Annotated in this window: 39 protein-coding genes, 1 pseudogene and 1 other annotated feature; of the genes and pseudogenes, 8 read left to right on the plus strand and 32 right to left on the minus strand. The window is 36.9% G+C overall.

What is annotated here, in order from left to right; translation table 11 throughout:
* Positions 1-145: 145 nt before the first annotated feature.
* The 3 genes from serS to BN52_RS03925 all read right to left on the minus strand — a co-directional run bounded on the left by serS (position 146) and on the right by BN52_RS03925 (position 2,827).
* Positions 146-1,453, minus strand: coding sequence for a serine--tRNA ligase (gene serS, locus BN52_RS03915; protein ID WP_008472932.1), 1,308 nt, complete (start codon positions 1,451-1,453; stop codon positions 146-148).
* 220 nt (positions 1,454-1,673) lie between these two features.
* Positions 1,674-2,249 carry a GNAT family N-acetyltransferase gene (locus BN52_RS03920; RefSeq protein ID WP_008472933.1) on the minus strand — a complete coding sequence of 192 codons (576 nt, stop codon included), beginning with the start codon at positions 2,247-2,249 and terminating at the stop codon, positions 1,674-1,676.
* Positions 2,222-2,827, minus strand: coding sequence for a TVP38/TMEM64 family protein (locus BN52_RS03925; protein ID WP_008472934.1), 606 nt, complete (start codon positions 2,825-2,827; stop codon positions 2,222-2,224). Before BN52_RS03925 ends, BN52_RS03920 begins: the two co-directional genes overlap by 28 nt.
* A 164-nt stretch (positions 2,828-2,991) precedes the next feature.
* Here BN52_RS03925 and BN52_RS03930 point away from each other — a divergent pair, with 164 nt between their 5' ends.
* The gene (locus tag BN52_RS03930) at positions 2,992-3,786 is read left to right on the plus strand and encodes an alpha/beta hydrolase (protein WP_008472935.1); all 795 of its coding nucleotides are present in this window, start codon (positions 2,992-2,994) and stop codon (positions 3,784-3,786) included.
* A gap of 39 nt (positions 3,787-3,825) precedes the next feature.
* On the opposite strand, the gene BN52_RS03935 is transcribed toward BN52_RS03930, so the two are convergent.
* Positions 3,826-4,326, minus strand: coding sequence for a nucleoside 2-deoxyribosyltransferase (locus tag BN52_RS03935; protein WP_008472936.1), 501 nt, complete (start codon positions 4,324-4,326; stop codon positions 3,826-3,828).
* A 135-nt stretch (positions 4,327-4,461) separates the two neighbouring features.
* Here BN52_RS03935 and BN52_RS03940 point away from each other — a divergent pair, with 135 nt between their 5' ends.
* Positions 4,462-5,844 carry an NAD-dependent succinate-semialdehyde dehydrogenase gene (locus BN52_RS03940; RefSeq protein ID WP_008472937.1) on the plus strand — a complete coding sequence of 461 codons (1,383 nt, stop codon included), beginning with the start codon at positions 4,462-4,464 and terminating at the stop codon, positions 5,842-5,844.
* Between the two features lie 60 nt (positions 5,845-5,904).
* Here the strand turns inward: BN52_RS03940 and BN52_RS03945 are convergent, their stop codons facing one another.
* The 18 genes from BN52_RS03945 to BN52_RS04030 all read right to left on the minus strand — a co-directional run bounded on the left by BN52_RS03945 (position 5,905) and on the right by BN52_RS04030 (position 26,105).
* Positions 5,905-6,957, minus strand: a complete 1,053-nt coding sequence (locus BN52_RS03945) for a zinc ribbon domain-containing protein (protein WP_040473366.1) — start codon at positions 6,955-6,957, stop codon at positions 5,905-5,907.
* A 117-nt stretch (positions 6,958-7,074) separates the two neighbouring features.
* On the minus strand, positions 7,075-10,584 hold the full coding sequence (locus tag BN52_RS03950; protein WP_008472939.1) for an MMPL family transporter: 3,510 nt from the start codon (positions 10,582-10,584) through the stop codon (positions 7,075-7,077).
* Between the two features lie 24 nt (positions 10,585-10,608).
* On the minus strand, positions 10,609-11,163 hold the full coding sequence (locus tag BN52_RS03955) for a TetR/AcrR family transcriptional regulator (protein WP_008472941.1): 555 nt from the start codon (positions 11,161-11,163) through the stop codon (positions 10,609-10,611).
* A gap of 113 nt (positions 11,164-11,276) precedes the next feature.
* Entirely contained in the window at positions 11,277-12,203 is a 927-nt protein-coding gene (locus BN52_RS03960) for a serine hydrolase (protein ID WP_040473367.1), read from the minus strand.
* Between the two features lie 15 nt (positions 12,204-12,218).
* On the minus strand, positions 12,219-13,136 hold the full coding sequence (locus tag BN52_RS03965; protein ID WP_008472943.1) for a magnesium transporter CorA family protein: 918 nt from the start codon (positions 13,134-13,136) through the stop codon (positions 12,219-12,221).
* A gap of 117 nt (positions 13,137-13,253) precedes the next feature.
* The gene (locus BN52_RS03970) at positions 13,254-14,561 is read right to left on the minus strand and encodes an extracellular solute-binding protein (protein WP_008472944.1); all 1,308 of its coding nucleotides are present in this window, start codon (positions 14,559-14,561) and stop codon (positions 13,254-13,256) included.
* A 48-nt stretch (positions 14,562-14,609) separates the two neighbouring features.
* Complete coding sequence (locus tag BN52_RS03975; protein WP_008472945.1) at positions 14,610-15,920, minus strand: MBL fold metallo-hydrolase; 1,311 nt, start codon at positions 15,918-15,920, stop codon at positions 14,610-14,612.
* Positions 15,904-16,728, minus strand: coding sequence for a carbohydrate ABC transporter permease (locus tag BN52_RS03980; RefSeq protein ID WP_008472946.1), 825 nt, complete (start codon positions 16,726-16,728; stop codon positions 15,904-15,906). The genes BN52_RS03975 and BN52_RS03980 overlap by 17 nt, the downstream gene beginning before the upstream one ends.
* Before the next feature lies 1 nt (position 16,729).
* Complete coding sequence (locus BN52_RS03985; protein ID WP_008472948.1) at positions 16,730-17,596, minus strand: carbohydrate ABC transporter permease; 867 nt, start codon at positions 17,594-17,596, stop codon at positions 16,730-16,732.
* Positions 17,596-18,681: an ABC transporter ATP-binding protein gene (locus tag BN52_RS03990; RefSeq protein ID WP_008472949.1), complete on the minus strand. Its 1,086-nt coding sequence runs from the start codon at positions 18,679-18,681 to the stop codon at positions 17,596-17,598. The genes BN52_RS03985 and BN52_RS03990 overlap by 1 nt, the downstream gene beginning before the upstream one ends.
* Positions 18,682-18,930: 249 nt before the next feature.
* Positions 18,931-19,785, minus strand: a complete 855-nt coding sequence (locus BN52_RS03995; RefSeq protein WP_008472950.1) for a DNA/RNA non-specific endonuclease — start codon at positions 19,783-19,785, stop codon at positions 18,931-18,933.
* A 14-nt stretch (positions 19,786-19,799) separates the two neighbouring features.
* Positions 19,800-20,750: a 3'-5' exonuclease gene (locus tag BN52_RS04000; protein WP_008472951.1), complete on the minus strand. Its 951-nt coding sequence runs from the start codon at positions 20,748-20,750 to the stop codon at positions 19,800-19,802.
* On the minus strand, positions 20,747-21,550 hold the full coding sequence (locus BN52_RS04005) for a hypothetical protein (protein ID WP_008472952.1): 804 nt from the start codon (positions 21,548-21,550) through the stop codon (positions 20,747-20,749). The genes BN52_RS04000 and BN52_RS04005 overlap by 4 nt, the downstream gene beginning before the upstream one ends.
* Positions 21,537-22,202: a DUF421 domain-containing protein gene (locus tag BN52_RS04010; RefSeq protein ID WP_040473369.1), complete on the minus strand. Its 666-nt coding sequence runs from the start codon at positions 22,200-22,202 to the stop codon at positions 21,537-21,539. Before BN52_RS04010 ends, BN52_RS04005 begins: the two co-directional genes overlap by 14 nt.
* On the minus strand, positions 22,202-22,651 hold the full coding sequence (locus BN52_RS04015; RefSeq protein ID WP_008472954.1) for a DUF3290 domain-containing protein: 450 nt from the start codon (positions 22,649-22,651) through the stop codon (positions 22,202-22,204). Before BN52_RS04015 ends, BN52_RS04010 begins: the two co-directional genes overlap by 1 nt.
* 1 nt (position 22,652) lies before the next feature.
* On the minus strand, positions 22,653-23,921 hold the full coding sequence (gene pepT, locus BN52_RS04020; RefSeq protein ID WP_008472957.1) for a peptidase T: 1,269 nt from the start codon (positions 23,919-23,921) through the stop codon (positions 22,653-22,655).
* A gap of 84 nt (positions 23,922-24,005) precedes the next feature.
* Positions 24,006-25,238, minus strand: coding sequence for a serine hydroxymethyltransferase (glyA, locus tag BN52_RS04025; protein WP_008472958.1), 1,233 nt, complete (start codon positions 25,236-25,238; stop codon positions 24,006-24,008).
* Positions 25,239-25,346: 108 nt separating this feature from the next.
* Positions 25,347-26,105, minus strand: a complete 759-nt coding sequence (locus BN52_RS04030) for a PAS domain-containing protein (protein WP_008472959.1) — start codon at positions 26,103-26,105, stop codon at positions 25,347-25,349.
* Positions 26,106-26,339: 234 nt separating this feature from the next.
* On the opposite strand from BN52_RS04030, the gene BN52_RS04035 reads away from it, so the two are divergent.
* On the plus strand, positions 26,340-27,248 hold the full coding sequence (locus BN52_RS04035) for a proline-specific peptidase family protein (protein WP_008472960.1): 909 nt from the start codon (positions 26,340-26,342) through the stop codon (positions 27,246-27,248).
* A gap of 52 nt (positions 27,249-27,300) precedes the next feature.
* On the opposite strand, the gene efp is transcribed toward BN52_RS04035, so the two are convergent.
* Both efp and coaA read right to left on the minus strand, forming a co-directional pair.
* The gene (efp, locus tag BN52_RS04040; protein WP_008472961.1) at positions 27,301-27,867 is read right to left on the minus strand and encodes an elongation factor P; all 567 of its coding nucleotides are present in this window, start codon (positions 27,865-27,867) and stop codon (positions 27,301-27,303) included.
* A gap of 120 nt (positions 27,868-27,987) precedes the next feature.
* Entirely contained in the window at positions 27,988-28,902 is a 915-nt protein-coding gene (gene coaA, locus BN52_RS04045) for a type I pantothenate kinase (RefSeq protein WP_008472962.1), read from the minus strand.
* 55 nt (positions 28,903-28,957) lie between these two features.
* On the opposite strand from coaA, the gene BN52_RS04050 reads away from it, so the two are divergent.
* The gene (locus BN52_RS04050; RefSeq protein WP_008472964.1) at positions 28,958-29,521 is read left to right on the plus strand and encodes an SGNH/GDSL hydrolase family protein; all 564 of its coding nucleotides are present in this window, start codon (positions 28,958-28,960) and stop codon (positions 29,519-29,521) included.
* Here BN52_RS04050 and BN52_RS04055 read toward each other — a convergent pair.
* The 5 genes from BN52_RS04055 to helD form a co-directional block, all read right to left on the minus strand.
* Positions 29,516-29,956 (minus strand): GNAT family N-acetyltransferase, encoded by a 441-nt coding sequence (locus tag BN52_RS04055; RefSeq protein WP_008472965.1) that lies wholly within the window; start codon positions 29,954-29,956, stop codon positions 29,516-29,518. The genes BN52_RS04050 and BN52_RS04055 overlap by 6 nt on opposite strands.
* A gap of 2 nt (positions 29,957-29,958) precedes the next feature.
* A complete protein-coding gene (locus BN52_RS04060) occupies positions 29,959-30,765 on the minus strand; it encodes an amino acid ABC transporter substrate-binding protein (RefSeq protein ID WP_008472966.1) in 807 nt (268 codons plus the stop codon).
* Positions 30,752-31,381 carry an amino acid ABC transporter ATP-binding protein gene (locus tag BN52_RS04065; protein WP_008472967.1) on the minus strand — a complete coding sequence of 210 codons (630 nt, stop codon included), beginning with the start codon at positions 31,379-31,381 and terminating at the stop codon, positions 30,752-30,754. The genes BN52_RS04060 and BN52_RS04065 overlap by 14 nt, the downstream gene beginning before the upstream one ends.
* Positions 31,382-31,387: 6 nt before the next feature.
* Positions 31,388-32,029 (minus strand): amino acid ABC transporter permease, encoded by a 642-nt coding sequence (locus BN52_RS04070; protein WP_008472968.1) that lies wholly within the window; start codon positions 32,027-32,029, stop codon positions 31,388-31,390.
* 154 nt (positions 32,030-32,183) lie between these two features.
* Positions 32,184-32,413 (minus strand) — a binding site (T-box leader).
* Between the two features lie 39 nt (positions 32,414-32,452).
* Positions 32,453-34,747, minus strand: a complete 2,295-nt coding sequence (gene helD / locus BN52_RS04075) for an RNA polymerase recycling motor HelD (protein ID WP_008472970.1) — start codon at positions 34,745-34,747, stop codon at positions 32,453-32,455.
* Between the two features lie 149 nt (positions 34,748-34,896).
* Between helD and BN52_RS04080 the strand changes: the two genes are divergently transcribed.
* Entirely contained in the window at positions 34,897-35,571 is a 675-nt protein-coding gene (locus BN52_RS04080) for a matrixin family metalloprotease (RefSeq protein ID WP_008472971.1), read from the plus strand.
* Positions 35,572-35,643: 72 nt separating this feature from the next.
* Positions 35,644-36,294, plus strand: coding sequence for a histidine phosphatase family protein (locus tag BN52_RS04085; protein WP_008472972.1), 651 nt, complete (start codon positions 35,644-35,646; stop codon positions 36,292-36,294).
* Between the two features lie 47 nt (positions 36,295-36,341).
* Here the strand turns inward: BN52_RS04085 and BN52_RS04090 are convergent, their stop codons facing one another.
* On the minus strand, positions 36,342-38,135 hold the full coding sequence (locus BN52_RS04090; protein ID WP_008472973.1) for an ABC transporter permease: 1,794 nt from the start codon (positions 38,133-38,135) through the stop codon (positions 36,342-36,344).
* A gap of 18 nt (positions 38,136-38,153) precedes the next feature.
* Positions 38,154-38,900, minus strand: coding sequence for an ABC transporter ATP-binding protein (locus tag BN52_RS04095; protein ID WP_008472974.1), 747 nt, complete (start codon positions 38,898-38,900; stop codon positions 38,154-38,156).
* A gap of 122 nt (positions 38,901-39,022) precedes the next feature.
* Here BN52_RS04095 and BN52_RS04100 point away from each other — a divergent pair, with 122 nt between their 5' ends.
* Entirely contained in the window at positions 39,023-39,592 is a 570-nt protein-coding gene (locus BN52_RS04100) for a DUF4145 domain-containing protein (RefSeq protein ID WP_008472976.1), read from the plus strand.
* Positions 39,593-39,623: 31 nt separating this feature from the next.
* Here the strand turns inward: BN52_RS04100 and BN52_RS04105 are convergent, their stop codons facing one another.
* Positions 39,624-40,877: a TcaA 3rd/4th domain-containing protein gene (locus tag BN52_RS04105; protein ID WP_008472977.1), complete on the minus strand. Its 1,254-nt coding sequence runs from the start codon at positions 40,875-40,877 to the stop codon at positions 39,624-39,626.
* Between the two features lie 67 nt (positions 40,878-40,944).
* On the opposite strand from BN52_RS04105, the pseudogene BN52_RS10385 reads away from it, so the two are divergent.
* A pseudogene (locus tag BN52_RS10385) lies at positions 40,945-41,088 on the plus strand (IS110 family transposase); the annotation flags it as partial.
* Positions 41,089-41,364: the final 276 nt, after the last annotated feature.

Raw genomic sequence — 41,364 nt, forward strand, 5'->3', positions numbered from 1 at the left:
CTATTTTTCTTCCTTTTTCTTCAAAAACTTTTTTTGAAAAAATTGCAAAAAAATACAGGACCTCTCCCTAAGTCCTGTTTCCATGCGGGTTTTAATAAATAAAAAAGGCAAAAAAGTTTTTACACTTGTTTTGCCTATATATTTGTTAAATTAAACTATCTTGTTTAGTAATCTTGGTCATGCCATTCATGTATGGTACTAATGCTTCAGGCACAGTAACAGTTCCATCTTCATTTTGGTAATTTTCCAAAATTGCGGCTACTGTTCTACCTACAGCTAATCCTGAACCATTTAGAGTATGAGCTAAATGTAACTTGCCATTTTCATCGCGGTAACGAATTTGTGCTCTACGAGCTTGGAAATCAGTACAGTTTGAGCAGCTTGAAATTTCACGATATTTATTTTGAGCTGGCATCCAAACTTCCAAGTCATAAGTTTTTGCACTAGTAAAGCTAGCATCCCCAGTTGAAAGGGCAACTACATGGTAAGGTAAGCCTAATTTTTGTAACAAATGTTCAGCATTATGGGTCAATTTTTCCAATTCATCCCATGAATCTTCCGGCTTACAAATTTTGACCATTTCTACTTTTCTAAATTCGTGCATTCTAATTAAACCACGAGTATCTCTACCTGCAGAACCTGCTTCGCTTCTGAATGCTGGTGACATAGCAGTTACGTTGATTGGCAATTTTTCACCATGAATGATTTCATTTCTAAAGTAGTTTACCAAAGGTACTTCTGCAGTAGGAATCAAAGTCAAATCCAATGGCTTATCTGGATCATCGTTATCAACAATCGTGTAGACATCTTCACGGAATTTAGGGAATTGGCCAGTTCCTTGCATTGAATCATCGTTTACTAAATATGGTGGAATAATTTCAGTATAACCTTCTTTAGTATTTTCATCTAAGAAGAAGTTGAATACAGCTCTTTCCAATAAAGCTCCTGCACCCTTGTAGTAAACAAATCTAGCACCAGAAACTTTGGCAGCACGATCCCAGTCAAGGATATCTAAATCAGTACCCAAATCCCAATGTGCTTTTGGTGTGAATGAAAAAGTTTCTGGTTCATGCCATTTACGAACTTCTTCATTGTAGCTTTCGTCTGGTCCAATTGGATCTGAATCTGCTGGAAAGTTAGGCAAACGTAACAAAATATATTGTTGCTTTTCAGTCAATTCATTAACTTGATTATCTAATTCCTTGATCTTGCTACCTACTTCACGCATGCGAGCGATTGCTTCGCTAGCATCTTCTTTATTACGTTTAGCTTCAGCAATTTGCTTTGAAACGTCATTACGTTCTGCCTTAAGTTGTTCACTTTGTTGCATTGCATTACGACGATCAGCATCGATCTTAACCAATTCATCAAGTTGTTCTGGCTTGATTCCACGAGTAGCAAGCTTTTCTTTTGCCCAATCAAGCTTTTCACGAATAACTTTTATATCTAGCATAGAATAAAAACCTCCATAAACTGAAAAAAAGAGCCGAATCATCCCTGATCTGGGACGAATCGGCTCTATGGCTTCGCGGTACCACCCATCTTCAGCATTGCTGCTGCACTCTTTATAAGCGATAACGGAGCCCAACCGTGCAACTATTAATTGCCCACTTTAAGAAATCTGGAAACGACATTCGTTTGCTCGCACCACCCGCAAACTCTCTGAAGCTGTCTTAGGATTTCGTGTTTTGCTCTATTTTAAGCCATTCTGTCTTTTTGAGCAAATAATATTTTCCTTCATATGGAAATAGTTCACTTAAATTTCGATAATCAACGGAATAGACATATGTAAAACCTAATCGCTTCAACAATCCTTGAGCCTTCAAATTATTTTCAAATGTTCCTGCCCAAATTTCTTCCTGACCATCTTCAGTAAATTCATAATTAAACACTAATTTTAAAGCTTCAGTCATTAATCCTTGACCTTCATATTTTTGGTCAAGCATAAACCCAACTTCTTTACTTGCCAAAAGCTCCTGGTTTTCCATCCCTCGCTCATATAATTCTACCAAGCCAATTACTTGTCGATTTTCTTGTAAACAAATTGCATAGCTTCTCTGGCGAAGAGAATATTGATGAAGTACCATCTTAGCCTCTTCTATATTATTAATCCGTTCAAAGCCTGCCGTTTGATGATAGTGTTCATTTTTTCCCCACTTGAGAAGCGTAGTTTCATCTCCGCGCTTGAATGGACGTAAATATATCCTTTGACCTGCTAATTTTATTTTTGAAAAAAGCCTAAAATCCATTTTGATCCATACACCAGTCCTAAACTATAGGCCGCAATTGTCCACGGTTTACATAAAATAATTATCCAAAAATAAGTCCAAAACTTCATTTCCGTTAAACCAGCCAGCAAACATAACACATCATCCGGAGCAGCTGGAGCCAAGATACAAAGTGCAAATAGCCAATTAAATCGTTTTTGATTTTTAGTCCAGTCAACATATTTTTCAAAAGTTTCTTCTGAAATAATATGATAAATAAAAGTTTTACCATAATGTCTGGCTAAGAAAAAGTTGATCAACGAGCCAATGCAGATACCCACATAATTATAGATAAAGCCCGCAACTGGGCCAAAAAACACGACTCCTCCTAGTAAAGATACTCCACCAGGAATGATTGGAATTACAACTTGGACAATTTGAATAAGTACAAAAATCAATGGACCAACTATTTGTTTATTTGCCAAATAGGCTCGCATTTTAGCTTGATCAGTAAAAATTCCTAATCGATACCAGTAAATTACAAGAATAATCATAATTATCGATGAAATAACTGTGGCATAATTCAGTAATTTGCGACTCTTTTCTTCTGACAAATGCATCTTGATCCCTCTCTTTTGTATATCCTGGCCTCATTTTACCAGAAAAAGCACCTTCAGTAAGCTAATCGGCCTATGATTAATAAAATCTTATTCACATTACCAATCTAACAATTTTTTCTCTATAATAGGTTTAGAAAAAGTTATCTTAATGAAAGGGTGGAATCATGACAATAATCAAAAACAACATTATCTATGATCAAAATCATCAACTAGCAACTGATATCTATTTTCCTAATGATACAACAACTAATACCAAAATCTTGATCTTTTGGCACGGAGGTGGCTGGTTCAGGGGGAATAAAGAAAGCGTCAAAGAATTTGGCATTAGCTTTGCCAATGCTGGTTTTATGACGTTTATCCCTGAATATCGCCTTGCTCCAAAGCACATTTATCCAGCAGCTCATGATGATGCTCTCACTTTTGTAAATTGGCTACTTGAATCTCATTACACAGATGATGACGATCAAAAAAATATTTTTCAAATTGGTGCGAGTGTTGGTGGGAACATGGCTATTTATCTTGCAGGTAAGTTTGGCTTTCCTACAGTTACTTGGTCTGCTCCAGTAGAATTTTCAGACTGGTTTAAAAACCACATCGATACCAAACCATCACCCGTTGCAAAAGAGGAATTTGGTTTAATCGACCGTCATCAAATCGCTGCTTCCTTCTACAAATACTTTGCTCAAACTTATGCTGGTACAGCAAATGAAGCGGTATTAGCTAAAATTAACGCCAAGTCATTCGATTTAACAAATTTAGGGCCCCTCTTGATGATCAATTCTGCTGATGAATTAACACCAATTACTTCAGTCCTAGATTTTATTAATTATCTATCAACCAAAAATTTACCAAGTCAGCTTATGGTAATTCCTGGACATGGTCATGCAATGGACTATGCCAAGGAATACTTAGATGAAAGTCTTGACTATTTGTTCCAAATTGCCAAACGTCACAGATAACAAAAAAACGTAAGTCGCTTGCAACTTACGTTTTTTAAGTTAGATTATCTTGTAGCCACGGACTGGATTAGCAGGTACCGCGTTAAAATCAAAGCTAGCTAATTTATCAAGCTCTTCGTTGCCATCAATAATGGTAGTTGCCCCTTGAGCTAGCATTAAGTTCATCTCTTTTTCACGGTCTGGGTGTTCGGTAAAAGTCACCAATACAACTGGCTTATGCAATGCCCGCATAAAGCCGATTTCAAAGGCTGAGCCGTCATCAATTTTATCCATATCGTATAAGAAAACTCCACAAGTAGCATTGACAATTTCAGTCAAATCATTTTGATAAGTTGCTACTCGCCAAGTCATTGAACGAATACCTCCAACTTCCGGATTTTCTTCGTCAGGATCGACGAAACTTTGATCAAAAGGAAAATGGAATCTAGCGATAGTGGGGTTTTTAGCTAGTAGCTCTTTAGCTTGAACCACCCGTTCACGTTGAGCATCAGTATAAAAGGGTGAGCCTAAATAAATTTTTGCTGTGGGTATCTGCGTCATTTTAACATTAGTCCTTTCATGAAAACCTTATAAGGTATTTTATCAGAAAAGCAGTTCAATTACTTGACTAACTTTTTGTAAGCGCTTTATAATTTTAGATGTAATCATTAAGATAAATAGATCGAGGTAATACTTATGTCAAAATATCAATCGATTAATCCATACACGAACGAAGTCTTTGCTAGCTATGAAAATCCTAGCGATCAACAAATTGATGAAGCTATTAACTTGTCTCACACACTTTATAAGAAGATGCGCCATGAATCTACAACAGATAGAGCGAAAATTTTGCAAAATTTGGCTGACACTTTACGCGACCACAAGGATGAATTTGCTGAACTGATGACCAAAGAAATGGGTAAAGTTATCGGCGAAAGCAAAGAAGAAGTCGACGTCTGCATCAATATTTGTGAATATTATGCTAACAATGGTCCCAAGTTGCTCGAACCTACCCCTCTCCCTTCTCCATTAGGCAACGCATACTATTTGAAGCAAGCTACCGGTGTCGTTCTTGCTTGTGAGCCATGGAATTTCCCACTATATCAAGTAATTAGAGTTTTTGCTCCTAACTTTGTAGTAGGAAATCCAGTAATTTTAAAACATGCTCATAACGTTCCAGGTTCTGCAGCTTTAATCACTAAATTAGTAAAAAAAGCTGGTGCTTCTGAAGGTAGTTTAATCAACTTATATCCTTCATACGATCAATTGGCAAAAATCATTGCCGATCCTCGAATTCAAGGCGTAGCATTGACTGGTTCTGAACGAGGCGGGGCTTCTGTAGCTGCCGAAGCAGGTAAAAACCTAAAGAAATCAACGATGGAATTAGGTGGAAACGATGCTTTCATTGTTTTAGATGATGCAGATCCAACAGTTTTACGCAATGTCTTATTTGATGCACGTACCTATAATGACGGCCAAGTATGTACTTCATCTAAGAGAATGATTGTTACATCTTCATGCTACGAAGAAGTACTTAAGATGCTAAAAGACCGTTTCTCATCTCTCAAAGCCGGTGATCCCTTAGATCCAGGAACTAGCTTGCCACCACTTAATTCTGAACAAGCAAAACAAAAATTGCAAAAACAATTGGATGCAGCGCTTGAAGGTGGAGCTGAAATTTATTACCAATATCCAGAAATCAATCACGAAGGTGCCTTCTTTAGACCTGTTATTTTAACCAATGTAACTAAAGATAATCCAATCTTTGATCAAGAATTATTTGGACCAATTGCCGTTGTTTATGAAGTAAAAGATGAAGCTGAAGCAATTGCTCTTGCAAATGATTCAAGCTATGGTCTTGGCTCATCTGTTATCGGTGCAGACATTAAGCATGCTGAAGAAGTAGCTGCTCAAATTGAAACGGGTATGACAGTGATTAATGGCCGTTGGATTACTTCTGGTGAACTTCCATTTGGTGGTGTTAAGAAATCCGGATACGGCCGTGAATTGAGCCAATTGGGCTTAATGGCATTCGTTAACGAACATTTGGTAATTGATGTCACTAAAAACAATCAATAATTAAATAAAAAAATAAGCGTCGAAATTGATACAATCCCAATAAATGTATCAGATTGACGCTTATTTTTTTGGCTCTTCATTTAATCCTTCATCGGTTTTCTTAAAGATATTATAGCAACTCAAAATTGTAGTCATGATACTTGATAAAATTAATAAGTATGCCGCTACACCGATAGTTACTACATAACTAGTAAATTGATTTGCTAACTGACTGATCATACCTGTACTTGTATTAACACTAGTCAACTTGAACACAACAAAAATTAGCATTGCAGTTTCTATTAAGGAACAAATAAAGGCCTTAACTTTACCTTTTTTGGTATTTTCTAAAACTGCAAAAATAATAAACAGTGGCACTAGTGCTAAAATCAGCCAGCTCCCAAATAAAATCAACGCTTGGGTCAGAGTTCCTCCGTTACCTAAAGATTTGGTTGCTAAAGTCAGAATCACTCTTGAGATTGAAACCTGTTCTAGATTCGTCAATTCAGATACTGAAGCTCCAGATCCTGAAAAGACCACAATTAAACTAATTGCTGCCATGATAATTACTGATAACTGAACATAGTTCAAACGTATTCGTCGACCATGTCTTTGAGCTAGTTTTTGACTTACTTTAGGATGATGTTCAATAAATTCGCCACGTTTTGTCTTAGCATTATTCTCACGATCCTCAAAACTATTAAATACCCGTGAGCCTGAACGATTTACTAACTCGGTCAGCCTACGATCAACAATATATTGTTCAATTTCATTACTACGATCGCAGACAAAATAAAGCCAAATTAAAAGGATAATCAGGGTTACCCACCCTAAGGTTGGTGAAAAGCTAGTAAGCACCATCAAAATAATTCCTGTTAAAAAAACAATCATGGCATTAGTTCTTAGCCAAAGGATAATTTTTTTAACTACTTCATTTTGCTTATCCGGATAAAATTCCTGTTGATAGGCGGCCCTTCTTCTTGGTTTAGGTGTCTCTTCTTTAGTTTTCGAAGCATTAACATCCCCAGTTGTAAAAAAAGTTTGGCGATACTTTTCCAAATTAAAGCCACAATTTGAACAAATATTATCTTTTTCAAGAACCGGTTGATGACAATTTGGGCAGTTTTTTAGCATCTTTCTCAATCTTTCTAGTCAGCTATTATAGAAAAAGCCTGGAACAATCGTCCCAGACTTTTTCTTAGGATAAGTATATTTTACCCACCATATTTATTTTTTTCAAATGCTGTTAAATTATTTATTCTTTTTCTTACCCCAATGCATATCAATGCCTTCATAAGTTAATTTTACTCCAACTGAAAGCGTAATAGGTAAGATCAAGACTAAAATTAATAAACCTACGATAACAGTTAAGGCAACTTCAATTAATGTTGGGATGCCTGATGGAATCAAAGCAGCAAACGTACCACCCAAAATGACAACCGCTGAAATAACGACTGTTCCGATAATTCCAGATGCGGTTAAGATTCTTTGACTTGGAGTCATACCTTGGCCATCAAGTTCTCTATAGCGAGTCATGAGGAAGATACTATAGTCAACACCTAAAGCAATCAACATAATGAAGCTGAAGAATGGCGTATTCCAAGTTAATTGACTTCTACCAAGAACCGCTTGAACGATCCATTGGTTAATTGACAATGAGCATAAGTAGGCAATTAACAAAGTACCCATAATATATACTGGTTGCAATAATGAACGAGTTACAAAGATCAAAGCAAAAGTGATACCGATCAACATAATTGCTGCCGTTCTAATAAAGTCACCATTAGCCACATTCTTAGTATCTTCAATCTTAGAACTTTGGCCACCCATTACCACCTTAGCATTACCAAGAATAGTACCTTGAAGCGACTTTCTTGCCATAGCACTTAATTCTTGTGAACGTTTAGTTGCTTCAGGTGCACTTGGATTCGAATTAAAGACGATAATAATTTGCGCTGACTTCTTATCAGGACTCAAGTAAACCTTTATTGATTTTTGGAAGTCCTTGTCTTTCATGAATTCTTTTGGAATATAGAACGTCTTTGAAGCGGCTGAATCTTGTAAACCTCTTAAGTAAGAACCACCTTGACCTAAGCCGTTATTAGCTTCGTTTAAACCATTGGTTAAGGCAGGCATACTACTTGCTAAGCTTTGAGCACCGCTAGTTAATTTACTTGCTCCGGCTGCTCCTTGTGCAATACCGCTATTCAATTGGTTAGCGCCGTTAGCTAAGCTACCTAAACCTGTTGCAAGTGTTCCTGCACCTGTGTTCAACTTGTTGGCACCTGCATCTAAACTATTAAGTCCAGTTGTAAATTGACCAACGCCTGAATTTAAGCTGTTTGCACCATTTGCTAGACTGCCTAAGCCAGTTGCAAGTGTTCCTGCACCTGTATTCAACTTATTAGCTCCGGCTTGAAGTTTGCTTGCTCCAGCTGCTCCGGAAGCTGCAGCAGTTTGCACTTGAGCCAAACCGGAACTTAATTTATTAAGTGCAGTAGCTGCTCCAGGAAGGGCTTGGTTTGAAGCCGTTGCTAAAGTTTTAACAGCTTGTTGCAGTTGACTTACTTGACTTGTAAGACTTGATAAGTTGTTGCCAGCACCTGCATTAGCACTTGCACTTGAACCAGCTTCAGCCATTGCAGATTGCATTGAAGCATTAGCTGCTTGAGCAATTGCTTGCTTTTGAGTTGGGGTCAAGCCAGACATTTGATTGATTCGACTTGCAAAGTCACTACTATAGGCACTTGCAATCTTAGCCATTTTGCTAGTCTCTTGAGCTTTAATTGAAGCCTGTAAATTATTCATTTGACTAGTTAAACCGCTAATATCCAACCCACTAACTTGTTGATTTAATTGTTGAATACCATCATTAATTTGTGGCAGTGCAGTTTCTAATTGACTTAATTGTGCCTTATTAGCAGATGACATTTGTCCTGCTAACTGGGTATTTAATTTATTCAAGCCAGCTACTAATTGTGCCGTACCAGTAGCTAAACTAGAAGCGCCTGTCTGCAAACTACCTGCTCCAGCCTGAAGTTTATTTGCACCGCTTGCTAGTGAACTTGAGCCTGTCGATAAGCCATTAGCTCCGGCTTGAAGTTTGGCAATTCCTCCTACCAAGCCAAGCGTACCCGTTTGCAAACTGCCTGCACCAGCTTGTAATTTATTTGCGCCACTTGCTAAGCTTGATGCTCCAGTTTGAAGTTGCGCTGTTCCACTTTGCAAACTTTGAGCGCCAGTAGCTAACTGTTGAGCACCATTGGTTGCCTTTTGACTACCTTTGCTTAACTTATCAAGACCAGTTCTAACTTGATCAACTCCATCATTGACCGTACCTAATTGGTTATCAACATATAACTTGTCAATTGCTTCACCATAAGGTTCAGTTACTGAAGTTACGAATGAAACATCATCAGACTTCTGCAATTGCTTAGTCAATTGATCGATCAATCTCAAATTAGCTTCATTATCTAAACGATGCTTACTCTTAATGTACAAGTATGATGGTTCAGCCATTCCCTTAGAGAAGTGTTTTTGAACAACTAAAAATCCTGCTTTAGCTGGAACGTCATTAGCAATTTCATCTGTATCATCGTAGTTCAAGCTACCTGAGTACATCATCATAAATGGCGCTACGACTACTCCAAGTACAACCAAATAAATAATTGGATGTCTCAAAGTTGACTTAGAAATTCCGTGCCAAAGCTTATCTTCAGTTTCACCAGTAAATTTCTTAACTGGCCAAAACATTTTTTCACCAAGCGTAGCCATAAAAAATGGGTTCAATGTCAGTAGCACTAGTAGTAATACTGCAACACCCACAGCTACACCCACAGCTGATTGATAAATAGAGAAGTTAGCTAAACTTAATGCAGTAAATCCAATTAAAATGGAACTTCCTGAGTAAAGAATCGTTTTTCCGGCATTCTTTAAGGCATCATTCATCGCCTCATATTTATTCATGCTCTTACCTAAATTCTCTTTGAATTTATCATAGAGCAAAATATTATAGTCGGTACCAATTCCAAAGAGCACAATAACCATGAAAACTTGAGTGAAGTTTGAGAATGGGAAGTTAGCACTTTGGACTAAATTGGTAACGATTGAGAATGATGTTAAGAACGAAACTCCAACTGTTAACAATGAAATAAGTGGCACAATTGGTGACTTAAAGACAATTATCAATACGATAAAGATAAAGACAACGGTAATAGCTTCAGTCTTTTTGATACCTTCTTGAATTGATTGAGAAAAGGCATTTTCCAAAATATCAGCACCAGTAACGTAAGTCTTGACGCCACTAGTTTTCGCCGCTTGATTAATTTCAGATTCAACATCTGCAATTCGGCCATGGCTCTTTGCAATATTTAATTGCATCACCCATGTTGTACCATCTTTAGATTGTAATTTCTTTCTAGTAGCAATGTTATCATCAGGAGCCAAGACATCAGTAATACCATATTTAGATTTATGATCTTTAAACTTATTGATAGTATTATTGATTTCAGCTTTATCATCAGCACTTAATTTGCCGTGTTCTTTGTTAAAAACAATTGCGACTTCATAAGTGTTTTTCTTTTTCTTACCCCAATCTGCTTGAATGGTCTTGGCAACTTCACTTTCAACATTCTTTGGTAAAGAAATTGTTGAGTGTTCACTTGTCAAATGACCAATATTTGGTAAAGCAAAGACCGAGATAAGCAGAATAAGTATCCATGCAATTAAAGAAAATACATGATTTTTGATAAACTTCTGCACTTTAAAATCCTCCACTCACTAAAGTTAAATACCTGCTGGCTGAACCAAGCGCAAAATCATCTTATGATAATTTTCATTCGCTTCTTCAGCGCTCTCATCTGTAAATGCTAGGCCTTTATCCAAAAAGACATATCCGAGAACTGCGCCGACTAGGACATGAAACGATGGCGCATTGTCTGATCTTAAATTAAGCTTCTCACCCAGCTCAAAAATGTTAGCAATTTCCTGTGTAATCGCATCTTCATGGGAATAATCATTCAAATGATAAAGGATACTAAAAATAGTGGGATCCTTTAACAGAAAATCACGTACAATGTCTGCAAATTTCAATAATGCAGCTTCACCTGATAATCCCAAAAGATTATTAACTAATTCTTGGTGAAGTTCTTTTATACGACTAGCACCAACTAGCGATAGCAATTGATGTCGGCCCGAGACGTAATGATATAGCGATTGCGAGCGCACACCTAAGGCTTTTGCTAAGTTGGGCATAGTCATTTCTGATAATCCACGATCTGCAATTAACTCACTGGCTTTTGCAATCACTTTATCTAAATCTAGACTTCGTTTTTGCGCCATTGTTTAGCCTCCTATTTTCTAGCATGTAAATAATATATCACTACACATTGAAGAATACAATCTACAATGTGTAAATTATTCAAAAAAATAAAAAATAAGCGTTTTTCTAACGCTTATTTTGCAAACCATTTATTTACAGCTTCCCCTAATTTAGCAAATTTCGTATTTGTGTTAGACCAGACAGAAATAGCGTATGATTTGCCGTTTGTCTGAACAATAGCAATCTCCGCATTACTATCGCCTATTCCATAAATTGTACCTGATAATTTGCTTGTCAATTTAATTTTAGGATTATGCATAGCCGCTAAAACTCGATAGGCATACTCCTTTTTTACTACCTGTCCTTGATAAAGAGCAAGTACCGCTTTATTCAGATCCTCTGCTGTGGTCTCTCCAACCGTATTCGCAGTAAACTTCCCTTTCAAACTTGTCTGTTTAGTTCCTGTAGCTTGAATTATTTGCGCTACTTGTTTTGAGCCAATTGTTCTAAGCAAAGCATTAGCAGCTGTCTTACTTCCTTGCATCATTGCCTGACGCAAATATGCTAATCCATATTGAATATTTACTTGAAGCATTTGATCATTTTTAGCATGATCGGCTTTAGAAATTTTAACAACAGTTGAAGCTCTTAACTTACCTTTTTGCTCTTCTCTATACAAAGCAAGTAAGATGAAGAATCTCATAATTTGATCAACTTTGTGCACGCGATTGCTATTTGCTACTTTCGCAAATCGCTTAGAATTATTTAGATCTTGAACCACTACTTGATAACTATCGTTGCTCCCCATAGCTTTAGTTATTGCTGTAGCTAAATCGGTTTGACTTCCTTTAACGATAGAAACCTTGCGATTAAATTCCGCAGTTTCGATTTTAGGCGCTTTAGGTTCATGCTGCTTTTTACTAGGAGCTTTTGCCTTACGTTGGATCTTGGGCTCAATTACTTTAACAGTTGCTGTTTCATTCCGCTTCATACTTGCTGAATAAAGCATAAATGCGAAAAAAGTTACCAGTAAGGATCTAATGAATATTTTATTTTTCATTTACACACTACCTGATTAAAAGAAATGATGCTTTCGCATTAATATTACTAACCATCCCATTAATACCACCATGATGATAACAACAATAATCCAATCAAATGAACTATGCGCAATTGGTAAAGCCACATTCATGCCGTAAAAACCAGTTAGAATCGTTGGAATTGTTAACACAATCGACCAAACCGTCAAAAACTTCATCGTATCGTTCAAATTGTTATTCATCATATTATTTGATGTTGCAGCAAGGGTCTTGGTTACTTGGTGAGATATTTGAACCATTTCTGCAGACTGATTCGATTCAATTAAAACATCATCAAGGCGTTCTCGAGCAGTTTTAGTAAATTCAAGTTGTGAATGATCCAAACTGTGAAGCATCATTAAGTCTGTTTGAATTGAGCTCGAGAGGTAAACCAGACTCTTTTCAATGTTAGATAATTCTACAAGATCCTTATTATCGATTTCATCAGATAATTTTTGATCTAAGCCATTACGCTCAACGTCTAACTGAGTAACTGCTCGTTGGAAATATTGTGAAGAATAAAGCAAAAAAATCATCAATAATTCAGTTACATCAGATGCTTCTGCTAAGCGATCGCGCATTCTTCGATCATTGAATTCATCAAAAATATAACTGGTTGATTCAGTGTGGAAAGTAAAAATATTTTCACCGACAACCAAAAAAGTAATAGGATGTGCTGTAAAATGCTTAATTGAATTTGTTGGCCAGATGGGAACGTCATAAACCAGCAAATGACTTTTAGTATGAACATCGTAATCGTAGTGAGGACGTTCATGACGGTCAGAAATATATGAGATAATATCAGGTGTTAAGTTAAACTCATCTTGCAGTTTATTACTATCCTGTTCACTTAAATTACTAATATCAAACCATTTATATTTCGTTTTCTTAGGAAACGTTTGTTGTTTAATCAATTAGCTCACCCCTAGTCCAATTTTATTCCGCTAATTTATCTTACCATTTTAAAGAAAACAAAAGAAGTTGAGAATTATACAATCTCAACTTCTTTTTAAATTTATTGCTATTTAGTTTTATTGCTTCCAAGCTGCATCAAATTTTGACTTGCCAGCGTTAATTGCGTTGTTTACATCTTGATGCTTTTGCGCAGCTGAAAGAATGTTTTGCATAATGGTGTTTAATTCACCGTATGCAGCGTTAGAGTTCTTTTCAACAGGAACACTGTAAAGATTCTTCATAGCACCTTCAAGTTTTGCAGGCAACTTAATGTTTGAATTATTCTTGTATTCGCTTGAAGTTACAACATCATTGTTTACAGGAATGTAACCTGTAGCGTTTGCCCAAGTAAGTTGGCTTGACTTAGATACTAAGAACTTCATGTACATAAATGCAGCAGCCTTTTGATCTGCAGATGCATGCTTGAACATGTAAATATCAGTACCTTGTTGCATAGTGTACTTACCAGGACGAGCAGCTACTTCGTAATCAAACTTCTTGCCAACACCTTGCTTTACGAAGCCTTCACCAGCTGAAGTACCAATAAACATTGCTACCTTTTCGTTAGCAAATGGTCCTGACAAGTACATGTCTGAACCAGCTACTCTGAAGTAACCATTCTTAACACCATCAGCGTAGTAGTTAATAACTTTCTTTGAAGTTGCATCGCTAAAGTTGATCTTTTGGCTAAAATCAACGCCTTCGTTCTTCACACCTAAAACATAGTAGTTAGATAATGAGTCAAAACCAGCACCAACAACCTTGTGGTTACTCTTTTCGTAGATAGTCTTAGCAGCATCCTTCAATTCTTCCATAGTAGTTGGAACTTTCTTGATGCCATACTTCTTAAACATATCTGCATTGTAAGTCAAAGTTTCAATTGACTTGTTAAATGGAATACCGTATTGAGTACCCTTAATTTGAGCACCATCTAACAATTCAGTTCTAATGTTTGACTTCTCTGCACTACCCCAACCAACATTAGAATCATTAATGTATGGAGTCAAATCAACTAACATCTTGTTTTGTGCAGCATTCCAAAGCCAACCTGGATATGCTTGAGTAATAGTTGGCAAACTGTTTGGTGATTGCAAAGTTGAGTTAATCTTAGCTTGCAAATCCTTGTAAGCACCTTGGTTTTCCAACTTAATAGTAATCTTTGGGTTCTTCTTTTCAAAGTCTTTAGTCAACTTCTTCAAAGTATCTTGTTGAACCCCAGTCATACCATGCCAAAAAACAACTGTAGTCTTCTTAGTAATCTTTGATGGAATCTTGTCAGATGAACTTGATGATGAGCTGTTTCCATTATTATTTGAACAAGCTGCAAGTCCCATCAATGCTAAACCAGCTACTGCTGTCATAGCAATTTTTCTACTAAACTTCATTTGGATATCCTCCCAAAAAATAAAACTAAACAACAATTTTTTGATTTTCTAAAGCGTGATGGTTTGTCCACGCTTTGGTAAAATCCGTTCACCAAATGGGTTCTCTTCCAGTTCCGGATGCAATGTGTGCACCGGTACCAAAATAACTGGCTGAACCTCAGCAATAATCTGTTGCAGTTCTTTTTCATCTGCGTGTCCTGAGCAACGCAGTGCTAAGAACTCAACGCCTATCTCAGCAAATTTATCAACAAAAGGTCGATATGCTGGATCGAAATCACCAAGTGGTTCTGCATTCGAGTGAATGTAAAGCCCACCTTTTTGAAGTCGATCAAATTCTCCAACTGCTTGCCAGAGGTATTCATGATCATCAGCTAATAGAGCATCATACGATACTTCTAACTCAGGTTTTAGATCAGAGAATATTGCTTCCCCTGGCAAGTAATAATATGGATAGTCCTTATCAAGACTACTCTTAAGCAAATGCGCTCTTTTAGCGTGGAGAACTACTTTTCTTGGAGAATCACTAATAATTCTGAGTAGGCGCTCCACATTTGTTGGATATGTATTGAAAGTGATTTGTCTAGCTGGATTATCCTCTTGCAATTTAACAATCCGCTCTGTCAGCTCAACTTCATTTCTCGGACCAGTAAATTCTTCACTACTTTCTGAATTTTGGTCATTTTTGCGTTCTGGCCAAGAAACACCAGTACCTTCAATTATGAATAAATCCGCATTCTTCGCAGCTTGCAAATATTCATGAACTTGATCTGGATGATAACCGTGCAAGCGAATATCACCGGTAAAAGCAATTTTCTTATCAGGTGTTCTTACAATTAATCCAGTAGCTCCATAAGCGTCATGATCGCTTGGCCAAACTTCAAGCTCAATATCGCCTACCTGAATTGGTTCGCGATATTTAGCTGCAATGATCGGTCTAGTATAAGTTTTATCATGACCTGCTGCAGGCAATAAGAAATCGCCTTTTTCATTTAAAGTTGGCAATAAATGAGCGGTATTAGGGCCGGCATAAAGCGGTATCTCAGGAGCCAACAAGTTCAGTGCCTTGCTGTGGTCTAAATGTAGGTGTGAAATGTAGGCAGCTGCATGTTCAAACTTATTGTGGTCAATTTCTTTTCCGGTTACTTTGGGATCATAGAAATTAGGTACATCCCCAATTAATTCATATTTCAACAAAGTAGCGAAATCTTCATCTTCAAGGCTTAAGCCTAATTCAGGTCGATATACTTCTCCTAAATCGAACAGTACATGTGACTTACTATAGGCAACCTCGATCATAGGACCACCAATTGTCGTTAAGCCATTGTAAAAAGTAACAGTAGTCTTATCCCTTAAGGTCATTTCTTACAACTCCTCGAATAATTTGCTTTCTAAAGATAAAGTAAAGAATCAAAATTGGCAAAACAGTTAAAGTTGCTGCTGCTAATTGCAATTGCGTTTCACTACCAGCATCAGACGCAAAGGCAGTCAAACCATTATTCAAAAGCCGCATGCTGTCCTCATTAGTTACCAATAATGGCCATAGGAATGAGTTCCATCCAGAAATGAAACTTAATAGTCCTACCGTAAATAATCCACCACGGGACATAGGTACTAAAATCTTCCAAATGTATTCCCAATCGCTAGCACCATCAATCATTGATGCCTTATAGATCGTTGGAGAAATTGAACCAAAATAACTTTGTAAATAGTACATATAGAAAATTGAAGTTAAGAATGGCAAAACCAAACCAATATAAGTATTCAATAATCCTAGTTGAGCAATTGTGTTGTAGTTAGTAAAAATGATAGCTTCCCCGGGTACCATTAACAATGAAAGTAATACTACTTGAACAATTCCTTTTCCTTTAAAGCGCAAGTTAACCATCGCAAAAGCGCCCAATAAGGAATTAAACAAACTTACGATCGTAGTTACACTCGCAGTTAGTAAGGTGTTAAAGAAATATCTTGCAAATGGAGCCTGGGCAAAGACTCTAGCATAGTTTGACCATTGTGGTTTGCTTGGCCAAAGTGTAGGTGGAATCTTCGTCGTTTCTTGGAACGACATCAAACCACCAAGAATCATGTAAATAAATGGATAAACGGTAATAATCGCAAAGATTGCAAGGATCAGATAGGCTACGATTACTCCAATACGAAATTTCTTCATCCTATTGTCCTCCAATCTTCTTCATCATTTTACGTTGTAAGAATGTTACAAATAAAATTATTAAGAATAATACAACAGTTGCGGCCATAGCTACACCAGGAGTTCCTACGATTTGGAACTTGTTATAAATGTAGAACACTGCAGTTGAGGCTGAATTACCTACACCAGCTTGACCATTAAATAAGGCATAAACTGAAGTATAGATCTTGAAGGCAGCAATGATATTCATTGTGAGCAAAAACGCTAACGTTGGTACTAATTGTGGCATGGTAATCCGCCAAAACTTTTCACGACTGTTAGCACCATACATATCAGCAATCGTGTAGTAGTTAGGATCAATATTTCTCAACGCACCCATCAAAATTACGATATTGAAGGCTAATGAAGTCCAAATACCGAATAAAATAATCGTTGTTAAGGACATTGATGGATCATCAATCCAGTTAGGAGCAGGTAAGTGAAATGCACGCAAAATGAAATTCAACATACCGTATTCACCATTAAAGATATAACGGAAAACAATACCAATCGCAATTGTTGAAGTAACGTAAGGCATAAAGAAAGTCGTTTCAAATAACGATTTATGCTTTACTTTACTGAAAATCAACCACGCTAGCATCACAGAAATTGCTAAAGCCACTGGAACTGAGATCAAGGCATAAAGCAAAGTATTTTTAATAGCTAGCCAGAACTCTGGATCACTAAAGATGTATTGATAGTTACCCAATCCATTCCATGAAAGTGAAATCAATGATCCACTCTGGAAACTCATCACAAACGCTCTAAGAATTGGATAAATACTAAAGAAGGTAACAAAGAATAAGGTAGGAGCTAAAAATAGCCAAGCCTTGGTTTGATTCTGTTTCATTAGTAAACACGCTCTCCTTCTGGAGTAAATAGGAATACTCGATCTAAGCGCATCTTCAACGCAACCTTATCGCCAGCTTTAATTGGCACTTCAAGGTTAACCAAAGAACGAGTTTGTACAGCTTCATGATCGAATTTCAAAATTCGTTCACGACCGATCAATTCCACATCCTTAATCTCTGCTTCAAAATGACCATTTTCATCTGGTTGAATGTTTTCAGGACGAACAGATAAAATATACTGTCCATCAGAAATTTCTCGTTTGAAACGACTATTATCAAAGTCATCTAAATTAAGTTCAAAATCTGAACCGATTACTTTGCCGTCTTTAATTTCAACTTTGAAATTATCAATTACAGGATTACCAACAAAGTTAGCTACAAAGTAATTATTTGGTTCTAGATAAAAGTTTTGACCTAAGTCATCTTGTTGGATCACACCATCGTTAAAGAGAATAATTTCATCCCCAATTGACAATGCCTCTTCTTGATCGTGGGTAACAAACAAAGTAGTAATACCCACTTTCTTAACTAATGCCCGAATTTCTTCACGAATTTTCAATCTTAAACGAGCATCGAGGTTACTCAATGGTTCGTCCATCAATAAGATTTTAGGTTCTTGAACTAACGCACGAGCAATGGCAACACGCTGTTGTTGACCACCTGAAAGGCTACCTGGTTTTTGATTAGCAAATTCCGTAATTTGCGTCAAATCCATGTACTTTCGAGCTACCTTTTCAGCTTCTTCTTTTGACTTCTTGTTCTTACCGACGGTCAAAGGAAACATAACATTTTGCAAAACCGTCATATGAGGATATAAAGCGTAGTTTTGAAAAACATAACCAATTTGACGATCTTTTGGTTCAGTTTTAACAACTGACTTACCATCAAATAAAATATCTCCGCTTGTTGGGAAAAGTAACCCAGCCAACATGTTAAGAATCGTTGTTTTACCACAACCAGAAGGACCTAATAAACATACTAGATCTCCCTTCTTAACTGAGAAGCTAACGTTCTTGATAGCTTCATAACCATTATCATAAACCTTGCGAAGATTCTTTACTTCAACAAATTTTTCATTATTCATAAGTCTATGCACCACTATATCTTGATATTAGTTTTGTATTTCTTTTATTAATTTTATGATATTATTCGAAAAATCACAAATATTTCGTCACAAAAAATTCGTACTTTTCTGTTCAATTTGGTTTTTATTTGCAAATATTTTTTATTTTTAATGAAACAACATTAATCATATAGAAAATATCTGCTATTTCATTCGGTTTTTCAACATCTTGTGGTTAAAGTGCTTCACTATATAACAACAAAGCCGTATCTATTCAGTCACAGATAACTCACGATTACGCTTAGCCCGTCCATTATTATAATCAAACACATAACCAGGTTGAACATTGAATAAATAAACATTAAAGTTCAAACTTCCATCCGTAGAAATTGCTTGCAAATTAATGCCACGAGCCATCAATTCATCTCCACGAAAAATCGGCGTTGCCTGATAGATCACTTTCTTATTAGCCCGCAAAGCATTTCTTACCTTGCTTTCAAAAATCGTTTGGATTTTTTGATTGGAAAAGGCCGATTGTGTAAATAAATTCTTAGGATTGTTTTGATCTCCTGACTGATTCTTAGGATTATATTTTCCATTTTGATCAATTCCAGCTGAAACAGAATATGCAATTAAATGGCCACGATTATAAATTTGCTCACCATTTCTACGGTTATAGTGCCAAGCTGTTGGCTCCACAAATTGCCGTACCCGCAAACTATCATTAGCAACATTGCGTTTTTCAAGAAAGGCTGTATTAGAACTTGATGTTCGATTCAAGCGATCCAATTTTGAATAAATCACATAATTACTCTTCCAAGCGCTTTTAATCAAAGTCGAACGATTATGATTTACCGTCATATAGCCCTTTTGTCCGCTCTTAAAATCAATTGTGGCTAATTTTTGATAGTCGCTCTTCGATAATCCGCCATAGCTATTGTTTCCTGTCTTAGCAGTTGAAACCACATTATCGGCACTATTTCCGGTTAATTCATTGGTTAAGGTATTAACCGTACTTGGCAAATCGCCACCAGACTTAAGCCAAATCATGAAAAAAGCCGCAATTAATACGGCTACAGAATAGATTCCACCTTGCTTTTTCTTACTACGACTTTTTTTCGACATTATGTTCCTTTCTTCTAACTTCTTGCCCAATCATCCAGCATCCCTAAGAAAAACGTCTCCGTGAGCTTCTTAACCTTGCTACCTGAATGTTGCAATTCCTTAATTTGGGTATTTAATTCATCTTTACTGAAAAAATTCCGATCATTAACAATCACATAATTAGTATCAAAAGCTAGCTCGTCCTGAGCTTCTCCTGATAAATTATTTATCATCAAGTTTACATCTGTAAGATCTAATTCTAAATCGTTGGCCAATAAAATTTTCTTATTGCTAATTGGATTGAACCTACCTAATTGCCATATAGGCAATGGCTTACTAGTTAAGTCAAAGTTCTTAATGCTTGCCTGGGCCTTATGTAACACTTCAGGCGAAAAGTACTTGGCAAAATCTTGATAAACCTTAATGGTGTCTAATGAATCATCAAGCCCACGGTGTTGCTCAACTTGAGCTATTCCTGAGCGCTTCATAACATCAAGCAAACGATTATGTTGCCCTGGGTAATAAGCACGTGCTAGCCGCAAGACATCAATGTAATCGTTAGCCAATCTTGGCTCATGATATTTTTCAACCAAATCATAGGTAAAATTCAAATCGAAATTGACATTATAGCCGGCAATCAAGTCATCACCAATAAATTCACGAAATTCATGAATTGCTTGCTCTGCAGGAATTCCTTCAGCTAAGATTTTCTCCTTAGTAATACCGTTTAACTTGGTAATGAAGGCCGGAACTTTATTGTTTTTAGGATCTATTACTAAGTTGCTGTAAGTATCAACAACTTCTCCCCCTCTAACCTTAACCGCACCAAATTCCGTAATGCGATCGCGATACGTACTCAATCCGGTAGTTTCAATATCGATCATCGTGTAATCATCAAAAAAGCCAACGCGTTCACGACCTTTTTGACGTAATTTATCTTGGGCACCGGGAACTTGTAAAACCCCATTTGAAATTACAATACTCATTTTTCTTCCTTAACTAATTTTGCTAGTAATTCTTTTGGATCTGAAGCTTCGCTATATGAACGTTTTTGGAGGTTATCTGGTAATGCACTTGCTTCCAAATCGCAACTAATAAAGTGCCAAGTAGAAAATTGTTGTACTAAATTGATCACTGGCGCCACTAATTGGGGGCTCAGAACATCTACCCCTAATTGCAAGACTACTAAATTAACCTTTTCATTATTAGTAATAAACCAACGAAAATCATGATTAGCATCTGTATCTGGAAAAAAGTTGCTATTAAGAGGCATGTGAAGCTCTAACTCTTTACCACACACTGTACACTTAGGCACTTTTCCATTGCCAGCAACAAACTGCTTTACAGTTTCTAGATCATCAGTATTACCATGATTGATTCCGCTAGAGCATTGTGTTTTAGTCCAATCGCCGAAAATGTTAAAAATTCTTTTTTTAGCAAAGCCCGCTTGTTCAAATAAATGCGCAAAACTACTATTGGCAATAAAATATGGCTTATCAGCTAAAACTGCCTGTAATTGTTCCATTTGATGACTAGGCTGGTAACTTAAAGTGTAGCGCTGAATCAAATCCGACCAAAAAGCCCATTTGTCTTCCCAAGAAAGCGGAGCTTCAAGAGCGTTACCAATATTATTGGCTTTAGTTTTTTTTGCCCATTTAGGAAACTCCTGGGTAAAACCTTCACTAAGAATATCTAACCCTTCATAATTAGCATATCGATTACCAGCAGTAACAATTATTGCATCTGCCGCTTTCAACCAATTTTTAGCTTGTTCAATTGTTGCCATGAATCTTCTTTTTTCCTTTCTTGTAACTTGTTAATAATAAGTTACCTCGCCAATACTCACCCAAAAAGATTTGACCGATGTTTTCATAACCGGCAGCCTTGATTTTTTCGTCAAGCCAGCTTTCATCATGCTTAATTAATTCAAGCACATCATAATTAATCTGCCCATCACTAATCAATGGAAAACGAATATTCCTTTGATCATTTTCAATGATTGTCAATTGGCCATTTCTTTCAAAAATGCAATTTTTAATTTGCGTAACTGAATAAATGCCATTGCTCCGCAATTTAAACATCAGTTCGTTAGCAGTTATTCCTGCTCGCATACAATTTTCTACCAAAATATGACCATTCTTAATAACTTGAACTGGCTTTCCATCGATGACGGTACGAATGATCTGACTATGATCACGGGCAAATTTCAGAATGAAAACTACTAACGTCCAAACAATCAGAACCAGCATAAATTGTAAAGTGGTAATATTAGGGTTATACAGCACGCCACCAATAATCCCACCTAAGACATAATTCTGAAGTTGATCAAGAGCTGTACTTGGAGCTAGATTGCTTTTTCCAAATAAATTAATTTGGATAATAAAGGTTAAAAGGCCTAAAGCAAGTTTGATAAACAGTTGAACATAATTTAATTGAATCAATTTTTCACCTCGACACGATGATCAATTACATGAGCTTGTGACAAAGTGTAGGTATTATTGTCAGTACTCAAATGTAATTGATAATCTATATTCTTAGATTCGATGCGAACAATCATCCCATCTTGTAAAATTTCAGAATTAACCAAAACATCAGAAGTAGGTACTTCCTCGTCTTTGGCAACTGATTTAATAAAGGGCACGATCTGTGTCGTTTGTGAACGCTGATTGTTGATCTTCAAATACTTTTGATATTGAGTCCCTGCAAAAAGCAATAAAAACAGTAGCGCAATAATTCCTAAATCGCGATACCTAGTTGCGAAACGATCATGAATATATAAAATTGCAAATATCAGCATTGCTCCTAAAGCAATTAGCATCAAAATCGTTAAGGTCAACTGATCTTCACTACGATGTTCAACTATATATTTTAATGTATAAAAAGTCATATTACCTTGTTAACGGAGTTTCATCCCTTCGATCATTTAACTCTAAATGAGTCTGCACTATCGTCGTTAAGGTTTTAGCAAGAAGCACCATATTTTCTACGCTGACATATTCATAACGGCCATGGAAGTTGGCGCCACCATTAAACAAATTAGGCGTTGGAATGCCTTTTTGACTAATAAAGTCACCATCAGTACCTCCACGAAAGGCGATATGATGGATTGGCAACCCCATCTTTTCATATGCATGATGTACTAAATTTACCACATAAGGATGTGCCTTAATCACATCTCCTGGAGACAGGTATTGATCATGTATTTCCAGTTTAACTCTATCTTCACCGTAACGTTGATTGAACTGTGCCACTAAGCTCTTGATTAACGCTTTATTTTGTTTAAATCCAGCAGTATCAAAATCACGAATAATCAATTCTACTCTAGCATGATCAACATTGCCTTCATTGCTCAAAACTAGGATATAGCCTTGATAGCCACGACTTTTTTCTGGAACAAAATCCTCTGGCAAGAGACTTACAAATTTGCTTGCCATCAATGTAGCATTAACCATCAAGCCATATGCTTCACCTGGATGAACAACGGTACCATAAAAATCAATTGTTGCAGCTGCAGCATTAAAAGTTTCATAAGTAATGTCGCCAGGATCACCATTATCCAAAGTATAAGCAAATTCAACTGGGAAGCGACTAACGTCAAATCGTTTAGCTCCCTGACCAATTTCTTCATCAGGTCCAAAGGCTAGCCAAATTTCACCATGTTCAACCTCAGGATTTTCTTGAAGATACTTAGCCATTCCTAATAAACCAGCAATTCCAGCTTTATCATCAGCTCCAAGCAACGTATCGCCAGAAGCAGTAATCAAAGTATGGCCAATCACTTTTTTCAAAGAAGGAAATTCCGCACTTGATAAGTGATAGCCATGTCCTAATTCAATCGTTTGTCCATCATAGTCTGGATGAACTTGAGGCTGAATGTTTTCCGCATTGAAATCTGCAGTATCAACATGAGCTACAAAACCAATGGCACTAACTTTTTTTGTCGTATTGGCTGGAATTTTGCCAACGACATAAGCATCTTTTTCAGAATATGAGACTTGTTCTAATCCTAGATGCTCAAGTTCATGAAGCAATTCCTTCAGCAAAACTACCTGTCCTGGAGTAGTGGGAATTGCGGTACTGTGTTCATCAGCACGAGTATTCATTTTTGCATAAGCAACGAACTTGTCTTTAATGTAATCAAAATCATAATTTGTCATAAATATGCCTCACTTTCAAAGGTTTATTTAGCATTATAGATTAAAATTACTTAAGAAAAAAGCTTTTATATTCTTTGATCAAGCCTAAATTTGATGTTTGGCAGTCAGTGCTTTGACAGCAGCTCTAACTTGTTCCATCACTTCTGCATCTTCAGGATGGGTTAAAACTGCGATTATCAAGCAAGCTACTTCCTGTACATCTTCTTCTTTGAAACCACGGCTGGTTACGGCAGGCGTTCCAATCCGTAAACCACTAGTAATAAATGGGCTACGGGGATCATTTGGAATGGCTTCTTTATTCGTCGTGATATTTACTTCATCGAGCAATTGTTGCGCTTGTTTTCCAGTAACTCCAGTTTTAGTCAAATCTAAAATCAACAAGTGATTATCAGTTCCACCTGAAATTAAATCGATAGCATCAGAGGCTACAAATACTTCTTCCATTGCTTTAGCGTTTTTTACAACTTGATCAATGTAAGCAGTAAATTGTGGCTGCAAGTCCTCATAAAAAGCCTGGGCCTTAGCAGCAATCACATGCTCTAAGGGACCGCCTTGAATTCCAGGGAAAAGAGCAGAATTAATCTTTTTAGCAATTTCTGCATCATTAGTTAAAATCATCCCGCCTCGAGGTCCTCTTAAAGTCTTGTGCGTTGTCGTCGTAACCACATCAGCATATGGTAATGGACTAGGATGAGCGCCAGTAGCCACTAAGCCCGCAATATGTGCCATATCTACCATTAGATAAGCACCAACTTCATCAGCAATTTCACGGAACTTTTGCCAATCAATAATTCGACTATAAGCTGAAGCTCCGGCAATAATCAATTTTGGCTTAATCTCATGCGCTTGCATGCGAATTTGATCAAAATTAAGCAATTGCGTTTCAGGATCAAGTTCGTAACTATATGATTGATAGTTCTTGCCACTGAAGTTAACTTTTGCACCATGGGTCAAGTGACCACCAGCATCCATCCCCATTCCTAAGATCACATCGCCTGGTTGAAGTAAAGCTTGATAGACAGTCATGTTAGCTTGTGATCCCGAGTGTGGTTGCACATTAGCAAATTTAGCATCAAAAAGCTGCTTAGCATAATCGATCGCCAACTGCTCGACTTGATCAATATATTGACAGCCCCCATAGTAACGTTTTCCTGGATAGCCTTCAGCATACTTATTAGTCAAAACCGATCCTTGTGCTTCACGCACCACATCAGAAACAATATTTTCAGATGCAATTAATTCGATCGTATCTTCTTGACGCAATTCTTCTTGGTTAATTGCTTGCCATAATTCCGGTGATTTTTCAGCATATTTCATTTTTTTGCCCCCTTAGAGATGATAATCTTTCTCTACTATTATACTGAAGAACAATAAAAAAAATCCAAGACTAAAGCAAATTAGTCTTGGATTTAATTATTTGCCTAATTAATCATGGTATGATGCACCACTAGTTGCATCATCAGGTTCAGGCTTAACTTCTTCCTTCTTTTCTTCAAGTTCAGCCTTAGTTGAAGCACCAGTTTGCGCATCAGGATCAGAATTACGACGGTAAGTAGCACCAGTAGTTGCGTCCTCGTCAATTACCAATTTTTGACCAGTTGTTTCGCAGAAGTACTTCACAAATGGATATAAGTCTTGAACCCATTCGTAGATTCCTACATAGTTACCTTCATCATCTTCTACTCGGTGGTAGTAGTGCAACACTAATTCTTTAAGGTTTCCAGTAGGAACTGGCATCCAAACATCGTCATGACCGCCTTCCTTAGTCCGAAGTGCGTAAACAACTTTCTTAGCATTAGGAATAACGTCACGAACGTCTGGGTGAATAGCGCCCATGGTATCCCCAACTTGCGCAGGTACACGCTTAGCCTTCATCTTATAGTTAGGATCCTTGGGACGGTTGTACCATAAGAATTGATTGTTATCATCAACGAAAGTCAATTCACCGAAAGTATTCTTTAACATCCAGTCGATTTGGTTAACAGTCAATAAACCGCAATCAAGCTTAACATAGTCGTTACCTTCAGCCGCATTGACTTTCTTTGCTGCTTTATCAAGCCATTCAGGATCGTTCTTGTCGATTCCTTCAATAGTAGTGCCAGCAACTGACTTTCCCTTAGCTTCAAAATCTTCCTTAAGGTACTCTTCCGAGTTCATATTTTGTAACCACTTTGGTTCTGCCATAATATTTTTCTCCTTTTAAAATAATCGTAGTAAATCGGTATGACGATAGTTTATAACAATTTTAAAGCGATTACAATAGATTTTACTATCAATTTAACAATTTTGATAAAAATGTTCTCTTAATTAATAAATTAATTTAATCGCTTCATCGCCTTTATTTTAGGACAACATGTTGGTTCATCAATTAAAAATGGTAAAATTGAACGTAAGCAATTAATAGAAAGGATCTTTCAAATGAGAACAGGAACAAAAATCATAACTCTCGATAATGGCTATCATCTTTGGACAAACACCCAAGGCAGTGGCAAAATTCATTTACTTGCACTTCATGGTGGTCCCGGAGGCAACCATGAATACTGGGAAGACACTGCTGATCAGCTAAAAAAGCAAGGCTTAGACGTTCAAGTAACAATGTATGATCAACTTGGCTCCCTTTATTCTGATCAACCAGACTTCAGTGACCCCGAAGTTGCCAAAAAATATTTAACTTATGACTACTTCTTAGATGAAGTAGAAGAAGTCCGTCAAAAATTAGGTATTGATAATTTTTACTTAATTGGTCAAAGCTGGGGTGGTCTTCTAGTCCAAGGATATGCGGTTAAATATAGTCAACATTTAAAAGGCGCAATTATTTCCTCAATGGTTGATGAAATTGATGAATACGTAGATAGCGTGAATAAATGTCGTGAAGAAACTCTTCCAGCTGAAGAAGTAGCCTTCATGAAAGCATGCGAGCAAAAAAATGATTATGACAATGAACGCTATCAAAGAAATGTTCAAATTCTAAATGAAGCTTTCATTGACCGTAAACAGCCTTCTAAACTTTACCACCTTAAGAATCTAGGCGGTTCCGCAGTTTACCATGCTTTTCAAGGGGACAATGAATTTGTCATAACCGGTAAGCTAAAAGACTGGCATTTCCGTGAAAATCTACCAAAAATCAAAGTGCCAACGCTGCTAACTTTTGGCGAACACGAAACAATGCCACTGGCAACGGCAAGAACGATGCAAAAATTAATTCCTAATTCGCGTTTAGTTACAACTCCTAATGGTGGCCATCACCACATGGTTGACAACCCTGATGTTTACTATAAACACCTAGCCGACTTTATTCGTGACGTTGAAAGCAATTCATTTAAGTAACAAAAAAGTTCAATTGGTCATCTTGTGACAATTGAACTTTTTTGCTAGCTAATTAGCCTTGAGCACGTGATTTATAAGTACCTTCTGAAGTATTAATAACTAATTTTTCACCTGCGTTAATAAAATCAGGTACTTGAACAACTAAACCAGTTTCCATAGTTGCTGGCTTACCACTACCAGTAACAGTGGCACCTTTGATTCCAGGTTGAGTTTCCGCAACTGTCAATTCAACCGTTGCAGGCAATTCAATTCCAATTAATTCGTTATTGTCTGCGAATTCCAAACTAACTTCAATATTTGGAACCAAGTACAAACGATCATCGCCTAATTGTTCAGAAGAAATTTCGTATTGTTCATAAGTTTCAGTATCCATAAAAGTATAGCTGTCGCCTTCACCATACAAATATTGCGCATTTTTCTTAACTAATTCAACCAAATCAACCTTTTCAGTTGGACGCATAGTCTTATGAACAACCGCACCACTTCTAACGTCACGCAAATCCATTTGCATAACAGTATTGCCCTTACCTGGCTTGTGGTGGTTAGCCTTCAATACGCGAATAAGCTTACCATCTTGACTAAAAATCATACCTTTTTTCAAATTAATTGCTTGAACCATTTATCTTTTCTCCTTAAAAATTAAATTCGTTGATGACTAGCCAATTAGTAACGCTGGAGGCAAAGCAAACTTCTTAATTAATAATAAATAAATCGTATTCATGCCACCTATTATAACAGATTAGAACCGTCTTAGGTAAATTCGATCGATCAAATGTCCCGTTGTTTTATGCAAAATTAAACTAGCTCGCTCTTTAGTAGGAGCAATATATTCTCGCAAATTAACTAGATTAACCATTTGCCAAGTTTCCTCAGCGAGCTGAATAGCAGCTGTTCTTGGGCCATTAGCCAATTCATAGTAATAGTTATCGGGCTTATCTTTATTGATCGCCATGATTTTATTGAAACGTTGCATATACCAGCTTTCAATCAAGCTTTCCTCAGCATCAATATAAATTGAAAAATCGAAGAAATCGCTTGTTACCACCTGGCCACTCTCTGGTAGTTGTAAGGTATTGATACCTTCGATTAACAAAATATCTGGCTGCCGTACATGGCCGTATTTTCCAGGAACAATGTCACTCAATTCTTGTGAATATAAAGGATAGACAATATCAGCTTTTTCACTGACAACGTCATTCAAAAAGTGGCGCAACATCGTCATATCATAGCTTTCGGGGAAGCCTTTTCGAGAAAATATGCCTCTTCGCCGCAATTCCTGATTAGGATAGATAAAACCATCTGTGGTCATCAAGTGAATTTTTAATTCTGGATAAGTTCGACTCAATAGAACCTGCAATAATCTTGCCGTTGTCGATTTACCAACGGCCACTGACCCAGAAATCCCAATAATAAACGGGGCATGACCCAAATCACTTTTTAAAAAAGCACTTCTTTTAGTTTGAAAACTTCTTTTTCCTTCATAAGCTAGATGTAAATAGTTAATTAATGGCAAGTAGATTTCTTTAACATCAATTAGATTTAAAACGTCGCCAACAGACTTCAAATTAGCTAATTCATTTGAAGTAATATCTGCTTCCTGGCTTTTAGCCAATTTAGCCCACTCGTCTCGTTCAAAACATGTATAATTTTTCATAGATATGTATCCTTTATGTCGTAATAAGTTCATTATAACGGAAAGTAGGTTTACTATGACAAAAATTATATTATTTGGGGACTCTTTGTTTAATGGTTATCGTAACGGTCATGACACTGACCTAATTACCACTGGCATTCGTCAATTAACCCAAATGGATGTTCAGAATCGCTCCCTAAGTGGGGCTACTACAGTTGAAGCGCTTGACTTTTTAGATAGAATTGATCAAGATGCTGATCTTATCGTCCTCGAGTATGGTACTAATGATGCAGCTACTGATTGGGGAATTAAGCTTGAGGCTTATGAAAAGAATCTGAACTTATTAGTTGAAAAACTACGACCTGAGCGGTTAATTCTCCTTGGACCAGCTGCTCCCGACCCTCATAATCCTGAAATTACGCAGTATTATGGTAGCAAACGTTTAAAAGCCTACAATCAAGTTGCCAAAAAATGTGCTCAAGATCATGGCATTCCTTTTGTTAACTTAGTAGCAGCCTTTGCAAATTTGCAAAATATTTCTTCTTATTATCTTGAAGATGGTCAACATTTAACTGATAAAGGCAATAAGATCTTAATTGACGTAGTTGTTAATGCCATCAAAGCCAAATTAGCACTATAAAGTTTTAACCATCATAATGTGGCTGACGCCACCTTCATCAAAAATATCACCCTGTGTTTGATAACCTAATTTTTCATAAAAAGCTTGGGCATGAACCTGTGCATGACAGATTACTTTTTTAGCATCATGCTGAGTTAAGTATTCATGAACAGCTTCCATCATTTTTCGTCCTAAGCCTTGGCCACGAACGCTAGCAGCTACTGCTACCCGACCAAAAGTCCATTGTCCTTCTTCCTGAAAGACACGACAAGCTGCTAAAGCATTCGTGCGTTTGTCATTTAATAAAAATACTTGCGTTGCTTCGAGATCTTGATCATCAAGTTCAGGCAACGTTATTTTTTGCTCTGTAACGAAAGTGTCGGTTCTTAAGCGCTCAACACAAAACATCTCTATACCTGACATCGCTGTAACTTTTTTAAACTCAAATCGTTCCATCGTTATTCCCCTAAATAATTACTATCGGTTCCAAACCATTTTTGATTAAGTCTACGTAATTCTCCGTTAGCCTGCAACTTTTTTAAACCTTGATTGATCTTTTTACGCAAAGTAGGATCTGTTTTTCTGATTCCCACTGCAAAGTAGTCGGCAGGAGTTTTTTTATCCACAATTACCTGATAATCATTCTTAGGCAAATGAGCCAAATAATAGTCAGCATAGATTTCATCTAACAATATGCCTTGAATCCTACCAGCTTTTAAATCTAAGAAGCTATTTGGTAATTGATCATATAGGATCTCTTGTTTAGCGTGAAGCGCCTTTTGATCACTTTCATACCATTGTTGCGCTGTCGAACCAGTCTGGATTCCTAAAGCACGATTTTTTAATTGGGAAAAATCTTTGATTCCACTGTTTTTTAACACTACCAAGATTTGTCGATTCTTCAAATATGGCTGACTAAAAGCTACCTTTTTTTCTCGTTCTGGCGTAATACTAAAACCATTCCAAATCAAATCAATCGTTCCGTTACGTAACTCAGTAACATTCATCGACCAATCGATCGTTTGAAAATCGACTTTAATATCATACAGTGCAAAAACTGCTTTCGCTATATCAACATCATAGCCAGTCAATTGGCCATCTTTCTTGGTAAATCCCATTGGAACGAATGAATCATCTAACCCGACTACTACCCTCTTACTTTGCTTGATTTCTGACCAATGATCTTGGGTTTGCGATTGTCTGCTACATCCCGTCAATAGTAGCAACAAAATTGAAATAAGCAGTAATAATTTAGCCCTCATCATTTTCACCTCTTGGCTTTAACTGCAATACTTGATCAGCAACATGTTCCGCAAAAACCAAATCGTGAGTAATAATGAATTGCGTTTGTCCCTGACGCTTTAAATTTAAAATCAAATTTTCAACTTCTTGGCGCAAATTGGGATCTAAAGCACTAGTTGGCTCATCATAACATAATATTCTTGGTTTCATCGCTAAAGCACGTGCGATCGCAACTCGTTGTTTTTGCCCACCAGAAAGTTGATACGGATATTGTGCTGAATATGGCAACATTTGCAACTGTTCCAATAACTCTTGGGCTAAGTTATCAGCCGCTTGAGCGGTCATTTTTAGCACCAATTTTGGCGCCAACGTAATATTTTCCAAAGCAGTTAAATTTGGGAACAAATTAAAATCCTGAAAGACTACGCCAGTTGCTTGTGGATCATAATTTTGGCCATCGAGGGTAATGACGCCACTATCGGCAGTTTCCAAGCCGGCAATAATTCTTAATAAAGTAGTTTTCCCGACACCTGATGACCCAACCACTGTCATCGTTTCACCATTTTTCAACGAAAATGACAAATCCTTGATAATATTTCGACCATCAAAACTTTTGCTTAAATTCTTTACTTCTAACATGATTAATTACCTGTAATAACTATAGTGTTTCTCAATCCGTTTTTGCATTAAAGTACAAAGACTAATCAGGGCTAAATAGATAATTGCTACTAAAACCAAAGGTAATAAGGTTACGTCTCTTGCCATAGCGACATTCCCTGCTCGCAATAAATCACCTAAGCCAATGACATAAACTAAGGACGAATCTTTAACTAGATTGATGACCTCATTGCCAATCGAAGGCAAAACGATTTTTAAAACTTGTGGAATAATAATTTTGCGCATTATTTGAAAACGGGACAATCGAAGTACTTGCGCTGCTTCAAATTGCCCTGGATCGATCGATTGAAAGCCCCCACGAAAAATTTCCGCAAAATAGGCTGCATAATTCAAAACAAAGGCAAACAAGGCTGCCTGATAGCGAGCAAAAACTATTTGTAACAGAGGCAAGCCATAAAATACAAAGATCAATTGTAATAGCAGTGGCGTCCCCCGCATAATCCATACATAAAATTCCACCAAATAGCGTAATGGCTTAAACTTGCTCATCTCACCTAGTGCAACTAAAATTCCCAATGGAAAAGCAAGGATAATTGTCCAAAAAAAGATTTTTAAAGTCATTAAACTACCTGACAATAAAGCAGGCATGATTTCAATCACATAATCCATCTTTTCTCTCCCTAACAAAAAAGTCCTCTTAAGATCCATCGATCTCAAGAGGACGATTACTCGTGGTTCCACCCCAAATTCGTTAATCTGCTCACACAAAATAACCTCATTAGGTTATTGATAATAAAAAAGCGCCCACCTGAAGCCATAGCTTCAAGAGGGCGTCTTCAACGCGGTTCCACCTCATCTTCGTAATCAATTCACATTGATTACCTCAGTAAGTTATCAATAACCTTATGCATTAACGGGCATCACCGGACTGTTCTACTTAATTTCAAACAACCAACTCACAGATGTGTGTTCAACTAAGCTGCTACCATCTTTCCAGCAACGACGGCTCTCTATCAACGAACTTAATTTACTTGTTCTGTTCAACGTTGTTTTATTTTTTAAAATACTAACTGATTCAAAATGAAATGTCAATTAAATCTGCTTCAATTCATAGCTATCATCAGCTGGCAATAATAAACTTTTTTCACCAGTATAGATTAAATCTAGTTGATACATCGCTCTTGAAGTAATGGTATAAACTAATTGCGTCTCATCAAGCTCATGATACTTTTTTTCGGAGGCATCCCACATGACCACCGCATCAAATTCTAAGCCTTTAGCCAAATATGATGGAATTACCAAATTTCCTTTAACCAAGCGCTGATTTGGCAACTTAATCAATTTGGTGTAATCATTGCCCAAAGCCGCCTGCAATTTAACAGCGCTTTCTAAATCTTTAGTGATCACAGCCGTAGTCAAATGCTTTTGTTCATTTCTCTGCAAAACATTCTTTAAAGCAGTCACCGCTTGATCATTGTTGCTAGCTTGCCAAAGCGTAGGCTTCGGACCCTGACGATCAAAAGCAGTAATTTTTTCACCTTGACGCAAAATCTGCTTAGTAAAATTAGTAATCTGCTTAGTCGAACGATAGGACTTGGTCAATTGTACGACACTGGTCTTTTCTGGATCAAACAAAACTGAAATTTGGCGTAACAAATCACGACTTTCATCCTTAGTAAAAATTGCCTGATTAAGGTCGCCAAGCATCGTAAATTTTGCTCTTGGGAAATTGTATTTTAAATAGGCTAATTGGAATGGCGTATAGTCTTGGATTTCATCGATGAAGGCATAGCGCATTTCATAATTAGTTCTTCGGCCTGAAATTTGATCATAAAGATATAAATAAGCAGAGGCATCTTGAATTCTAATTTGACGCTGCACCAAATCATTTTTTACTTGAAGCAGTTCTTCTTCCCATTCAGCTTCAGAAATATGCCATTTACTTAAATCTACCAGCTTAGGTACAGCCTTTAAGAAACGTAAGTACTGCATCGGTAAATTGATAAAACTATTATGGCTAATTTTACTAAAAACTGGTTTCAAAGCCTTGATAACAATCTTTCGTCCTAAAAAGCGTTCTTCTTCTTTCTCAGAGTTAAATTCTTGGTCAGGACGATCGTACAGTGCCGTCAATTCTTCCTTGCTCAAGCCTTCAATCGTTCGCATTACCCAACTCTTTTTGATTTCTGGGGCAATCTTGTGATTAAGTTCTTTGACCAGCTCTTCACGAGTTGCTTCAATTCGATTGGCTAAATTATAGTTTTGATTGAAGGAGTAATAAATCTCTTTGATTTTAGCCTTATCGAAATATGGCTTCTCCTTATCGCGGAAGTAGATATCTTTAAAAGCCACTCCCTTTTCATTAAGATGCTTACCGTAACGGGTTAAGGCTTTAAAGAAGGCCAAAGAGTTTTTAAAGGCAGCGATTTGTTTATTTTGCTTTTCATTTTCAAAAAGTTCAAATAAATTTTCTACCTTCATCGCAGGCAATCGCCGAGCAATAAACTGTTGGTAAGTCATTTGCACCATATTCTGCTCGCCCATTTCAGGCAGAACATTTTTAACGTAATCATTGAACAATTGATTCGGACTAAACATGATTACATCGCTTGAAGTCAAGTTTCCACGATAGCGGTAAAGCAAAAAGGCAATTCGCTGTAAGATTGCACTGGTCTTGCCTGAGCCAGCAGCTCCTTGTACAAATAACAATTCACTCTTCGTATCACGGATGATTCGGTTTTGTTCTTTCTGAATCGTCGTTACAATCGACTTCATTTGCGTACTTGATTTTTCAGATAGAACTTCCAGCAACATCTGATCACCAATCGATTCATTGGTGTCAAACATGTTGACGATTTTGCCATCCTTAATCATAAATTGGCGCTTTTTAGTCATATCAACTGTAATTTCACCTTCAGGTGATTGATAGGAAACTTTCCCCAATTTACCATCATAGTAAATCGATGAAATTGGAGCCCGCCAATCATATACTAAAAAGTGATCATTTTTATCAGCAAAAGAACCTAAGCCAATATAAATCGTCTCTGCTTCTGCATTGTGATCTTCTTTGAAATCAACTCTTGCAAAATATGGACTCTTCTTCAACCGTTTAATCGTATCAAGCTGCTGAGCAGAGTGTTGCCAATCATATTCGCGCTCACTAAGCAATTGTTGCTGTTGATGAATCGACAGGGCTGTTTCCATGGAGGTGGAGTAACCATCATAGTCTAGTCTTACGTCATCAAAAAAGTGTGAATTTAAATCACGTGCTTCTTTTTGGACTTGCTTAATCGACTTCGTCAATTCAGTTTCTTTTTTATTGATCAGGTCCATCACTTGATCAAGATGTGCTTGTTCATATTGACGATCATCATTTTTCTTAGCCATTAAGTCACCCATTTCTAAAAAAACTTGCATTCTATTGTAACACGAAAGCAATTTTTTTGCCTTAAAAGCGCTTTACTAATTAATTTTAGTAATTTTTCACCCTTTCTTTACAATTTTGGCGTATGCTATCAAAGACTGGAGGGATTTGTTTGCGTAATTTTTTCCGTTTATTACGACGACTTTTAGTGATCGCCTTGATCTGTTTTGGCGTCTGGCTATATCGCACAGATACTAATGTGCGCTATGCCACCAATGATTCGCTCAACGTTCTTTTCACTCGGATCAATCAGTTAATTGCAACTGGTTCGTTACAATTGCCAAAAGAAATAAATCAAGCCGAAGATCATGAGCCGACTGCTACTAGCAAAGATAAACCAGCGACTTGGTCCAAAGCTACTGCTAGCGTTTTTTTGAATTTAGATGATAATCAACAACTAAAAGCAGCTAGCCTTGACGCGATCAATGCTTGGAATCAAACTGGTGCCTTTCGTTTTTTTTTGACTAATCAAAAGAAAACTGCGGATATTGTTATTTCAACGGTTGATGATCCTAATACCAATGCCGCTGGGCAAACGTCAACGACCTATAACCCAGTGACTGGTCACCTGTTGCACGCCACCGTTCATTTAAATCGCTATTATCTTCAGAATCCATTTTATGGTTATAATCACGAACGGATTGTCAATACTGCTGAACATGAATTAGGACATGCAATGGGATTAAGTCATACCAATAGCGTGTCGGTAATGTATCCTAAAGGATCAATCTATACGATTCAGCCAAATGACATTACTACTTTAAAGAAGCTTTATCACGAAAAATAATTTACTTTAAAAAGCAGCTGTTTTTCACTAAAATTAAAATTACAATAAGCCTACAGAAAGGAAAAAATATCAATGAAAAGAATCTATATCGTTCGTCATGGGCAAACTTTTATCAATCATTATAATAAAATGCAAGGTTGGTGCGACACGCCTCTAACCGATGAAGGAATCAAAGGTGCTGAAATGGCTGGCGAAACTTTGAAAAATGTCCCATTTGATATTGCTTTATCCAGCGACTTAAAGCGAGCTAGCGATACGTGCGAATTAATCATGAAGCACAATTGTAATCGTGATATCTTGCAACATCTCGCAAGTCCATTTTTTAGAGAACAGTTCTATGGCTATTTTGAAGGGATGGACACCGAAATGGCTTGGCGAATGATCGGTGGTCCTCATGGCTATGATGACCGTCACGAATTATTACGCAAAGAACCGATTGATACGATCAAGAATTGGATCAAGGAAGCCGATCCATATCATGAAGCCGAAAACGCTCAAGAATACTGGGCAAGATTAGATAAGGGCTTCAAGCTAATCAAAGAACTTGATGGTGCCGAAAACATTCTTCTAGTAACCCATGGATTTACGATCAGAAGTATTGCTGACCATTTTGGTGAAAATATTGATGTCAGCAGCGGTCCTCGTAATGCCTCGATTACCATGTTGCTAATGGATAATAAAGGTCAAATGAAGGTTACTAGCTATAATAAAATGCAGCTATAAACAAAAAGCTTCATCGCATGAGCGATGAAGCTTTTTTACTTGCTGATTTAGTCTTTTTTCAATACGATTCCTTCGTACAATTTTACTGTCAATAAGTAATACAGCAAGTACAAGACAATAAAAATCGTAAACGGAATCCAAATCTTATCATATGGATCTGGTAATAACAGTTTAAAGAATTGTAAGCCAAACAAGACATCGATTATTCCGAGTGCTGCTGGCAAAGCAAACAGGATACCAATTTCTTTAGCAATTGATTGTTTCAACAACTTAGTTCTCGTCCCAATTTTCCATAACATTTGATAACGTGGACGGTCACCACTTGCTCCCGATAAAACTTTAAACATCAAAGTTGAAGCAAGCATTGCTAAAAAGGCTAAACCTAAGAAGAAGCCCATGAATTCAAAACCTGATGCTAAGGTCATTGCCGCTTGATGGTTAAATACTTTAGGACTTGCTCCATTCCAGTAGCGTTCAGTTTTGGCATTAAGTGTCTTCTTTTCCAACTTTGAAATAGCTTTCCAGTTTTTCAAGAAATCAGCTACTTTATAAACAGTGGCAGTTCTAGTTGGAGCTTTAACTTGTTTAAACTTTGCATCTGAAACATAGGTTACTTCACCATAGCCACGAGGTAAATTTGTATCAAAGTCAGTACTATAAATTTTAGCAAAATTCTTTTGGTTCAACGTAATCTCAGTATAATGGGCCTGACCATTCTTTACAGAAAACAGCTTAGCTTTAAAGCCTTTGCGAATAATCTCATCTTTAGAAACATAAACATGAGCGTTATTGTTTTTAAACGAGAATGATTTACTGTCAGTTACGCCTAATTGCTTTAATTCAGCCTTATAAGGCTTAGTATCGCCAGGAATTACAATATCGTAGTATTGTGATTCCAGATTTTGGGCAGTCAAGTTGTTAAAGTTCAAGCCAACCGTGATTGCTCCAAGGGCAAGGGCAAATAACAATGATACGATCGTCAAAATTCGATTATAAGCATTGATTCTAAACTTCAGTTGTCCCAATGAAAAAGCATGCAAGCCTTTAAAGGTATAGTTGCTATTCTTACGCAATAGATCGATCGTTGCGGTAAAGAAAGAAGCAAAAATCAAGTATGAACCCGCTACAATCGTAACTAACGCCAATGGAATCGAAGTCAAATTTAGCATTTGCACGGTGGACATCGCCCAGTAGCCAACTGCTAATAAGACCAGACCGGCAATTGCTTTAAAAAGCAATAAACCTTTATGGCGCATGATATGAACTGGTTGTTGATCTTCATGGAGCAAACTAATCAGACTACTCTTGGTTAATTTAAGACTATTCCAAGATGCAGCTAAGAAGAACAAGATTGCAAAAAAGATTATTGTCCATAAAACTGCTGGGAAATAGAACCCTACAAAATGATGAATAACCAATCCTAATTGACTAATTAGCAAATTAGAGATTACTTGGGTCAACCCAATTCCAATTACGATCCCCAATAATGTGGCTAAGATACCAATTACCAGTGTTTCAACAAAAATCAATCGACTGATTTTGCGATTTTTAGCCCCTAGCATCATGTAGGTACCGTAATCTCGTTTACGCATACTTAGCAAAAAGCTGTTGGCATAAATGATGTACACTAAAGTAATAATTGCCAGTAAAACTAACCCAAATGAAAAGACAAATTGCGTCGTTTCATAGCCTAATGATACCGAGTCCTTTAAGAAACTAGGATTTAAGGCTAAGGTCAAAAACATGTAAAAGATTGCTGCAGCTAAAGTCAAGCCTGAAAACAGAACTGCATAATCTTTAAACCGACTCTTGATCCCGGTTAACGATAATTTCCATAACATTCTCTTTCAGCCCCTTCTTTAGCGACGACCCAATTCGGCAATAATTGCTTGGTAAAAATCTTCTCGACTTTGATTTTCTTTACGCAATTCATTGCCAATTTTTCCATCTTTGATAAATAAAATTCGATCAGCATATGAAGCTGAATAAGGATCATGCGTAACCATTAAGATAGAAACTTGATCTTCCTTATTCAACTTGCTCATTGTGGTCAATAATTCAGTAGCTGATTTGGAGTCAAGCGCACCAGTTGGTTCATCCCCATAAAGAATCGCTGGATTGTGAACCAATGCTCTTGCTGAAGCTACCCGTTGCTTTTGACCACCAGAAATTTCTGCTGGATACTTATCCAAGATCTGGGTAATTCCTAATTTGTTAGCGATTTCTTCTACCTTGTCGTTGATCAAGCGAGCTTTGACATTTTGTAAAGCGAGTGGCAAAGCAATATTTTCGCGATTAGAGAGATTTTCCAGCAAGTTAAAATCTTGGAAAATAAAGCCAATCTCCTTACCTCTGAAATCTGCCATTTGGTTCTTGTTCAAGGAAGTAATATCTTGGCTGTTGATAAAAACTTTCCCACTAGTTGGTTTGTCCATTGTTGATAAAATATTCAACAAAGTAGTTTTACCCGAACCTGAAGCTCCCATGATGCCCACAAACTCACCTTTTTGTAGTTTAAAGGATACTCCCTTCAAGGCTTGATATTGTTTCTCTCCCTTTTTTCCATAAGTTTTGGTTAATTGCTCAACGTTCAAAATTTCGTTCATAATACTTCTCCTCAATTCGTTATACTGTATTATATAAATAATACAGTAATGCATATTGCTTTTTTTGTCAAATATCTTTTTTCAAAAATGTGCTAGGATATTTTTGGAAAGGATGAAAAAGCATGGAACTTGATTTTTCTTTTTTACAACAAAGTACTTTGTTTGCTAAATATTTTGCCAATTCCCAAAAACTGAATTTATTGTATGAAATCGAAGATTATCGCGATGTCGTAAGCAATGTCCGTCGTCTTAGCGAGTCACTAGTGAAAGAATTATTTGCCGTTGAGCAATTGGATCCCTACTACCCACTTAAGCAACAAAAGCAACGCAGTTTTAGAAGCGACCTGTTTTATTTACAAGCGCAACACTTTTATCCACAAGAAATTATGGAACTCTTCCATGAAATTAGACGGATGGGTAATGACGCTGTTCACGACAATAACTATCATTGGACTAAGCAGGCTGCGTGGCACTGTTTAGGTAATTATCATGATATCTTGGTCTATTTAATGAACACCTACGAGCAGACAAAGTTGGCATACATAAGACCTGATCTAATCATTGCAAGCTCGGGCTTTCCTACTCGTAGCAATAAATTATCTACTAACTACCACGAAACTTGGCAAAAAAATAACCAGCAAAAACGACAGCAAACCTCTAAACTTAAAAAGTTTTTACGTCGAAAAAAATAACCTAGCTAGCCCTAAACTAACTAGGTTATTTCTATTCGAGCGTGCGAATATCCAAAATTTTCTGTTGTTCATCGACCTTTTTCAACATTACGATTTGGTTGCTTAAAATAACTTCTTTACTCTTTTTCTTGCCAAGATGGTATTTGTAGCTAATACCATAAGTTACTTCAGAATAATTTGCACCAGCGGGCATGATCTTATTAATCTTAACTTGAAGCTTCAATTTCTTAGCTTTCTTAAATTTCTTGACATACGACTTAAGTGAAAGATAAGAGTCATTTCCTGCTTCATTAACGAAATCACTGGCATCTGGCTTGAGATAATTAGCTGTCAATAGCTTTTTAGCTTCCGTGACATCGGTTAACCCCGGCCATAATGGATTAACAATATAATCGCCTTCGATGTCTTGATAGACGTCGTCTTTTTGATTACCGCTAAAATCTGGTACATCCCCGTAATCACTAGTCGTGTCATCGCTTTTGCTAAATTCATAGTCAATCGTCTTTGCAAGATCCTTGACGGTTAGCGACTTAATTTTCTTTCCTTGATACTCACTTGTGATATAAAGTTCCGTTTCTTTGGCTAATGGATAATTCTTAAAGAGGGCCTGGCCCTTTTTATTGAGGACCTTGACCTTGCGATCATTGATATAGACTTTACCATACGGTACGCTTCTAACTAAAAATGTTCCCGTCTTAATTTTTAAATCGATCGTTTTGTCAGACCAAATATTAGCAACGGCATCAGCATGTAATTTTCGTCCAGAAACTTTGGTATTAACTAATAAGTGGTAGCGTCCTGGAAAAACCAAACCTAAATCTTGATAGTAATTTTGATCTCCACCTGTCATTAACCCTAAGTCTTTGCCATTGACGGTCAGCTTAGACGAAGGGTGGTTAGTTTCAACTTGCGGATGATAAACCTGTACTAATAGCTGATACTTAGGGAAAAAGCCATAATAGTTTCCCGTTTGCACGAGTTTGATCTGGCCATGCTTTTTATCAGCACGCAAATCTTCTTGCAAGCGTTTAAAAGCCTTACGATTATGTTTAAAGTAGCTTTGCAATGGTTTCAAGCTTTTTGCACTCAGCTCAATATCCGGATTGTTTGGTTTAACATATGTAGCAAGTTCTTGCTTAGGATCAGCAATTGCAGCAATCATTCGGTTAACTTGCCGATCTTTTTGATAATAAAAACTGCCCCAAGCATAAAAGATGCCAAATGCGATTAAGGCAATCAACAAGAGCCATAATTTTGGATGAGCATGTCTTTCCTTGTTTTCCATTTTAATTTTTCACCTACCATAAAATCCTTACATCTAACCCTATCACAATTTTGCAAAAATTTGGTAAAGAAAAAGACAATCTTCTCATAGCACGGGCTGCAAGAAGATTGCCATTGCGAGCGTACATAAACTAATAAGAACCTTGTACGCAATAATAATAAGTGGCCAAGCGTACAATTACAACGTAGCTACACATAATCAAAGACTTTAATTGTAAAAGCACTTGGTTATGTTCAGTATAGCAGTCAGGTCTAAAAATATAAAGGATCGACTGCTGTTTGTCGTACAATAATTTTTGAAAGCAATGGATCACAACCTCCAATTGTTTCAAATATTTATAAGATTGATCAAAAATAATTGCTTAAAATGCCTAATAATACTTGATTTTGGGTCTTGAATTTACAATACTAAGTGCAACAGTTAATCTTTGAAAAAAGAAAAGACTCATGATGTCCTTTATAATGGTGTTGAAAGAATCTCATCAAAG

Origin of the sequence: Lactobacillus gigeriorum DSM 23908 = CRBIP 24.85 (genome assembly GCF_000296855.1) — a bacterium.
GTDB lineage: Bacteria > Bacillota > Bacilli > Lactobacillales > Lactobacillaceae > Lactobacillus > Lactobacillus gigeriorum.

Bases quoted from the DNA above. Each gene is read 5' to 3' on its own strand.
- BN52_RS04105 (WP_008472977.1), bottom strand. From the start codon at position 40,877: ATGGAAAACAAGGAAAGACATGCTCATCCAAAATTATGGCTCTTGTTG.
- BN52_RS04055 (WP_008472965.1), bottom strand. From the start codon at position 29,956: ATGGAACGATTTGAGTTTAAAAAAGTTACAGCGATGTCAGGTATAGAG.
- BN52_RS03960 (WP_040473367.1), bottom strand. From the start codon at position 12,203: ATGAAAAATAAAATATTCATTAGATCCTTACTGGTAACTTTTTTCGCA.
- BN52_RS03955 (WP_008472941.1), bottom strand. From the start codon at position 11,163: ATGGCGCAAAAACGAAGTCTAGATTTAGATAAAGTGATTGCAAAAGCC.
- BN52_RS04005 (WP_008472952.1), bottom strand. From the start codon at position 21,550: ATGGCAACAATTGAACAAGCTAAAAATTGGTTGAAAGCGGCAGATGCA.
- BN52_RS04035 (WP_008472960.1), top strand. From the start codon at position 26,340: ATGAGAACAGGAACAAAAATCATAACTCTCGATAATGGCTATCATCTT.
- BN52_RS03940 (WP_008472937.1), top strand. From the start codon at position 4,462: ATGTCAAAATATCAATCGATTAATCCATACACGAACGAAGTCTTTGCT.
- BN52_RS04050 (WP_008472964.1), top strand. From the start codon at position 28,958: ATGACAAAAATTATATTATTTGGGGACTCTTTGTTTAATGGTTATCGT.
- BN52_RS04090 (WP_008472973.1), bottom strand. From the start codon at position 38,135: ATGTTATGGAAATTATCGTTAACCGGGATCAAGAGTCGGTTTAAAGAT.
- pepT (WP_008472957.1), bottom strand. From the start codon at position 23,921: ATGACAAATTATGATTTTGATTACATTAAAGACAAGTTCGTTGCTTAT.
- BN52_RS04085 (WP_008472972.1), top strand. From the start codon at position 35,644: ATGAAAAGAATCTATATCGTTCGTCATGGGCAAACTTTTATCAATCAT.
- BN52_RS04070 (WP_008472968.1), bottom strand. From the start codon at position 32,029: ATGGATTATGTGATTGAAATCATGCCTGCTTTATTGTCAGGTAGTTTA.
- BN52_RS04000 (WP_008472951.1), bottom strand. From the start codon at position 20,750: ATGAGTATTGTAATTTCAAATGGGGTTTTACAAGTTCCCGGTGCCCAA.
- glyA (WP_008472958.1), bottom strand. From the start codon at position 25,238: ATGAAATATGCTGAAAAATCACCGGAATTATGGCAAGCAATTAACCAA.
- BN52_RS03925 (WP_008472934.1), bottom strand. From the start codon at position 2,827: ATGCATTTGTCAGAAGAAAAGAGTCGCAAATTACTGAATTATGCCACA.
- BN52_RS03920 (WP_008472933.1), bottom strand. From the start codon at position 2,249: ATGGATTTTAGGCTTTTTTCAAAAATAAAATTAGCAGGTCAAAGGATA.
- BN52_RS03935 (WP_008472936.1), bottom strand. From the start codon at position 4,326: ATGACGCAGATACCCACAGCAAAAATTTATTTAGGCTCACCCTTTTAT.
- BN52_RS04015 (WP_008472954.1), bottom strand. From the start codon at position 22,651: ATGACTTTTTATACATTAAAATATATAGTTGAACATCGTAGTGAAGAT.
- helD (WP_008472970.1), bottom strand. From the start codon at position 34,747: ATGGCTAAGAAAAATGATGATCGTCAATATGAACAAGCACATCTTGAT.
- BN52_RS03930 (WP_008472935.1), top strand. From the start codon at position 2,992: ATGACAATAATCAAAAACAACATTATCTATGATCAAAATCATCAACTA.
- BN52_RS03980 (WP_008472946.1), bottom strand. From the start codon at position 16,728: ATGAAGAAATTTCGTATTGGAGTAATCGTAGCCTATCTGATCCTTGCA.
- coaA (WP_008472962.1), bottom strand. From the start codon at position 28,902: ATGAAAAATTATACATGTTTTGAACGAGACGAGTGGGCTAAATTGGCT.
- BN52_RS03945 (WP_040473366.1), bottom strand. From the start codon at position 6,957: ATGCTAAAAAACTGCCCAAATTGTCATCAACCGGTTCTTGAAAAAGAT.
- BN52_RS04060 (WP_008472966.1), bottom strand. From the start codon at position 30,765: ATGATGAGGGCTAAATTATTACTGCTTATTTCAATTTTGTTGCTACTA.
- BN52_RS04095 (WP_008472974.1), bottom strand. From the start codon at position 38,900: ATGAACGAAATTTTGAACGTTGAGCAATTAACCAAAACTTATGGAAAA.
- BN52_RS04030 (WP_008472959.1), bottom strand. From the start codon at position 26,105: ATGGCAGAACCAAAGTGGTTACAAAATATGAACTCGGAAGAGTACCTT.
- BN52_RS03990 (WP_008472949.1), bottom strand. From the start codon at position 18,681: ATGAATAATGAAAAATTTGTTGAAGTAAAGAATCTTCGCAAGGTTTAT.
- serS (WP_008472932.1), bottom strand. From the start codon at position 1,453: ATGCTAGATATAAAAGTTATTCGTGAAAAGCTTGATTGGGCAAAAGAA.
- BN52_RS03975 (WP_008472945.1), bottom strand. From the start codon at position 15,920: ATGACCTTAAGGGATAAGACTACTGTTACTTTTTACAATGGCTTAACG.
- BN52_RS03985 (WP_008472948.1), bottom strand. From the start codon at position 17,596: ATGAAACAGAATCAAACCAAGGCTTGGCTATTTTTAGCTCCTACCTTA.
- BN52_RS03995 (WP_008472950.1), bottom strand. From the start codon at position 19,785: ATGTCGAAAAAAAGTCGTAGTAAGAAAAAGCAAGGTGGAATCTATTCT.
- BN52_RS04100 (WP_008472976.1), top strand. From the start codon at position 39,023: ATGGAACTTGATTTTTCTTTTTTACAACAAAGTACTTTGTTTGCTAAA.
- BN52_RS04065 (WP_008472967.1), bottom strand. From the start codon at position 31,381: ATGTTAGAAGTAAAGAATTTAAGCAAAAGTTTTGATGGTCGAAATATT.
- BN52_RS03970 (WP_008472944.1), bottom strand. From the start codon at position 14,561: ATGAAGTTTAGTAGAAAAATTGCTATGACAGCAGTAGCTGGTTTAGCA.
- efp (WP_008472961.1), bottom strand. From the start codon at position 27,867: ATGGTTCAAGCAATTAATTTGAAAAAAGGTATGATTTTTAGTCAAGAT.